Source organism: Staphylococcus sp. GDX8P114P-2 (genome assembly GCF_017892945.1).
GTDB lineage: Bacteria > Bacillota > Bacilli > Staphylococcales > Staphylococcaceae > Staphylococcus > Staphylococcus arlettae.
Window position 1 is genome coordinate 57,672 of sequence record NZ_JAESMB010000007.1, and the last position, 57,671, is coordinate 115,342.

General features: G+C 34.0%; 55 protein-coding genes and 1 pseudogene (2 of these 56 cut by a window edge). 26 read left to right on the plus strand and 30 right to left on the minus strand.

What is annotated here, in order from left to right:
* Positions 1-56 carry the 5' portion of a cation diffusion facilitator family transporter gene (locus KA845_RS02670; RefSeq protein WP_002510054.1) on the minus strand. The gene continues 814 nt to the left of window position 1, outside the view, so the window shows 56 of its 870 coding nt (coding positions 1-56); its start codon is at positions 54-56; its stop codon lies off the left edge, out of view.
* Between the two features lie 219 nt (positions 57-275).
* Entirely contained in the window at positions 276-659 is a 384-nt protein-coding gene (locus tag KA845_RS02675) for a GtrA family protein (RefSeq protein WP_002510053.1), read from the minus strand.
* 211 nt (positions 660-870) lie between these two features.
* On the opposite strand from KA845_RS02675, the gene KA845_RS02680 reads away from it, so the two are divergent.
* Both KA845_RS02680 and KA845_RS02685 read left to right on the plus strand, forming a co-directional pair.
* Positions 871-2,022, plus strand: coding sequence for a glycerate kinase (locus tag KA845_RS02680; RefSeq protein ID WP_002510052.1), 1,152 nt, complete (start codon positions 871-873; stop codon positions 2,020-2,022).
* A 70-nt stretch (positions 2,023-2,092) separates the two neighbouring features.
* Positions 2,093-3,295 carry a putative multidrug effflux MFS transporter TcaB gene (locus tag KA845_RS02685; protein ID WP_002510051.1) on the plus strand — a complete coding sequence of 401 codons (1,203 nt, stop codon included), beginning with the start codon at positions 2,093-2,095 and terminating at the stop codon, positions 3,293-3,295.
* A gap of 73 nt (positions 3,296-3,368) precedes the next feature.
* Here the strand turns inward: KA845_RS02685 and KA845_RS02690 are convergent, their stop codons facing one another.
* Positions 3,369-3,833, minus strand: coding sequence for a GyrI-like domain-containing protein (locus KA845_RS02690; RefSeq protein WP_167867836.1), 465 nt, complete (start codon positions 3,831-3,833; stop codon positions 3,369-3,371).
* A gap of 167 nt (positions 3,834-4,000) precedes the next feature.
* On the opposite strand from KA845_RS02690, the gene KA845_RS02695 reads away from it, so the two are divergent.
* Positions 4,001-4,627, plus strand: a complete 627-nt coding sequence (locus KA845_RS02695; RefSeq protein ID WP_103388752.1) for a C39 family peptidase — start codon at positions 4,001-4,003, stop codon at positions 4,625-4,627.
* Positions 4,628-4,635: 8 nt separating this feature from the next.
* Here KA845_RS02695 and KA845_RS02700 read toward each other — a convergent pair whose 3' ends face one another.
* Entirely contained in the window at positions 4,636-5,445 is an 810-nt protein-coding gene (locus tag KA845_RS02700; RefSeq protein ID WP_103388751.1) for a metallophosphoesterase, read from the minus strand.
* A gap of 221 nt (positions 5,446-5,666) precedes the next feature.
* Here KA845_RS02700 and KA845_RS02705 point away from each other — a divergent pair, with 221 nt between their 5' ends.
* Positions 5,667-6,167 carry a GNAT family N-acetyltransferase gene (locus KA845_RS02705; protein WP_002510047.1) on the plus strand — a complete coding sequence of 167 codons (501 nt, stop codon included), beginning with the start codon at positions 5,667-5,669 and terminating at the stop codon, positions 6,165-6,167.
* A 90-nt stretch (positions 6,168-6,257) separates the two neighbouring features.
* Here KA845_RS02705 and KA845_RS02710 read toward each other — a convergent pair whose 3' ends face one another.
* The 3 genes from KA845_RS02710 to KA845_RS02720 all read right to left on the minus strand — a co-directional run bounded on the left by KA845_RS02710 (position 6,258) and on the right by KA845_RS02720 (position 10,029).
* A complete protein-coding gene (locus KA845_RS02710) occupies positions 6,258-6,698 on the minus strand; it encodes a DUF805 domain-containing protein (protein ID WP_103388750.1) in 441 nt (146 codons plus the stop codon).
* 67 nt (positions 6,699-6,765) lie between these two features.
* Positions 6,766-8,364, minus strand: a complete 1,599-nt coding sequence (locus KA845_RS02715) for a M20/M25/M40 family metallo-hydrolase (RefSeq protein WP_103388749.1) — start codon at positions 8,362-8,364, stop codon at positions 6,766-6,768.
* 273 nt (positions 8,365-8,637) lie between these two features.
* A complete protein-coding gene (locus KA845_RS02720) occupies positions 8,638-10,029 on the minus strand; it encodes an MFS transporter (protein WP_002510044.1) in 1,392 nt (463 codons plus the stop codon).
* Between the two features lie 429 nt (positions 10,030-10,458).
* Between KA845_RS02720 and KA845_RS02725 the strand changes: the two genes are divergently transcribed.
* From KA845_RS02725 to KA845_RS02745, 5 genes are all read left to right on the plus strand, one after another.
* Positions 10,459-10,971 (plus strand): DUF4242 domain-containing protein, encoded by a 513-nt coding sequence (locus KA845_RS02725; protein WP_002510043.1) that lies wholly within the window; start codon positions 10,459-10,461, stop codon positions 10,969-10,971.
* 115 nt (positions 10,972-11,086) lie between these two features.
* Positions 11,087-11,848 (plus strand): ABC transporter ATP-binding protein, encoded by a 762-nt coding sequence (locus KA845_RS02730; protein ID WP_210146949.1) that lies wholly within the window; start codon positions 11,087-11,089, stop codon positions 11,846-11,848.
* Between the two features lie 12 nt (positions 11,849-11,860).
* Positions 11,861-12,823: an ABC transporter substrate-binding protein gene (locus KA845_RS02735; protein WP_002510041.1), complete on the plus strand. Its 963-nt coding sequence runs from the start codon at positions 11,861-11,863 to the stop codon at positions 12,821-12,823.
* A gap of 3 nt (positions 12,824-12,826) precedes the next feature.
* Positions 12,827-13,591: an ABC transporter permease gene (locus KA845_RS02740; RefSeq protein WP_002510040.1), complete on the plus strand. Its 765-nt coding sequence runs from the start codon at positions 12,827-12,829 to the stop codon at positions 13,589-13,591.
* Positions 13,592-13,604: 13 nt separating this feature from the next.
* Positions 13,605-14,648 carry an acyl-CoA dehydrogenase family protein gene (locus KA845_RS02745; RefSeq protein WP_103388748.1) on the plus strand — a complete coding sequence of 348 codons (1,044 nt, stop codon included), beginning with the start codon at positions 13,605-13,607 and terminating at the stop codon, positions 14,646-14,648.
* Between the two features lie 170 nt (positions 14,649-14,818).
* Here KA845_RS02745 and KA845_RS02750 read toward each other — a convergent pair whose 3' ends face one another.
* The 10 genes and pseudogenes from KA845_RS02750 to KA845_RS02795 all read right to left on the minus strand — a co-directional run bounded on the left by KA845_RS02750 (position 14,819) and on the right by KA845_RS02795 (position 22,988).
* On the minus strand, positions 14,819-15,580 hold the full coding sequence (locus tag KA845_RS02750) for an alpha/beta hydrolase (RefSeq protein ID WP_103388747.1): 762 nt from the start codon (positions 15,578-15,580) through the stop codon (positions 14,819-14,821).
* A gap of 12 nt (positions 15,581-15,592) precedes the next feature.
* On the minus strand, positions 15,593-16,288 hold the full coding sequence (locus KA845_RS02755; RefSeq protein WP_002510037.1) for an ABC transporter permease: 696 nt from the start codon (positions 16,286-16,288) through the stop codon (positions 15,593-15,595).
* 2 nt (positions 16,289-16,290) lie between these two features.
* Positions 16,291-17,231, minus strand: a pseudogene (locus tag KA845_RS02760) (osmoprotectant ABC transporter substrate-binding protein).
* 16 nt (positions 17,232-17,247) lie between these two features.
* A complete protein-coding gene (locus tag KA845_RS02765; protein ID WP_103388746.1) occupies positions 17,248-17,883 on the minus strand; it encodes an ABC transporter permease in 636 nt (211 codons plus the stop codon).
* Positions 17,880-19,061, minus strand: a complete 1,182-nt coding sequence (locus KA845_RS02770) for a betaine/proline/choline family ABC transporter ATP-binding protein (RefSeq protein ID WP_103388745.1) — start codon at positions 19,059-19,061, stop codon at positions 17,880-17,882. The genes KA845_RS02765 and KA845_RS02770 overlap by 4 nt, the downstream gene beginning before the upstream one ends.
* Positions 19,062-19,354: 293 nt before the next feature.
* A complete protein-coding gene (locus KA845_RS02775; RefSeq protein WP_103388744.1) occupies positions 19,355-19,828 on the minus strand; it encodes a thioesterase family protein in 474 nt (157 codons plus the stop codon).
* Positions 19,818-20,792 (minus strand): 3-hydroxyacyl-CoA dehydrogenase NAD-binding domain-containing protein, encoded by a 975-nt coding sequence (locus tag KA845_RS02780; RefSeq protein WP_002510032.1) that lies wholly within the window; start codon positions 20,790-20,792, stop codon positions 19,818-19,820. Before KA845_RS02780 ends, KA845_RS02775 begins: the two co-directional genes overlap by 11 nt.
* Positions 20,789-21,679 carry a beta-keto acid cleavage family enzyme gene (locus KA845_RS02785; protein ID WP_002510031.1) on the minus strand — a complete coding sequence of 297 codons (891 nt, stop codon included), beginning with the start codon at positions 21,677-21,679 and terminating at the stop codon, positions 20,789-20,791. The genes KA845_RS02780 and KA845_RS02785 overlap by 4 nt, the downstream gene beginning before the upstream one ends.
* A 131-nt stretch (positions 21,680-21,810) precedes the next feature.
* Positions 21,811-22,365, minus strand: coding sequence for a TetR/AcrR family transcriptional regulator (locus KA845_RS02790; protein ID WP_103388743.1), 555 nt, complete (start codon positions 22,363-22,365; stop codon positions 21,811-21,813).
* A gap of 26 nt (positions 22,366-22,391) precedes the next feature.
* The gene (locus KA845_RS02795) at positions 22,392-22,988 is read right to left on the minus strand and encodes a YdeI/OmpD-associated family protein (RefSeq protein WP_172606410.1); all 597 of its coding nucleotides are present in this window, start codon (positions 22,986-22,988) and stop codon (positions 22,392-22,394) included.
* Positions 22,989-23,165: 177 nt separating this feature from the next.
* Between KA845_RS02795 and KA845_RS02800 the strand changes: the two genes are divergently transcribed.
* Positions 23,166-24,518, plus strand: coding sequence for an APC family permease (locus KA845_RS02800; RefSeq protein ID WP_103388741.1), 1,353 nt, complete (start codon positions 23,166-23,168; stop codon positions 24,516-24,518).
* 119 nt (positions 24,519-24,637) lie between these two features.
* Here the strand turns inward: KA845_RS02800 and KA845_RS02805 are convergent, their stop codons facing one another.
* From KA845_RS02805 to KA845_RS02820, 4 genes are all read right to left on the minus strand, one after another.
* Complete coding sequence (locus tag KA845_RS02805) at positions 24,638-25,804, minus strand: MFS transporter (RefSeq protein ID WP_103388740.1); 1,167 nt, start codon at positions 25,802-25,804, stop codon at positions 24,638-24,640.
* A 211-nt stretch (positions 25,805-26,015) separates the two neighbouring features.
* On the minus strand, positions 26,016-26,789 hold the full coding sequence (locus KA845_RS02810; protein WP_002510025.1) for an ABC transporter permease: 774 nt from the start codon (positions 26,787-26,789) through the stop codon (positions 26,016-26,018).
* Positions 26,786-27,436, minus strand: coding sequence for an ABC transporter ATP-binding protein (locus KA845_RS02815; protein ID WP_002510024.1), 651 nt, complete (start codon positions 27,434-27,436; stop codon positions 26,786-26,788). Before KA845_RS02815 ends, KA845_RS02810 begins: the two co-directional genes overlap by 4 nt.
* Positions 27,437-27,603: 167 nt before the next feature.
* Entirely contained in the window at positions 27,604-28,365 is a 762-nt protein-coding gene (locus KA845_RS02820) for a CPBP family intramembrane glutamic endopeptidase (protein ID WP_210127783.1), read from the minus strand.
* A gap of 197 nt (positions 28,366-28,562) precedes the next feature.
* On the opposite strand from KA845_RS02820, the gene KA845_RS02825 reads away from it, so the two are divergent.
* Positions 28,563-30,146: an FMN-binding glutamate synthase family protein gene (locus KA845_RS02825; protein WP_002510022.1), complete on the plus strand. Its 1,584-nt coding sequence runs from the start codon at positions 28,563-28,565 to the stop codon at positions 30,144-30,146.
* Between the two features lie 70 nt (positions 30,147-30,216).
* On the opposite strand, the gene KA845_RS02830 is transcribed toward KA845_RS02825, so the two are convergent.
* The gene (locus KA845_RS02830) at positions 30,217-30,732 is read right to left on the minus strand and encodes a thioredoxin domain-containing protein (RefSeq protein WP_002510021.1); all 516 of its coding nucleotides are present in this window, start codon (positions 30,730-30,732) and stop codon (positions 30,217-30,219) included.
* Between the two features lie 159 nt (positions 30,733-30,891).
* Between KA845_RS02830 and KA845_RS02835 the strand changes: the two genes are divergently transcribed.
* Positions 30,892-31,965, plus strand: a complete 1,074-nt coding sequence (locus KA845_RS02835) for a M42 family metallopeptidase (protein ID WP_002510020.1) — start codon at positions 30,892-30,894, stop codon at positions 31,963-31,965.
* A 137-nt stretch (positions 31,966-32,102) separates the two neighbouring features.
* Here KA845_RS02835 and KA845_RS02840 read toward each other — a convergent pair whose 3' ends face one another.
* Positions 32,103-33,545, minus strand: a complete 1,443-nt coding sequence (locus KA845_RS02840; RefSeq protein ID WP_021459753.1) for a M20 family metallopeptidase — start codon at positions 33,543-33,545, stop codon at positions 32,103-32,105.
* A gap of 137 nt (positions 33,546-33,682) precedes the next feature.
* On the opposite strand from KA845_RS02840, the gene KA845_RS02845 reads away from it, so the two are divergent.
* From KA845_RS02845 to hisIE, 13 genes are all read left to right on the plus strand, one after another.
* Positions 33,683-35,221, plus strand: a complete 1,539-nt coding sequence (locus KA845_RS02845) for an AbgT family transporter (RefSeq protein ID WP_210127784.1) — start codon at positions 33,683-33,685, stop codon at positions 35,219-35,221.
* A 120-nt stretch (positions 35,222-35,341) separates the two neighbouring features.
* Positions 35,342-36,868, plus strand: a complete 1,527-nt coding sequence (gene ppx / locus KA845_RS02850) for an exopolyphosphatase (protein ID WP_103388737.1) — start codon at positions 35,342-35,344, stop codon at positions 36,866-36,868.
* Positions 36,869-36,935: 67 nt separating this feature from the next.
* Positions 36,936-39,095, plus strand: a complete 2,160-nt coding sequence (locus tag KA845_RS02855) for an RNA degradosome polyphosphate kinase (RefSeq protein WP_002510016.1) — start codon at positions 36,936-36,938, stop codon at positions 39,093-39,095.
* A gap of 140 nt (positions 39,096-39,235) precedes the next feature.
* Positions 39,236-40,537 carry a D-serine ammonia-lyase gene (locus KA845_RS02860; protein ID WP_021459757.1) on the plus strand — a complete coding sequence of 434 codons (1,302 nt, stop codon included), beginning with the start codon at positions 39,236-39,238 and terminating at the stop codon, positions 40,535-40,537.
* A gap of 221 nt (positions 40,538-40,758) precedes the next feature.
* On the plus strand, positions 40,759-41,577 hold the full coding sequence (locus KA845_RS02865; RefSeq protein ID WP_002510013.1) for an ATP phosphoribosyltransferase regulatory subunit: 819 nt from the start codon (positions 40,759-40,761) through the stop codon (positions 41,575-41,577).
* An 18-nt stretch (positions 41,578-41,595) separates the two neighbouring features.
* Positions 41,596-42,213, plus strand: a complete 618-nt coding sequence (gene hisG / locus KA845_RS02870; protein WP_002510012.1) for an ATP phosphoribosyltransferase — start codon at positions 41,596-41,598, stop codon at positions 42,211-42,213.
* On the plus strand, positions 42,203-43,465 hold the full coding sequence (gene hisD, locus KA845_RS02875; RefSeq protein WP_031266806.1) for a histidinol dehydrogenase: 1,263 nt from the start codon (positions 42,203-42,205) through the stop codon (positions 43,463-43,465). Before hisG ends, hisD begins: the two co-directional genes overlap by 11 nt.
* Entirely contained in the window at positions 43,458-44,462 is a 1,005-nt protein-coding gene (locus tag KA845_RS02880) for a pyridoxal phosphate-dependent aminotransferase (RefSeq protein WP_002510010.1), read from the plus strand. Before hisD ends, KA845_RS02880 begins: the two co-directional genes overlap by 8 nt.
* Positions 44,440-45,018, plus strand: a complete 579-nt coding sequence (gene hisB / locus KA845_RS02885) for an imidazoleglycerol-phosphate dehydratase HisB (protein WP_002510009.1) — start codon at positions 44,440-44,442, stop codon at positions 45,016-45,018. The genes KA845_RS02880 and hisB overlap by 23 nt, the downstream gene beginning before the upstream one ends.
* A complete protein-coding gene (gene hisH, locus KA845_RS02890; RefSeq protein ID WP_002510008.1) occupies positions 45,015-45,611 on the plus strand; it encodes an imidazole glycerol phosphate synthase subunit HisH in 597 nt (198 codons plus the stop codon). Before hisB ends, hisH begins: the two co-directional genes overlap by 4 nt.
* On the plus strand, positions 45,586-46,290 hold the full coding sequence (gene hisA, locus KA845_RS02895; protein ID WP_002510007.1) for a 1-(5-phosphoribosyl)-5-((5-phosphoribosylamino)methylideneamino)imidazole-4-carboxamide isomerase: 705 nt from the start codon (positions 45,586-45,588) through the stop codon (positions 46,288-46,290). The genes hisH and hisA overlap by 26 nt, the downstream gene beginning before the upstream one ends.
* Entirely contained in the window at positions 46,287-47,045 is a 759-nt protein-coding gene (gene hisF / locus KA845_RS02900; protein WP_002510006.1) for an imidazole glycerol phosphate synthase subunit HisF, read from the plus strand. Before hisA ends, hisF begins: the two co-directional genes overlap by 4 nt.
* On the plus strand, positions 47,042-47,671 hold the full coding sequence (gene hisIE, locus KA845_RS02905) for a bifunctional phosphoribosyl-AMP cyclohydrolase/phosphoribosyl-ATP diphosphatase HisIE (protein WP_103388736.1): 630 nt from the start codon (positions 47,042-47,044) through the stop codon (positions 47,669-47,671). The genes hisF and hisIE overlap by 4 nt, the downstream gene beginning before the upstream one ends.
* A gap of 656 nt (positions 47,672-48,327) precedes the next feature.
* On the opposite strand, the gene KA845_RS02910 is transcribed toward hisIE, so the two are convergent.
* The gene (locus KA845_RS02910) at positions 48,328-49,032 is read right to left on the minus strand and encodes an SDR family oxidoreductase (protein ID WP_021459759.1); all 705 of its coding nucleotides are present in this window, start codon (positions 49,030-49,032) and stop codon (positions 48,328-48,330) included.
* Positions 49,033-49,204: 172 nt separating this feature from the next.
* Here KA845_RS02910 and KA845_RS02915 point away from each other — a divergent pair, with 172 nt between their 5' ends.
* Positions 49,205-49,474, plus strand: coding sequence for a DUF1413 domain-containing protein (locus KA845_RS02915; RefSeq protein ID WP_002510003.1), 270 nt, complete (start codon positions 49,205-49,207; stop codon positions 49,472-49,474).
* Positions 49,475-49,556: 82 nt separating this feature from the next.
* Here KA845_RS02915 and KA845_RS02920 read toward each other — a convergent pair whose 3' ends face one another.
* The 6 genes from KA845_RS02920 to KA845_RS02945 form a co-directional block, all read right to left on the minus strand.
* Positions 49,557-49,742, minus strand: a complete 186-nt coding sequence (locus tag KA845_RS02920) for a hypothetical protein (protein ID WP_210127785.1) — start codon at positions 49,740-49,742, stop codon at positions 49,557-49,559.
* 255 nt (positions 49,743-49,997) lie between these two features.
* A complete protein-coding gene (uidA, locus tag KA845_RS02925) occupies positions 49,998-51,788 on the minus strand; it encodes a beta-glucuronidase (protein ID WP_103388735.1) in 1,791 nt (596 codons plus the stop codon).
* 23 nt (positions 51,789-51,811) lie between these two features.
* Positions 51,812-53,215 carry an MFS transporter gene (locus tag KA845_RS02930; RefSeq protein ID WP_103388734.1) on the minus strand — a complete coding sequence of 468 codons (1,404 nt, stop codon included), beginning with the start codon at positions 53,213-53,215 and terminating at the stop codon, positions 51,812-51,814.
* Positions 53,216-53,649: 434 nt separating this feature from the next.
* Positions 53,650-54,849 carry an AraC family transcriptional regulator gene (locus KA845_RS02935; RefSeq protein WP_103388733.1) on the minus strand — a complete coding sequence of 400 codons (1,200 nt, stop codon included), beginning with the start codon at positions 54,847-54,849 and terminating at the stop codon, positions 53,650-53,652.
* Between the two features lie 518 nt (positions 54,850-55,367).
* Positions 55,368-56,441: a YkvI family membrane protein gene (locus KA845_RS02940; RefSeq protein ID WP_103388732.1), complete on the minus strand. Its 1,074-nt coding sequence runs from the start codon at positions 56,439-56,441 to the stop codon at positions 55,368-55,370.
* A 283-nt stretch (positions 56,442-56,724) separates the two neighbouring features.
* Positions 56,725-57,671, minus strand: the 3' portion of a protein-coding gene (locus KA845_RS02945; RefSeq protein WP_103388731.1) for a gluconate:H+ symporter. Its footprint extends 412 nt past the window's final position; only the last 947 of its 1,359 coding nucleotides appear in the window; its start codon lies off the right edge, out of view — the gene reads right to left on this strand; it ends in the stop codon at positions 56,725-56,727.

The following is a 57,671-nucleotide window of genomic DNA, read 5'->3' on the forward strand; positions in this document are numbered from 1 at the left end:
ATTAAACTGAGGTATGCTCCCCGCTGTGCTAGCTTTAATTGGTTACTTTGATTCATTTTTCAAGACCACCTTAATTCAACTGAAATACAATTATGACCGATTCAATTCTATTTTACAACGTTTTAAATTCTAAAATTAATTAATATTTTTTATCTAAAAAAAGGGTTCGTCTCTCCTAAATTTCTATTTCACTATAGATTACAACAATAATTTAGGCTTTCTGAAATTTAATACATACAGTAAATCAAATTAATTTATTACCAGGCACAATAAAATTAAGCATCTCTCAAAATATATTTAGATAATATGAATGTTACAGGAATAGTAATAATTAAACCTGCAAATGGCGCAATCACAGAAGAAATATTAAACCATTGTACGAATATATATAATAATAAAGTCTGCATACCCATGTTAACTACTTGAGTTAGTGGAAACTGTATAAATTTTTTCCAAGTAGGTTGTACTTTATAAACAAAGTAACAATTAAGATAATATGAAATTATAAAACTAATAACAAAACCTGAGATGTGACTAACTAAGTAGTTCACACCAATTAATTTCAATAATAACAAATAAATAATGTAATAATTTAAAGTATTAATACCACCCACTATAATAAACTTTAATATTTCATATTGTGTTTTTGTTAAATTCATTTACGTACTCCTTTAGTCATGCAATATATAACAATCATACTTTAACACATCACTTAATTTTGCGCCTACATTTTTACAGGCACTATATTTTTTTATTTCAATGATTATTGTAATAATATAGTTAAAGTTATTGTAACCGTTTTACTCACATATAGTTTCATAATAAGATAAAAAAATTATTAACACATTAACATTTGCTGGAGGTATTAAGATGACTATTTCGAAGGTTATTATCGCACCAGATTCATTTAAAGAAAGTATGTCTGCTATGCAAGCTGCTCAAGCAATTCAACAAGGTATGTCGAAAATTTTTCCACACGATACCCATTACGAATTAATCCCAATGGCTGATGGCGGTGAAGGTACTACTGATGCACTCATGCATGCTTTGAATGCTAGCTACGTTTCAACTACGGTACTCGACCCGTTACAACGTCCAATTCAAGCACAGTATGGTTTTTCTGCTACGACTAACACTGCTGTTATTGAAATGGCTGCAGCTTCCGGACTAGATTTAGTATCAACAACTGAACGTAATCCACTAATTACTACAACATACGGTACGGGACAGCTAATTAAAAGTGCATTAGACCAAGGTGCTGAACGTATTATTTTAGGCATTGGTGGTAGTGCTACTAATGACGGTGGCACAGGTATGCTTTCTGCACTAGGTGTTCAATTTTTAGATGCACAGCAGCAACCGTTACAAGCAGGAGGGGCTGATTTATTGCGTTTGGCTACTATTGATTTATCAAAACTCGATTCACGCCTCGCCCATGTTTCTTTTGAAGTAGCATGTGACGTAACAAATCCATTACTTGGCTCTCAAGGAGCAAGTGTGATATACGGTCCGCAAAAAGGAGCTAATGTTCAGATGGTTCAACAATTAGATAAAGCATTAGCCCATTATCATAATCAAATAGAAGTACAACTCAATATATCAGTTAAAGATATTGCAGGAGCAGGAGCTGCAGGAGGTTTAGGGACAGGGTTATTGGCGTTTTGTCATACAACACTAAAAAAAGGTATTGATGTTGTATTAACGGAAACAAAATTTGATACACATCTCCAAGGTGCAGACCTAGTTATTACTGGAGAAGGTAAAATAGATCATCAAACTATTTATGGTAAAACACCTATAGGCGTAGCACAGCTTGCTAAAAAATATAATATTCCAGTAATAGCACTCTCTGGTAGTCTTGGTGAGGGCTATGAAGCTGTGTATCAGCATGGTATTGATGCAGTATTTAATATATTGCAACAACCTCATGATTTACTTACCGCTTTAAAAAATGGTGTGCTCAATATCGAAAAGACTGCTGAAAACATTGCAAGAGTTATAACGCTCACGGAAAAGTTCTAATCTGCTAGTTACAAACCATATAACAGGGGTTATAATGAATTATTGAATGAAATATAAAGGAGATCTTTCAATGGACAACCACATTAAACGCCCTTTCCCTTTAATGATGCTTATTGTTTTGGGCATAATGACTACTTTTGGTCCTTTAACTATAGATATGTATGTGCCATCTTTACCAAGCGTGCAAAATGACTTTGGTTCCACAACCTCTCAAGTACAACTCACGTTATCCTTTGCTATGATTGGTTTAGCCATTGGTCAATTTATCTTCGGACCTCTGTCTGATGCTTTTGGCCGTAAAAAAGTGGCACTTATTATTATCGCAATTTATATCATCGCTTCATTTATCGCAATATTTACTACAATAATGCCCCTGTTCTTATTGTTACGCTTTATTCAAGGTTTAACAGGTGGTGGCGCCATTGTTATTGCTAAAGCTTCAGTTGGTGATCGTTACCAAGGTGCAACCTTAGCTAAAGGTCTAGCATCATTGTTAGTAGTGAACGGTATTATTACAATTTTAGCACCATTAATTGGTGGTTATACTTTAAGCGTCACTACTTGGCAAGGTATTTTTGCTGTTCTAACTGTTATCAGCTTAATTATTTTAGTATTAGCTACTATTAAAATGACAGAAACACAATCAGTAGCTAACAAACGATTAAATTTTGGTGCTATTTTCAAGGACTTTGGCCAGTTATTTAAGAAGCCAAGATTTATTCTTCCTATGTTATTACAAGGATTAACCTACATTATGCTCTTTAGCTTTTCAGCTGCAGCGCCTTTTATAACACAAAAAATCTATGATATGACACCTCAGCAATTTAGTGTTTTATTTGCTATTAATGGTGTGGGTTTAATTATTATGAGTCAACTTACGGCTAAATTAGTCGAATATATGAATCGCTACGTTTTATTACTTATTTTGACAGCTATACAAATCATAGGCGTTGTTATTATAGTCTTTGCCTTAGTGGTACATTTACCGTTATGGGTCGTAGTGATTGGTTTCTTCTTAAATGTTTGTCCTGTTACAGGCATTGGTCCTCTTAGCTTTGCTTTAGCTATGGAGTCACGTACTGGAGGAAGTGGTAATGCCTCTAGTTTACTAGGTCTCTTCCAATTTATTTTAGGGGGCGCAATTTCGCCTTTAGTAGGACTACAAGGTCAATATAGCGTTACACCATACTTATATATTTTAATTATTACTTCTGTCATTATTATTGTGCTTGAAGTAGCCCTCAAGTTTAATAGACCGCTTCAGAGCAAGTAATATACCACTATTTAATATGAACATAATAAAAACTAGTCTGGAACAGCATCTTACCAGACTAGTTTTTTTGTAGCTATTCTATTGGTAACCATAATTCAGTAATATAGCTATCTTCGGCTGTATTGCCGTCACGATAATATTCAAAAAATGGTGCTTCTCGTAATTTATAATCCAATGATGGTAGAAGTGTTTTATTTATATGTTGCATTGCGTTATGAATCGATTCTGGAACTGGACCCTTTGCTTCAAATACAAGGTAGCGTCCTGCCTGTAACACTATTGCATCGAAATTGTTATTTTCATCATCGGTAGTAACGCCAATTAAATAATGCATCTCACCATTATTTTGTTGCATACAAACACCCAAAATCCCTGCAAAATAGTTGTTATTTAATAAAGTGAGTGTAGTTTTATATTGTTGCGCATCAAAATCCAACCAAAACTTATAAATATGTTCTTTTGCTTTTTGACCAGTTGCATACTTTCTCTTCAAACCAACAATTGTCATTTTTTCTGTTTTGTCAATACGATAATCCACTATTAACACCCCATCTCTCTTTTGTGACAGCATACCAAATCTACTCACCCGGGTACAGGTACACATACAATTCGCATCAAGTTAAAACGCTATACTACCCCTTTTGTACAATGCAAGCTATAATAATTAACATATTAATATATTGTGTCATACAGGAGTGAACATACATGACAAAAATTTTGAATGTTACACCGATTAGTCAATTATTCCCCATACCAATGATTATGGGCTGCGAAGGTGTCTGTGCTGCAATGATTCTCCAATATAATGATTATCCTATCAAAGCTACAGATATTATGAAAAGTTGGCCTAAACATCCTAACAATCCTTATAAAGGCTATGTAGGTCACCAAATAGGTATTAAATTTGGTTACCATCAAACAATATTTCCTACTGCCTTTGTCCCTCACCTTCAACAATTTAATGCGCACATTGTAGATAGCACAGGACAATCATTACACTCATTAAAACGTGTTATAACTCAAGGCCAACCTGTAGTGATATACCATACTGTATTAGGTCAGAAACCTATTATGCGTACGTTTAAATTTGAAAATAGACCTACCAAAATCGTCTCTAATATTCACACTACAGTGTTAGTTGGCTATGACGACACTCATTATTACTATATAGACCCACTGTGGTCACATTTTGGTAAGGCTATCATATTACCTGCTTTAGTTCCTAATAAATTTCAACTGCTAAAAATTTCGAAAGCACATATGGAAAAAAGTTTTAATGCACCAGGTCGAATGAGTTTTTATTTAAACTATCCTGCTACAAACGCAAAATAATATATTACTTAAATATTAAACGTATACAATGATTGCGTAATTTCCCTAGCAAGATCTGTAGTTCGCCATTGACGTTCATATCCCAAGCAAGGACATATATAAGTCGTACCTTGTTCTTCAAAATGATTACGAAAATGTACGTGTCCCATAATGCTATAGTGAATTGGATATCGATCATATATTTGATCAAAATCTGAAGTACCAATAAATGCATTGAAATAATCAAATATACGATGCGGCATAGGTACGGCAAAATTATTATGCGTTACTATGTGCGTCATCAATATTAATTTTTTGTCGGCCACTTGTTGAATATCTTTAGTAATTTGTCTGACCGCTATATCTGACATTTTTCTATCATGAATTGGCCAATTAATCCGTTCCTTATCTTGCCAAGTCGCACCAATGTATTTTCTTTGTTCAATACGTTCTAGTGAGAACCTACTATCAGCGTAACTATAATCATACCAACCCGTATTGCCAACGATTGCCCATTCGTCATTAACAATGTATGGTTGCCCAATTAAACATTCTTGCATTGCCATATAATAATCAAGTATTTCTAATGATGCTAAGTCACCTGATTGAGTCCAAAAATCATGATTACCAGGCACAAATAATACAGTAATTTGTAACTTTGTTTTTATGGTCGTTATAAACTGTGCACTAAGTTGATAATTATTCGAAATATCACCAGCAATTAATAAGATGTCTATACGTTGGCTTTGTACACTATTACATAAATGTCGTTCAAAGTCTTCAGGTGTATAGCGCTTGCTTCTATCTATATGTAAATCTGAAATCACACCAATTTTCATAACTATCCCTCTATTTATTTATCATATATTTTTAATTATGACATAAATAGTTTTTTTTCTTAATCATTCGGACTTACTCGCTTACTCAATCCTCTTTGTGACCTTTACTCCACTTTAAAGGTAAAAATCCTTCCTTATTCAGAGTGGTTTTAGTTAATCTTAGAAGCAGAAAAATGCTATAATAAATGAAATTATTCACCAATCAAAAAGGGGGGACTCTTATGGAATTTACAATTAGAGCGCTCGAAGAATCTGATAAACAGAGTAAGGCGTTAGTCCATTACCAAAGTTGGATAGAAACATACGAAGATATCGCTGTTAATAATTACTTAGAAAATCTTAACAAAGATCAATTTATTAAAAAATCAGCATTACAAGATGTCCCTACGCTTGTGGCAATCGTTAATAATGAAGTAGTTGGGTTTATTGCTTATGGCAAAACTCAAGAAGTTAATGATAACGATGACTGGAGTCAAATTTATGCCCTTTATTTATTAGAAGAATATCAAAATCATTTAATTGGTTTTGCTTTGACACAACGTGCTTTGGAACTTTCATATCCTGATAATATGACCTTATGGGTTGTTGAAGAAAATGATAATGCCATAGCCTTTTATGAGCAAATTGGTTTTAAAACAACAAAGCATACGAGCCCCATCTACTTCGGTAAAACATATAATGAAATTCGCATGGATTTTTACCGTATGGAACATGAAAATTAATCGCTATTTCGTCTAATTAACTCAACATAAAAAGGCCTTGAACAATCAATCATTTGATTATTCAAGGTCTTTTACTATACGTGTGTAGTGTTAAATCCATTTCAATTGTGCTTCAGGAGTAGGTTTAGTTGGTAGTAACGTAATAACAATTAAAATAATTGTAGAAATTAAAGTAATAATATTCATTAAAATGGCCAAACTATCTATCTGGATAATATCAAAGATAATATCCCCTATTAACGTAATTAAAATTAACATGAGTGCTGTCATACGTTTACGTCCAGCATCATAAAATCGTCTCATAGTTATAGCTATCATCGGTACAATGTTGGCTAATAAAAACAAAGCAATAACACTAAAAATAATAATAGCTATTACCAGTAATCCTGTCACAAAAGTTATGGCTCCAATTAATGACAAAATAAAAATAACTAGAATATGTACGAGCACTGGTACCCAAAATTCTGTTCTATTTGATTTGCTTTTAAAATCTATGTACCTTTTCCAAAAATCTGTATATGCCTCTACCATTATCCAACACTCCAATATCTATCTATATTAATTAATATAACGTAAGTGTTGTCAATTTCACAATTATTTATACAAAATGTTTCTTTATAATAGTTTCTAATATTATTGGCAATTCCTCAAATGCACTTTTTTTATAAACACGTTCGCCAACTTTATGCGCATCTTTACCTATAGGACCACACAAAATAACAGGGGCACTAATTTCAGCTATTTTATCAAAAGGAATGGTATAAGTACGATTGAAGCTAGGCGCATTTTTACTAAATATTGTCATTTCATCTAAATGATTATTTAATTGCACATAACTTGAATCACTAATGCCGTTAAAATAATGTACTAATTGACTATCTCTATTAAATTGTGTTTGAGAGGTCTCTTTAACGGTCTCCACAATACCTTGTACTAACGTATTCTCTGAAGAATTGACTGCTGGATAAAATGGTGGCGCAAAAAACGTAACAACCGCAGGCGTTATTTCACGACAAAGTTTGATAAGTTCATCTGCAATAGCAATACTTTGCATGTGCAATGAAGGTGTCGTGTCTAATACATGTTGGATAATTTGTGATACTTTCTCCTCTCCATGTTGTGCAACTACATAATTGTTTAACTGTTCAAATGTAAGTACATTAATTTTTGACTCAAATGATTGATTTTCTAGTTCTAAAATATTCAGCCAATCATTTTCACAACGTTCCACCGCTTTAATAACTACTTCTAAAAACGTTTGGTATAGTGTCGCCGGTGTTTGTTGAAATAAAAACATATTGTATAAAGCATATGATCTAAATGGCGTTTGCACGTCATAATTCTCTTTTATATCTTTATTAGCGATTGATAATGGTAAGGGCGTTGTCTCGTGTTCAAACTTTTCTTTAAATCTAGCATTGTATTCAATCGACTGTGTAATATAACTTAATATAAAATTAGAACTTAATCCCTCTAAAGGATTACCTACATGTGTTTCTTTCCCAAAACACAACACGCCTGGCATGATTTTTCCTATAGAGCCAGAATATACATAATGCGTTAGATCATTATCTAATTGCTGAAAAGTCGGCTCGCTATTTAAATGTAATTGAATATCAAGGTCGTATTGTTGTTGATACTCTGCAATAATGTGGATTGCTTTACGCATGCCAGAAGAATTCACTTCTTCATCAGGCACAGTTACTAATAATAAGTTTACATCCCATTGCTCCATTGATGCTTTTTCAAGTAATGACATATGGAGCATGAGTCCTGCTTTCATATCCATTACACCTCTACCGAATAAAAATTCATCAGATTGCAAATCTGTTTGAGCTTGGTCATCTAAATAGTTAGGATGTGCATGAAATACTTCTTGTAGTTTGTCTGGATTAAATGCATATTGATGATGTGTTGCATAATCATCCACTCCTACCGTATCAAAATGACTAAGTAACACAATCGTTTTATTACTATTTTGTCCACGGTATAGCGCAGTAAGTAACTCTTTATCATCTTCAGTGACACTATGTTGGATTAACTCTCGATGTTGATTAAAATATGTTAATTTAAGTAATAATGATTCAACAAAACGTGCAAATGTTTTTTCTCCGGGTGTGTTTGTTATTGTCTGCTGTTGTACTAATTGCTTTAACAAATTTTCTCTTGCTTCGTATGTTTGCCATAATAATTGCATATAATCCTATCCTCCTATAAGAAAGCGCTTTTATAAGATTATAATACGTTGCACAAGTAATTAGCAATAAATAGAAAAGGGAGTGGGACAGAAATCTGATTTTGAAAAAATGATTTTGTCGTCCCACCCCGGCAAGGATGACTAGCGTTGAAACAAGCTTGGTTTAAAGCGCATTTTCAATGCAGTCAGCTACTGCCAATATGAAAAAAGGCTAGGACGAATCAATATTGTCCCAGCCTCCTCAATTATAATAAGTAGTACTTACTATTAATATTAATTATTAAATTGATGTTTAGGTACTAAAATTAAAATCGCTATAAAAGCAATAATGGCTAATGCCAAATTAAAAAACAGTCCAAACATTGCCCCTACATGTAAGTTAGTAGTTGCTGATACTACACCGAATATCGTAGCTGATATAGCAACACCAAAAGAATTTCCTAAAGAAGATGCCATTTTGTAAATTCCTGATGCTACGCCTACTTTATCTTCAGGTGAAGTAGATACCGCTGTATCTGTTGAAGGTGTTGCATACATGCCAAGGCCTAGTCCGAACAATAGATAACCTATAATACATGACACGATGTACACTGCTGTTGGTAAAAAAGTGAGAGAAATTAGCAAAATACCGCTAGCATTTAGCGCTGCACCAATTAACATTGGCCGTTTCGCTCCAATTTCTTGTAACAGTTTTTCACCAACACGAATCATTAATAATACCGATACTAAGTAAGCAATACTCATAGCTCCTGATTGGAACGAACTAAAATGTAATCCTGATTGGAAGTAAGTATTAGCAACGATTAAAGTACCTGCTACTGCATTCAACATAAAGTTTGAAATCGTTGCACCACTATAAGCTTTATGTTTAAACACTCGAAAATCAATAAGTGGGTTCGTTTTTTTACTTTCAAATATAATGAACACCACTAACGAAATAATAAATATAGCTATTAAAGTCATAATAAATGGCGACAACAGACCATAATCTGATGATTGCGTAATAATTAAATTAATACTTAACATTGCAATAATCAAAATAATCAATCCAACAATATCAAATTTTGCATTTTTCGATTGTTCTGTCACTGGTGCCTTTGTTTCAGGTGTATGTCTGATTAATAGTATCGCAGCTATTGTAACTATTATTGATACGATAAATATAGATCGCCATCCTACAAATGTTGACATTGCCCCACCTAAAAAAGAACAAATGCCACCGCCACCCCAAGAGCCAATTGACCAATAACTTAAGGCACGCTGTCTGTCAGTTCCGATATAATACTCATTAATAACAGCTAATGTCGAGGGCATGATAAAGGCAGCAGATAAACCTTGAATCCCTCTACCTAATACTAACAACGTAGTGAAGCCAGGTATAATGATCAACAGCGAGCCAATAATGCTCATAATTAGTCCAATATACAGCATTTTCATTCTGCCATATCTGTCTGCTAATCCTCCTGCTCCAACTACAAACAAACCACACAATAATGCCGTTAAACTAACTGCAACATTTATAGTGCCATAGTTCGTGTGGTACGATGACTCTAGATCTGGCACTATATTCACGAGCGATTGCGCAAAGAGCCAGAATGTAATAACAGCTAAAAAAATCCCCAAGAGAAGTCTATTATCTCCCTTAAAGGTTTGTGATGAATCCATGTGCTTGTTCCTCCTAATATTCAATTAGAAAGATTTTCAAAATAGTTGTACACCCTTTTAACTGCCATTAAAAAAGTCTATAGCTATCTCAAAAACCTCATAAAATACTCTAATCCGAGTATTCAAACCATTCAAATAAATATATATCCCCTTTATTTAAAATAGTTCATTTAAACACGATACCACTAAAATTTTTAAAACGCTAAGAAAAAAATTTTATCTAACAATTTTTATATTTATCTTTCAGTGATTAACACCCAGTTTTAACAAGCTTTATAGCAAGCCAATTTTTATTTATAAGACACTTTAAACATAGATTAATTTTGTTCTAAATTTTCTTAAAATTTAGTTAATTCTTGTTATAATCCCTTGTATTTCGATAGGTTTTATTATATTATAGCCTTATCATTTTACTAGGAGGCAATTCAAATGACTTTATATTTATTAGAATCTAATGACTTATCTTTCGCTGCAACTAAAAGCGAACTAGAAAATAAAGCACAATCATTATCAACTAATTCAATTCCAACTTTAATAGAAGTACAAGCAACAGAAGATCTTACACACGCTTATTTTATCGTCGAAGCTAACGACGAAAATGAAGCTAAAGACTTTTTAGAACAAGCTGAAGTACCTATCTCACTAACTAAAGAAGTACGCTTAGTCGGCAAGGAATTAGATGAGATTAAACAAGGCGATGCTAAAGTTGACTATCTTGTAACTTGGAATATTCCAGAAGGCGTTACAATGGATCAATATTTAGCACGTAAAAAGAAAAATTCAGTACATTATGAAGAAGTACCAGAAGTACAATTCCAACGTACTTATGTCTGCGAAGATATGTCAAAATGTATCTGTCTATATGACGCACCTGATGAAGATGCGGTAAGACGCGCTAGAAAAGCTGTCGATACACCTATCGATGATATTGAAAAATTATAAATTATAAAATAAGCTTGTAGACTTATAAAACCCTAAATGGGGGCGAGCATATGAAATTAAGTTATATAATTTCAATCTCGCTCCCTTTGTTATAACAAAAGCCTACTAAAACGATATGATTAATAGAGGTGTTGTAGTGATTCAAATTAATAACATCCAACATAAGTTTGGAGACCATCAAGTAATTAATGATTTTGACTATTCTATTGATAAAGGGAAAATTGTTAGCTTCATAGGAAAAAGTGGTTGCGGAAAGTCCACGTTACTAAATATTATCGGTGGCTTCCTTTCCCCTACTAACGGTGAGGTCCTCATTAATAACAACTTAAAGTCTGAGCCTTCACCAGATTGCTTAATGATTTTTCAACACCATAATTTATTACCTTGGAAAAATATCAATGACAATATCAGGTTAGGTTTAAGTTACTCGCTGAGTGATGAAGACATCAACAAATATTTATCTAATGTAGATTTAAAAGATAAGGGACATTTATTCCCTGAAGAATTATCAGGAGGAATGAAACAACGTGTAGCCTTATGTCGTGCACAAGTTCATCAACCAGATGCCATATTAATGGACGAACCACTGGGAGCTTTAGATGCTTTTACTCGCTATAACTTACAAGATCAACTTATCCAATTATCTGAACACACGACTGCTACTATTATTTTAGTTACTCATGATATTGATGAAGCTATCTATTTATCTGATGAAGTCATCTTACTCGGTGATGGTTGTGAAATTATTAATCAATACAGTATTTCCCAATCTCATCCTCGTAATCGTAATGATAGTCATTTATTACAAATTAGGAATAATATTATGGAGACTTTCGCGTTGAATCATCATATGGCTGAGCCGGAATATTTTATCTAAGGAGTGTCACCTATGAAAAAACTTTTGTATAGTATGTTGGTACTTCTTATATTGATTTCTGGGTGTAGCAATAACAACACATCTAATGAACGCTCAAATCACCAAGCAGATAAAAAAACTATAAAAATCGGTTATCTACCCATTACACATGCAGCTAATTTAATGATGACGAAAAAAGTATTAGAATCGCGTAGTAATGGCAATTACAACTTAGAATTAGTTAGATTTAATAATTGGCCTGATTTGATGGATGCTTTAAATAGCGGTCGTATAGATGGTGCATCAACTTTAATCGAATTAGCTATGAAATCAAAACAAAAAGGTAGCCCTATTAAAGCTGCTGCCTTAGGACATCATGAAGGTAATGTCATTATGGGACAAAAAGGTAAAAGTGTAGAAGATTTACACAACCATAATAACTATAGTTTTGCTATACCGCACCGCTATTCTACACACTATCTGTTGTTAGAAGAAATGCGCAAACAATTGAAACTAGACCATAATACATTTGACTATCATGAAATGGCTCCCGCAGAAATGCCTGCTGCTTTAAATGAAAACCGCATTGCAGGTTATTCTGTAGCTGAACCCTTTGGTGCATTAGGAGAAAAACTAGGTAAAGGACATACACTTAAACATGGTAGTGAAATTATACCTGATGCCTATTGTTGTGCCCTTGTTTTACGTGAAGATTTAATTAATAACCAGCACGATGTCGCTCAACAATTTATGACTGATTATAAAAAAGCAGGTTACCAAATGACTGACAAAAGTAAAAGTGTCGACGTTATGTCTAAACACTTTAAACAAGATGACAAAGTATTGGCACAATCTGCAGAATGGACATCTTACGGCGATTTAACAATTGAAGAAGATGGCTATCAGAAAATTACTGAGTTAGTACAAGAACACAAATTATTTACAGCGCCTTCGTACAAATCATTTGTCGATTCATCATTATATAAGGAGGGGTAAGCTGTGGCTTTTAATATTGTAAAAAGATACACCCTTCCAATAGGATCGGTTATCCTATTATTATTTATTTGGCAATGTATTATATGGATTGGAGATTACCAACCCATTTTATTACCTGGGCCACTACTTGTTGGCAAAAGTATTATAAACTTTATATTCACTGGTGAAATCTTTAGTCATTTAGGTATTAGTTTATTCCGCTTTGCTGTAGGATTCATTTTAGCTATTATTGTCGGGATACCTATTGGTTTTCTACTCGGTAGAAGTCAGTTTTTTTATACTGCAATTGAACCAATCTTTCAACTAATACGTCCAATTTCACCAATCGCATGGTCACCATTCGTAGTGTTGTGGTTTGGCATAGGAAGTTTGCCAGCGATGGCTATTATTTTTATTGCTGCGTTTTTCCCTATTACCTTTAATACCATCAAAGGAGTAAAAGGTGTGGAACCACAATATTTAAAAATAGCGTCTAATTTGAATTTAACTGGATGGTCACTTTATAGAAATATTTTATTCCCTGGTGCTTTTAAACACATTATGGGTGGAATACACATGGCAGTTGGAACCAGTTGGATCTTCTTAGTTTCCGGTGAGATGATTGGTGCACAATCGGGCTTAGGATTTTTAATTGTCGATGCTCGAAATATGCTGAATTTAGAAGATGTATTATCAGCTATTTTCTTTATCGGTTTATTTGGTTTTATTATAGACCGCTTAATCACACATTTAGAAACATATATTTTAAAACGATTTGGAGAAAATTAGGAGTGTTAAAATTATGACGTTAAATACATTAATAGAAAACAAATTAGATCCTTATTTAGTAGAAATTGATGACGGGTCTCACTATGCCAAAGATTTTATTCAGGATTTATTTAAAGAAAACCATTTTTCAAAACAAGATATCGAAAAAAACTTACTTACAATTGAACAAGTTTCAAACTCATGTTTAACTACAGGTTTTTGTTTATGGTGTGAATTAGCATTTTCCACCTACTTACAACATGCATCCACAAACTATTTAAATACTGAGTTACAAAACAAACTATTAAATGGCGAAATTTTAGGTGCAACTGGCTTATCTAATCCAATGAAATCTTTTAACGACTTAGAAGCTTTTAATTTAAACCACTATTATATAGATGGTACATTATATGTTAATGGGAAATTACCAGCGGTCAGCAATATTGGAGACGACCATTATTTTGGAGCAATTTCGAAAGCTCAAGACGGTGAAGAATTAGTAATGTTTATTGTTCGTGCCAATCAAGAAGGAATTAAGTTAACAGAAATGTCTAATTTCTTAGGTGTCAATGGCTCTGCAACTTATACTATTCAATTTGACGATGTCATCATCCCAGAGAAACATATCATTACAAAAGATGCTAAGTCTTTTGCTACACAAATCAGACCACAATTCGTGACATTGCAAATACCTATTGCCTTAGGATCTATTCGCTCATCACTTGACTTGATTCATAAATTTTCTACTGCGCAAAATGGCATTAATCAATATCTTGATTATGATGTTGATGCTTATGAAGCACAGTACCAACAATTAAGAACAGAATTTTATGAGCTTGTTCATGCGCATAAAGATGAATTGTCTGCTTATTTCGCTGACATTATCCGTATTAAAAAAGAAGCAGGTTATTTATTACTTGAAGTTAATCAAGCTTCTATGGTCAATGGCGGTGCACGTGCATACTCTCATAAAGCACCACAAGCGCGTAAATTAAAAGAAGGATTTTTCTTCGCCGCTTTAACACCAACATTACGACATTTAGGTAAGTTAGAAGCAGAATTAAAACAACAAGCTTAAATCAAACGAGGCTAGGACACTATTGATTGTCCTAGCCTCGTTTCATATTGGCAGTAGCTGACTGCATTGAAAATGCGCTTTAAACCAAGCTTTTTTCAACGCTAGTCATCCTTGCCGGGGTGAGACGACGAAATCATTTTTTCAAAATCAGATTTCTGTCCCACTCCCTTTTACTTAACCATACACCACTCGATAACACGCTTTATTGCGCTATCCCAATAGGCATAATCATGTTCCCCTTTACCACTTTCAAACTGGTGATCAACCCCATACTCAGTTAAATAATTAATAAATTTTATATTATCATCATATAACGCATCTTCTGTACCACACATTATTAATAACTCTGGTATTGGATGTCCTTGTTCTAGTGCATTATCAACTAAATAGTATACATCTAAATCACTACCGACTACATCATCATTGCTACCTATTATAGCTGTACTAGAAAAATCATACCAATCTATTTCCAGTAAATGTTGAACCGTAAATACAGCTGATAATGGGGCTGCTTTGGCGAAACGTTCACCTTGAGTAAGGGCAAACTTGATTGTGCCATAACCTCCCATTGAATGACCGGCGATAAAATTATCTTCTCGTTTTTTAGAGAGAGGTAAAATTTGATGTACGTAATCATGTACTTCCAATATATAATCATAATATTTATGACCTGCTGCCATATTGCTATATGCACTATGATCTGCGCGTGGCATAATAATTGCTAATTGATGTTCATTCGCATATCTTTCAATACTGGTATAACGTACATACGAAGTTTCATCGCTAGATAAACCATGCAAGAGTAATAACGATGGTAGTCGTTTTACAGGTTCTTGCGTGTCAAAATAGCTTGCGTCCTCTGGTAAAATCACAGTTAAATTTTGTTGCATTCCAATAGTTGTCGATTGATAATTCAATGTCATGACAGCCATAATAACACCTCTCTATGCGTTTGCATCTTGTAATGGATTACTATCCTTCAATTTATGTTTTCTATTCGACGGATCTAAGCGTTTTTCCAATAATCGTAAGACAACGTCTATTATAATTGCAATAAACGCAATTGGAATCGCTCCTGCCAATATAAACGTAGTACCATCTGTTGCATTAGTACCTCTTATTACAATATCTCCTAATGTTGGGGCGCCAATAAATGAGCCTACTGCAACGACACCTATCGCTACAACTAAAGCAATACGTAAACCACCCAAAATTACAGATAAAGATAAAGGTAGTTCAATCATACGTAATACTTGGTTACGAGTCATTCCCATTCCTTTACCGGCATCTTTTATATTACCATCGACATTACTAATACCAGTGAAAGTATTTTTTATAATTGGTAGTAACGCATATAAAAATACTGTCACAACTACCGTTGTAGGGCCTAGACCCATGACTAACATCAAAATGGCTAACATTGCAATAACTGGTACTGTTTGAATAATGTTGGCGATGGATATAATCAGCCATGATAACTTGCTATAACGTGCAATGAATATCCCTATCGGTATTCCAACGATAGCAGCAAATATGACACCATAAACAGACATCAATAAATGCTTAATAAATAATTCCCATAAGTAACCAAAATTGACAGAATAATATTCAATTAACTGTTGGATTAAATTGCCGCTCATGACTATTTACCACCTTTCTTATCATTTTCAAAATAATTATGTTCCTTCAAGAATTCTTCCGCTACAACTGCAGGTTCTTGACCTTGACCATCTGCTTTGTAATTCAACTCTTGCATTTTAGTTGTCGAAATTTTTCCTTCTAATTTTTGCATAGTAGGTTTTAATTCAGGATATTTTTTCAGTAAATCATTTTTCATAACACTACTTGCATCATATGGTGGAAAAAGCGTCGATCATCTTTTAATACTTTTAAGTCATAGGCTGCAACACGTCCATCTGTTGAATATCCTACTGCTACGTCTAATCTGTTAGAATCTAACGCATCATATACTAAACCTATTTGCATTGGTCTAATATTATTAAATTCAATACCATATTCTTTTGCAAATGCAGGATAACCATCACCTTTACGTTTCAACCATGAACTATCGACACCTAAACGTAATTTATCACTATGTTTTTTCAAATCTGATACTGTTTCTAAATTATATTTTTCAGCAGTTTCTTTAGTCACCATTAAAGCATAAGTATTATCAAAGCCATATGAATCAAAAAATGTTTGATCAAATTGTTTTTGGAAGCCTTCTTGTGTCGCTTGCATAGCTTTATCTGGATTTTTAATAGGATCTTCTTTAAGTGCACCCGTTAACTCTGTTCCTGTATAACGTGCCCCAGATATATTCGCATCACCATTTACCAATGCATTATGTTGAATCGTACTAGATCCTAAATTATTTATTAATGTAGGTTTAATTTTTCCATTCGTATCATGCTCAATTAACAATCTCACTATATGTGAAATTATTTGTGATTCACTCGTAGCTAGTGCTGTAATCTTAACGTCACTGTTGGACTTACCGCCACCTAAACCTGGCAAACTACATCCAGATAAGAGCACCAAACAAGCTACAAGAATTAATAACTTTCTTTTCAAGTATTTCATTTTGTTTATTCTCTCCTTATCTAGAAACCTTTAACCCTTTTGGTACTGCCCATTTTTCAACTAACGATAATATAAAGTCTACTATAAGTGCTAAGAGTGTTACTAAGATTGCTGCACTAACAATCATTAATGGATCATATGTGTTTAAACCATTAAAAACAAAGTCTCCTAGTCCACCTGCACCAACATAACTAGCTAACGTTGCCCAACTAATAACATAAACTGCTGACAGTCTAATACCACCTAAAATTAACGGTAAAGCTAAAGGTAACTCAACATCTTTCATCAATTGGAAGCGCGTCATTCCCATACTCGTTCCCGCTTCTTTAATATTCTTATCTATATTTTGCACACCTAATACAGTATTATTTAAAATTGGCAATAATACATAGATAAATAACGCTACGATAGCCGGAGTCTTCCCTACACCAAAAATCGGAATCATAATAGCTAATACTGCTAACGTAGGTATAGTTTGTAATACTCCAGCAATCATTAATACGAAATTTGAAGTGCGTTTTAATTTAGATAAAAAGATACCAATAGGTACAGCAACAACGACCGCTATTAACAAAGCTACAATAGATATATAAAAATGTTCACCTGTCTTTGTAACAAGTTCACTCCAATTATTTATTAAAAAATCTATCATTTGTTATCAGCTCCTAAGTCAACAGGCTCAATAATAGCATTGTTTTCCTCAGGTTCTTCCATATCTCCCCAAATGCTGTCATAAACGATATCTACTAAGTTAGCTCTAGTAACAAGACCTATTAACGTTTGGTCATCACTATCTACCACAGGCACATTACGCACATTACGTTTTAATATTGTACGCACTGAATCCTGTAATTTACTGTCGATACGCACACGATAAATATCCCGTTGCATCATATCAATCAATTCTTTCTTCTGTCGTAATCCTTGATTAATATCTTCTATATCTAAATAACCTAATAATCGATGATTTTCCCCGACTACAAAAATGGTATCTACTCTACGTGTTCTCATAATATCTACAGCATCATTAAGCGTTTGATCAGCATGTACAGTCACAGGTTTAATCATAGCGTCTTCCACTGATTTCATATTTGGTCGATCTTGAATCAATCTATTCTGACCAATAAATTCTCGTACGAAATCGTTTGCAGGATAGCGTAAAATATTATCCGGTGTATCATACTGGATGACTTCACCATGTGACATAATACATATTTTATCTGCTAATTTTATGGCTTCATCCATATCATGTGTGACAAAGATAAATGTTTTCCCTAATTTTTGTTGCAATTCTTTTACTAAGTCTTGTAGCGTATCTCGCGTAATCGGATCTAGCGCACCAAAAGGCTCATCCATTAAAATTACATCTTGCTCCGCAGCCAAAGCACGTACAACACCTATACGTTGTTGCTGACCGCCTGATAATTCTGAAGGATAACGCTCTAAAAATGACTCCGGTAAATCTACTAACTTAATTAACTCTTTAGCTTTAGCATCTTTCTTTTCTTGTGACCATTTTAATAATTTAGGAACTAAGACAATATTTTCTTTAATGGTCATGTGTGGCATAAGACCAATTTGTTGAATAACATATCCAATTTTACGTCGTAGTTCTACTGGATTCATTTTACTCGCATCTTTGCCATTTATAGTAATTTGACCTTCTGTCGATTCAATCATTCTATTAATCATTCTTAGTGCAGTTGTTTTACCACTCCCACTTGTTCCAATAAATGCAATAAACTCCCCTGACTCTATTTCTAAAGAAATTTTATTTACTGCTTTCTTACCGCCAGGATAAACTTTTGATAAGTTTTTTATACTTAACATTTCCGAATTCCTTTCTGTTATTATATTTGTCCCTTAATAAACAAGAGTCATCAGTAGATGTCATACAAATTAAAAAATAAGTAAAAACATGATACAAATGACTCTCTCATTTTTTATACAGTTGAGATGACCAATGCACATACTCATTTGCATTATCACGGAGGTAGCTATATTACTACACTTGAATATCCTCATATTATTTAAAATATATTAACTTCCAGGCTACCTCTCAAATAATTATCAACTTTTAAATGTTAAAACTTTCTAAACTCAAGACATGATATATCATAGCGTTATTTGCGTTTTATTTCAATTTTATGCCCCAGTTCTCGCGGTTTTATATCTTCTGTAGCTATTATGGCGTAAGCCTCTAGCGCACTTTTAAATTCTTCTGGAAATGGTGCCGGTTTCGTTGTTTCCGTTGCAATTCCCATCAACATCACTTCATATGTAGCGCATTTATTACAAGCCTCATCATACAAATTCATAAAAACATGTATACGTTTTGTATCATAATCGATTACTGTCACTTCACACTGGATACGTTGATTGACCTTAATTTCTTTTAAATACAAAACATGATTTTCTAAAGTAAAAATTGTATATTTGAGTTCATTAATCGTTTGTTCATTTAAACCTAATTGTGCTAGCCACGCATCTGTAGCATCACTAAACACACGATTATATTCTGCATCATTCATATGATTATTGTGATCTACCCACTCTGGCTTAACTACAGTTTGGTAGTTGAATTTTTTAGTTGTCATATTCATGCACCGTTTGCTGACCTTTTTTCATACTTGCAGTATCTTCTGGCCAATATTCTTGCGCTAATTGTTTCACTTTTACTAAAAATTCATTACGTTTCATATCTAATTCAGCCATGGTATTACCTTGTGATGTGGCCTCACAACCAGCAACAACATCATCATATAATGACTGAGTTAATTCTGGTGCTTCTAGTTTAGTCCATGGTTTTTTCAAAGCAGGTCCAAACTGTTTTAACATGTGGCGCATACCACCTTCTCCACCTGCAAGGTGGAATGTCATAAATGGACCATATTGTGCATAGCGTAAGCCAGCTGCATGGGTAAATGCTTTATCTACTTCTTCAGTAGTTGCAATACCATCATTAACAATGTGTAAGGCTTCTCTCCATAACGCTTCCATTAAACGATCTGCAATATGACCTTCTATTTCATGACGTACATGCAAGACATCCATACCTATACTTTCATAAATGCGCTCAGCAGCTATCGTTGTAGCCTCACTTGTAGACTTACCTGCAACAATTTCGACAAGAGGCAAAATATATACTGGATGAAATGGATGTGCAACAATGAAACGCTCGGGATGTGTTAAATTTTGTTGTAATTCTGAAGGCATAATACCTGATGTACTAGAACCTATCGTTGCATCTGGTTTCGCATAAAAATCAATTTCCGTTAACACTTTATCTTTCAATGACTCAATCTCTGGTACATTTTCTTGAATGTGATCTGCATCTTTAACAGCTTCTGCTAAGTTATCCGTAAATGTTAAATTTTGTAATGACGCATTTTCCGCTAAACCTAATGATTCTGCATAAGGCCAATTTTGTTTAACTTGTGTCAACATGCGTTCATAAGCACCTTCACTCGGATCTGTCGCTACGACTTCGTGTCCATGTGCAAGCATTCGTGTAATCCAACCACTACCAATAACACCTGTTCCTACTACTGCAAATTTCATAATGTGCCTCCTTGTGGGTTTCTCAATTGATATTTATCTCTCGCCTCTTGTGGTGTCATTGGTTCAATTCCTAAATCTTTTAATATTTCAACTGCTTTAGCTACAAGTTGTTCATTTGTAGCTTTAACACCTTTTGATAAATATAAATTATCTTCTAACCCTACACGAACGTTGCCACCACGTTTAGCTGCCTCTTCAACTGTAGGTAATTGCATACGACCTATTCCAAATGCAGACCATTCTGCATTTTCTGGTAAACGCGTTTTAAAATATTCAATAGTTTCAGGATCATTTTCGGCACCCCAAGGAATTCCTAAACAAAATTGAAATAGCGGTTGGCCTTCTATCAAGCCTTCTGATATTAACTGTTTAGCAAAACTTATATGTCCACTATCAAAGCATTCTAATTCTGGTTTTACACCCGCTTCTTTTACTAAAGCAGCTTGCGTACGTAACCATGATGCAGGACTCAAATAAACATCGTCTCCCATATTAACGCTGCCACAATCTAACGTACACATTTCAGGCAACAAGTCTCCAACCGGCTGATGACGTTCTTGCGGTGTTTGCATATCAGTTCCCGGTCCACCTACAGAAGGGTTATTTAAATCAGGGATAAAGTCTCCTCCACCACCTGACGTTACATTTATAATAATATCTTCATCAGCTTGACGAATTAACTCAATAGCTTTTTTAAATAAATTGACATCATGACTGATACCACCTGTTTTTGGATCACGTGCATGTATGTGAGCAACTGTCGCTCCAGCTCTCGCACATTTGATTGCAGAATCTGCAATTTCTTCAGGTGTGACAGGTACATATTCACTTTTACTTGTAGTATCTCCAGCACCTGTCAATGCTGCTGTTAACATTACTTTTTTCATATTTTTCACCCTCCAGCTATGTTTTACACATGCTTTAGTGTACCAACCAGACGGTAAAGTTTCAACTTACAATACTATAAAAAAAGAGATAAAAAGCGTCAAACGCTTACTATCCCTTGGTTTAAAAAATTTTATTTTTCTTCTTTTTGGCTATAACTATGTGCTGTAAGTCTGTCTAAAACTTGTTTACGCATATCATCATCAATTGCATCTATACCAAATATTTCTGACAACCATAGTCCATCAATGGCTAATCTTATAATTGTAGCATCTACAGGATCCAAACCATCATGTTCGATTTGCGTTTGCCAGTCACGATATGTGTCTTGTAGTGGACTTAATAAATTTTTATTACTACCTTGAGCAGCTAACATACCAGACGTAATACTAGCATTTTCTTCTCTGTGTTCTCGTGTAGCTTCTATAAATGCACGTAACATATTTCCTGCTTCTGCAGATGAAGTCTTATTCCAATGGCCATCTACATTTGTCTTATATAGAGTATTGGCATGATCAACAAGCCCTTGTATCAATGCTGTTTTATTTTTAAAGTGATACAGTAAGCCACCTTTACTCACTCCTGCTTTATGCGCCACCGCGTCTAATGTTAAGTATTCGCTGCCTTGTTCATTGACAATGGCTGCAGCCGCTTCTAATAGCTGTATACGCTTTGATGTTCTAGGCATGTAAGTACCTTCTTTCTATTGTTCAATTATTTGTCGTTCATTCCTTTGCCAGCCAAAATTTGATCTTTGTACTTTTCGATACGTTGCGTACGTGTTTCACTGCGTTTTGCTTGACCAATATAATACATATATTGACGTTGACGTCCAGGGGTTAAGTTATTAAATGCAGTTTGTAATGTTTCATCATTATCTAACGCCTGGCGTAGTTCTTCTGGCATCTCATACTCATCAGTGTTTTTCATTTTGACTTGTTTACCAGATTTTTCAACACGAATAGCTTCTTCCAAATACCAAGCAATTTCCGTTTCTCTTGTTTGTATTTCTGCTAAATCTTTAAATCTTAATTGTCTAGCGGCTTGAACATTTTTAGTTTGCTGTACTAACGTATCATATTTGTCTTTCATTATCGCACCTTTTTCAAATAGCAGTGCGCAATAATGCTTAAAATCTTGGATAATCACTACATTTTTATCATTCAATGTATAACATGGATGCTTCCACTTAAACTCCTCTTCCAGTTCTGTGTCTAGACTTAGCTTTCGCAAAAATTTAAACTCATCTTGCCATTGCTCCAGATTGTTAATAAACGTATCAACTTTTGCATTAGTAACTTTTTCGTTCATCACTATCAACTCCATTATTGGTTCATCATATTTATATTACTATAATGCCCACTTTTTTGGGAATTATAACTCATAAACTTTAACTTACTTTTCCGATTAATATACTATGAATTAATGGAATTTTATGCTATATTTATTCCATTAAAAAATTTATAGAATTAAGATAGAGGTGAGTTAATGCAACAAACAGCAAATTTAAAAAAAGTTTTAGGTCTTCCAGACGTCATGGGTATTGCAATTGGTCAAATTATAGGTGCAGGTGTGATGTCATTAACAGGTATCGGCATTCAAATGACTGGCAGTGGTATAACACCAGCGTTTGTTATTTCTTCAATTTTAACACTCGTTACCATGTTTCCAATAGCTATTTTGAGCTCAGCAATCCCAACCACTGGAGGTATGTATCAATATACAAGTCGATTGCTTTCACCTAAAATAGGCGTTTTTTGGTTATTACTCTTTTTGCTATTGCAAATCACATTAGCTTTATATGCACTGTCTTTTGCACAATATTTAGAAAGTATTTATCCTGGAGTGCCAATTAAGTGGGTAGCATTAACATTAATGACAATCTTATTTATTGTCAATATTATCGGTGTCAAATCTGCGTCCTATATTGGTAATTTAATGGTAGTTGTCTTGATCGTCGCTTTATCTTGCTTCATCATTTATGGTTTACCACATACCAATGTTGCTGTATTTAATTCACATGATATGTTTCCTGATGGTTTTACTGGATTCTTTACTGCTGTTGGCTTAGTTTCATTTGCTACTGGAGGCGCACAAGTTGTAGCTGAATTAGGTGGCGAAATGAAGCGTCCACATCGTGATATCCCAATAGTCATTGTTGTAGCCACAATTTTTGTAGGTCTACTCTATGCCTTTATCGCCAGCATTGCAGTTGGCGTATTACCAATTTCAGAAGTAGCGGGTCAGCCGTTAACGAGTGTAGCACAAACTGTTTTACCTAGACCCATTTTTATTTTCTTTATTGTTGGAGGTGCTATGTTTGCATTAGCTACAACGCTTAATTCCACATTAACTTGGGTTACCAAAAGTTTATTAGTAGCTATCCAAGATGGTTATTTACCATCGCAACTTGGCGCTGTTAACAAACGATTCGGCACACCACATTGGTTGCTCATATTATTTTATATTATCGGTGCTTTTCCCATTATTACAGGTATGTCATTAACAGTTGTAGCACAATTAGGCACAGGTATTTCGTTGCTAGTGTTCGCCTTCCCTGCTTTGGCAGTATTACGCTTACCTAAAAGGTATCCTGAGGCTTATCAACGTTCACCATTAAAAGTGCCTTACCCATTATTAGTAAGTATTTCAGTGTTAGCAATTGGGTTATTACTATATCAATCTTATTTATTAATTTCTGATTTACAACTTGTGTATATCATTGGTACGTTAGTTTATATTATCTTAGCGGCAGGTATTGCGTATCTCTCACGTACACCTCAAAATTATGAAATTGCATCTCCTGCATTACTAGCAACAAAGCAATCACCTGAAGGTTAACTATTGTGAATAGTAATACAAAACAGCCATCACTATGTAAAGTGACGGCTGTTTTTGCATTATTTATATTTCATATAACGCTAACGTAATTCATTTATTAGCGTATTAAATTCCACAATTTATGTTGATACTACTTTTTTCAAACTGATAGCAATTATAAGCGCAATTACTGCAATTCCTACTGAAAAGTAAGCTGTTGCATGCACATTAATATTTGAAACAATCAGTCCACCAATAATACCACCAACACCAATACCAGCATTTAAACTTGACATATTCCAGCTCATAACTTGGCTTGTATCGCCTTCAACATGTTCAATAATTCCGCTTTGTACTGCCGGATTAGTACTCCATTGCATAATGTTCCAAATAAATACCGTGATAAGTAACATAGCAACAGTTGATAACACTGGATTTAATGATAACATCGTTGCAATAAATATGATTATAGAGATGATTAACCACCTTTTACTTGTTAACTTGTCTGATAAAAATCCGCCCATTGATGTTCCTATGACGCCAGCAACACCATTAATCAATAAAACTATAGAGATAAATGATAAATCATGTCCACCTGCAAGCATCAATGGATTTATAAAAATAAATGTTATCGAATTCGCTACTAATATTAAGAAAGTAATACTTAGAAATTTAACAATTTCGGCAGGACGTAAAATTTTCGAATAAGTAGTACTTTGTCGTGGTGTGCTACCAACGTGAGACTGTTTATTAGTATCCTCAACTGAAGGTAAATAAATAAACATTAAAATACCCGCAAGTACACTTACTACAACTATAAATACAAATGTATAGCGCCATCCTACTAAATCACCTATCATTGTCCCAAGTGGAACTCCAAAAACATTCGCTCCACTAAATCCTGAATAAACTACACCAATCATTTTACCTCTGTTTTGTGGTGCAGTTAATAAAGCAGTAAGGGCTAGTATTTTGACAACAATTAATGCTGCTGCCGCTGAAGACAATATTCGCCCGATAACTAAAATTGTGAAGTTTGGCGCAATGGCAATAATTAAATTCCCCACAATAAAAGCAAGTAACGTTATAAGCAATAATGGTTTGGGCGCAAAACGATTCGTTAATTTCACTAATATTGGGCCTGAAATCGCAAAGGTAATAGCATAGAGTGTCACCAGTTGTCCTACTATAGCTTCAGACACATTCAAGTCTGCGCTCATTAAATTCATAATTCCAGCTACCATCATCTCAACCATACCTACGATGAAAATACTAACAATAAAGGTAACTATTCTCATTACTGACATAGACCTGTCTCCTTTCTATATAATGTACGTTTTTTTACATAACCATTCCATTATATACCATTCGTCAACCATACTCATACCCTTTAAAGCCTATTACACCAATAGTTTATCGGATACTTAACATTACTAAATAACATTGGCTGTAACACCATAAAAATACGAACTCCTCCCATAATTAACATAGAAGAAGTTCGCTTAATAACATCATTAATTATTGCTTTGTAATATCTATTGTGTTTGCAATAAGTTGATCACGTTGATTGAAAAATTGTTTATAACTTAAATATGTTGCAAATAATGCTGACATTATAGTAGCAGTAGTATGAATAAAAATTACCATCAATTGAAATTTAATCGCTTCTAATGGCGGAACACCACCTATAATCAGTCCAGTCATCATCCCAGGAATAGAGACAATCCCATAGGTTTTCACTGAATCTATCGTAGGTACGATAGCCGTTTTAATACTTTCACGTAATGTCGCTTTGGAAGCTAATTTAGGTTCGGCACCTAATGATAATTTCGCCTCAATTTCATCCATTTGTTTAACGAATTCTTTATCCAAATTTTGATAAGCTAAATTAATCGCAATCAAACTATTACTGGCAACCATACCAGCTACAGGTATCACTTCATTGGCTTTGAAATCAATAGCACCTGTCACGATAACGCCCATTAACGGTAAAACTACACCTATAAATATTGAACTAAATGAAATCAAAAACACATGATGCATAATAGGCGATGCTCGATGTATAGTATTCCATGCAGCATTAACGATAATAACTAGTACAAATAACATCAGTAACCAATGTTGATTAACATCAAATATAAAATCTAAAATAAATCCTAATATTAACAGTTGAATAATGGCACGCCCTGTAGCAATTAGTAAATCTTTTGCAATATGTAATTTTTCTTTATACGAAACAATAATTGGAAAGAGTAACAATAATGCAGTTAAAGATAAGGCTGTAACACTCATGTTAATACCTCCTCAGACTGTAGCTTTCCATCAACAATACGCCACTGTTTATCAAAATGTCGCGTACTTTGTTGATCATCATGCGTAATCCAGACTACAGCTAATCCTTGTTGCACTAACTCAAAAATAAATGTTTCGATGTTTTCCTTATTATGTACATCTAGTGCGCTTGTAGCTTCGTCTAACAGTAATACTTTTGGTATATACATGAGTTGTCGTGCAATTGTAATACGTTGACGTTCCCCGCCTGACAAATGTTGTACAAGAGTATTTAGCTTATAATGACCTAAACCTACTTTTTTTAATAACTTTCTCGCCCTGCTTTTATCAAACTTGTCTTGTCTAGCAAGTGCTGGAAAAGCTAAGTTTTCACCGATGGTAGTACCAAACAAGTCGCTTTGTTGTAATAAAAAACTAACTTCCATTCTCAAAGTTTCAGGATCTATATCTTCAAAAGGATGTCCATATAACGTTATTGTCCCTTCCGTCGGACTCAGCAAATTACTCATTAATCTAAACAGTGTGCTCTTACCACTACCAGATGGACCTAGGACACTAATGGCTTCACCCGGGTTTACGGTTAAAGAAATATCGTCAATAATAGTACGCTTATCAATTTTATAAGAAACATGATTCAACTCAAGCACATACTTCGCCTCCAAGCTTACCAAAACTTACTTACAGTTTTATGTTCTAACTCACTAACAGTGTTAAAGTTATTGCATAATCTCTATGTTCAATGCAATATAAATATAGTTAAATTATTTAAATGAACCATTTAACCTACAGTTAGTTTATATCGCTAATAATATTATTATAACGTTACCACAATTAAGATAAATGCAACCAAATTATTCAACATATGGAATGTTACCGCAGCAGCAAGATTTTTGCCTGTTATTAAATACACAAAAACGATTGAACCACCAAGAATTAAATAACTGCCGATTTCAAAGGGTGATTGTGCACCTGTCATATGTAAGCAACCAAACACCACTATCGAAATAATAATCATTAAAGTATAAGTGAACTTTTTCCCGAGTTCATGAATCAACAAATGGCGAAATAACATTTCCTCTACGAACGGGGTCAAAATAACAATATCAATAAATAGTAACGGTAACAGCCAAGGATTATCAAATAATGACAGCAATTCCATTTGGTTCTGTGTTTCACTATATTGTAACGATTCAGGTAAAAATGTCGTTAACCATTCATATATATAGATTAAAATTGTACTGGCAATATAAGTACTTACAAATAACATAGTATATGGTTTTAATTGTCGAAATCGCTGGAGAGCAATATTGATAATTTGATGTTTACGATGCATTAAATAAAAAATATATAACAATATAACAGAGCTTAAAATAGAACTTATAATATAAATAGGATGCTCTAACTCTATAAAATCAACATTAAATTGAGTCACTAAATAAACTAACAATAATACTAAAATATTCGTCGCAATTAGATAAATAGGAATTAACCAAAAATCTCTTTTTACTAAATTTGAACGTTGCCAATAATTGTCTGCTTCGTTATGTATTGTGTTCTGTGAAGTCTTTGAGGACATGGTTTACCATTCCTTTCAAAATTTATATCTTAAATATATCATGCCTCCAATTTATAATATATAGATGTGATTCTATTACTTTCAAAAATAATCATATCTCATTTTTAATTGCAAAAATTCTTTTTTCTTCACAACACTTCCAAATTGTAATAATACGAATTTGTTGTAATATAGAACATAATAAGGGGGGATTTAAAATGACAGTCTTAACAGTTCTACAATTAATCGTCAATGTCATCATAGTGGTATTTTTAATTGGTGGCCTCGTTTTGGGGGCGGTGCTACTATTTAAAGATAAACGACAAAAACAACATAGTGTACTCCGAAATTATCCATTATTAGCACGTATTCGTTACTTTTTTGAAAAAATTGGTCCTGAAATGCGCCAATATCTGTTTTTGGAAGATACTGAAGGGAAACCTTTTTCACGCAATGATTTCATCAATATTGTAGTGGCAGGTAAATATAATTCTCGTATGGCAAGCTTTGGTACACAAGAAGATTATAAAGAAGGCTTTTACATTCAAAATACGATGTTTCCACTTCAAACTTCAGAACTTAATATCGATCAGTCATCTATGATTTCTACATTTATCTACCATATAGATAATGAACGACTTTTTAATCGCGATGAACATCGTGAAGAAACCAACATTGATCCTTATTTTTTAACTGATGACGACGCCATTGTGTTAGGTGCTCAATTAGCACACCCATTCACACTCAAACGCTTAGTAGGTCAATCTGGAATGAGTTATGGAGCTTTAGGCCAACGAGCAATAACTGCACTATCTAAAGGATTAGGTCAAGCAGGCACTTGGATGAACACTGGTGAAGGTGGCTTATCAACATATCATCTTAAAGGTGGCGGAGATATTATTTTCCAAATAGGGCCAGGACTTTTCGGTGTACGTGATGCGGAGGGTAATTTTGATGAAGAAGAATTCAAACGTTTAGCACAATCAGCTGAAGTTAAAGCTTTTGAAATTAAATTAGCCCAAGGAGCTAAAACACGTGGAGGTCATATGGCAGGCAATAAAGTAACTGAAGAAATTGCTGAAATCCGTAACGTAACACCTTGGAAAACTATTAATTCACCCAACCGCTTCACATACATTAATAATCCCAATGACTTACTAGAATGGGTTAGCAATTTGCAACAAATTGGACAAAAACCTGTAGGCTTTAAAATAGTAATAAGTAAAGTTAAAGAAGTCGAAACACTTATTCAGACAATGATTCGCACCAATCAATTTCCTGATTTTATAACAATTGACGGAGGTGAAGGTGGCACAGGTGCTACCTTCCAAGAACTGGAAGATGGTGTAGGTCTTCCGTTGTTCACAGCCTTACCAATACTATCAGGACTATTAGAAAAGTACGATATACGAGATCGTGTAAAAATCTTTGCTTCTGGTAAACTGATTACACCAGACAAGATTGCAATTGCGCTCGCACTTGGAGCCGATTTAGTCAATATCGCACGAGGAATGATGATTAGTGTCGGCTGTATTATGAGCCAACAATGTCATATGAATACTTGTCCTGTTGGCGTTGCTACTACAGATGAAAAAAAAGAACGGGCTTTAATCATCGAAGAAAAGAAATTCCGAGTAACCAATTATGTGACTAGTCTACATGAGGGTTTGTTTAATATTGCTGCAGCTGTTGGTGTGTCAAGCCCTACTCAAATTAGCAAAGAACATATTATTATGAAGCAACATAATGGTGACCTGCAATCCATTCACGACTACAAATTAAAGCTTATCGAACACCAATGATAACTAAAGAGGTTGCAACAATTATAAAGTTGCAACCTCTTTAGTTATTTATTAACTTATAACCACTATTTTACAATCCAGTAGTCAGTTGTTCACTTAATTTTTCAACGATTGTCACTTCATCATCTTCTAAGGGATTAAAAACAAATTTCTCTCCATCAATAAATACTGTTGGTATGCCTGTTATTCCTCGTTCAAATGCTTCTGCAGTTATAGCTAATGAACGTTCGTCTGCTGCTTTATTAAGTGCTAAGTTGAATTCATCTTCCATTTTACGTTCAATTGCACTAAAACTTGTTTTCCAACTTTCTTGTGTTTCATATAAATGATGAATTAATTGATAAGTTCTAGAAACATCCTCATAATCTAAATAAAAATTAGCGATTGTTCCTTTTAACAAACCTTGTTTTGTTTTATCAAAATGTTTAATTACATGTTTTACTTTACCTTGCTCAATTAATGGCGTTAAATAACTATCCGCTGCTTTAAAATAATTTTTACAATATGGACAAGCAAAGTTAATAAATGATTCTACTGTAACAGGTGCATTACTTTTACCTAAAGTTAAATGTTGTACGTCTGACACGATTATTCCCCCTTCTTATAATTACTACTATTGAAACATAAATTATCTCTAATTACACAAATTTACTCTTACTACTTTACTAAGAATTCATATAAATAGCGTTTCTTAGCACAAATGCTAAAATATAAATAACACTTATTTTATTTTGGAGGTTAATATATGAAAAATTCAGTCGAACTATTAAAAACATTAACTGATGTAGATGGTATTGCAGGACATGAAATGACAGTTAAATCTTTGATGCATGATTATTTAAGTCCTATTAGTGACGAAATTGTCGAAGATAACTTAGGTGGCATTTTCGGGAAAAAGCAAGCTGTTAATGGTAGCAAGTCTTTAATGGTTGCCGGTCATTTAGATGAAATTGGCTTTGTTGTAACTAAAATCGATGAAAATGGTTACTTAAAATTCACTCCGATTGGTGGTTGGTGGAACCAAGTCATGTTATCTCAGAAAGTAACAATAACGACTGACGAAGGTAAAAAAATACGTGGTATTATTGGTTCTAAACCGCCTCATGTACTGTCTCCAGAAGAACGTAAAAAGACGGTTGATATTAAAGAAATGTTTATTGACATTGGTGTGAAAAGTAAGAAAGAAGCTGAGCAATTTGGTATTGAGCTCGGTAATATGGTAACACCATATAGTGAATTTGAAACATTAGCTAATAATAAATACTTAACAGCAAAAGCATTTGATAATCGTTATGGTTGTGCACTTGCAATTGATGTACTAGACAACTTAAAAAATGAACAAATTGATATTGATTTATACGCAGGTGCCAATGTTCAAGAAGAAGTTGGCTTACGTGGTGCAAAAGTTGCAGCTAATACGATTAAACCTGATTTAGCCATTGCAGTCGATGTTGCTGTTGCCTATGATACACCAGGGTTATCCCAACTTAGTGAAACTGCATTAGGCGAAGGTCCAGTCGTTATTATCATGGATGCGAGTAACGTTGGCCATGTTGGTTTGACTAAACATATTAAACAAATCGCTAAAAAGCATAATATTAGTATTCAATTAGATTCTACTCCTGGTGGCGGAACTGATGCTGGTAGCATACATGTAGCAAATGAAGGAATTCCAACAGTAGCTATTGGTGTCGCTTTACGTTATATGCATTCTAATGTCTCTGTTTTAAATACAGATGATTATAAAAATTCAGTAGCATTAGTAACTGAAATCGTTAAATCTTTAAATGATGACACAGTAGAACAAATCATTTGGTAATTATTTTATAGGTAAAAAGCTTGGACACTACACATGTTCCAAGCTTTTTTATCTGTGATATATTTTTAATTTTCCCTACAATTACATTAAAATTAAGAACACTACAATGCTATAACACCGTTTACTCTAATTCTCTCTTATTCCATGTTATGTACAGGAGGTTTAACCTCTTCAGGTAATGGGCTTTGATACTGATCGCGTCCTATTTCGCGATCAAATTCTTGTTCGATATCCTTTAATTTTTCTGGATGTTCTAATACATAAATCGCACTTCGAGCTAATACACGTGCTGCACGTGACATCCCTTTTTGTGCCACCGTACTTTTGCCTTGTGCAACCATTTGCCACGTATGTAACTGTGTCCCTATAGCTGCAGTTGCGGTTGTTACTTGTGCAGTTGGAACGTTCCAACTAACATCTGCCACATCTGTAGAACCATACATTATTTTTGTTGTAGGTTCATATGGATGAATGACATCACTTAAATTTTTCCCTTCAACTAAATGTTGATCTTGTAACACTCCAAAGCTCTCATACGTTTTAACAGCAGTTTGTTGCTCTTCCTCACTTAAAGTTTCCCAAAGTGCTTGTGCAAAAGTTTGTTCTTCAGATGTATAACTAATCTGTCGTTCTTTATCTAATTCATCAAATACCACTTGCTCTAAAGTTTGATTAGGTACATATTCTGAAACTGCAGACATTAGCTCTGAGGACATAGTTGTCCCAGTCATTAACGCTGCGCCTTGTGCAATTTTATCGACACGTTTATAAATTTCACGTGCATCTTCTATTTTCGGTGCCCTGATTAAATATACTACTTCAGCTTCAGCTTGCACAACATTAGGAGAGACACCTCCTGTATCCGTAATAGCATAATGAATGCGTGCATCCTGGATAAGGTGTTCACGTAAATAGTTTCCACCTACATTCATCAGTTCTACAGCATCTAATGCACTTCTACCGATATGTGGCGCACTTGCTGCATGCGCACTTTTTCCTTTAAATTTATACTTAACTTGGAAATTAGCTAATGAGCGTAATGCCATAATTGCATTAAAAGGTGTAGGATGCCAAGTTAAAGCTAAATCTAAGTCATCAAACATCCCCGCTCTCGCTAAAAAACCTTTGCCCGATCCGCCTTCTTCAGCTGGACAACCAATTATTTTTACAGTTCCAGGAAGTTTATACTTCTCAAGATAAGCTTGTACTGCGAGTGCAGCACCGATAGCACCTGTCCCTAATAAATTATGACCACACCCATGGCCAGCTTTATTGTGCTCCACTGGTTTGTTATAGGTAATGTTTGCTACTTGGCTTAATGAAGGTAATGCATCATACTCTGCTAACAATCCAATTACTGGACCTTTATTGCCAAAAGTAGCTGAAAAAGCAGTTGGAATATTGGCTATGCCCTGCTCAATATCAAAACCTTGTTGCTCTAAATAGTTACATATCTCAGCACTCGAGTCGTATTCTTCATATAATGTTTCTGGGTGATCCCATATAAAATCGCTTAGCATTTGCAACTCTTGCGCTTTATCTTCAATTATTTGTTGTACAAATAGTTCATAATCTTTCATTATTAATTCCCACCGCCTTCGTCCACTACATAATAACACGATTCTTTTCTAAAAATACAATTTTTCAGAATATTTATGTTTTTTTCATCTTAGCTTTGTTATAATTTCGAATAAGCTCAAACGTGGAGGGATTTGCAATGAAAAAGCAAAACAAACCGAAAGTTTCATTTGTACATAAAGCTTTAAACGGCGTAGAAGTCGTTGGAAATCGTTTGCCTGATCCTAGCATTTTATTTTTTCTAATGTGCGTAGGTTTGGCCGTTATAACTTGGGTAGTCTCACTCTTTCAAGTAAGTGTGAAACATCCAGGTACAGGTGATGCTGTCGCCATTAAAAGCATTATTAGTAAAGATGGCATCACAATGATTTTTAATGATGCTATACAAAATTTTTCTGAGTTCCCTGCTTTAGGTCTAGTACTGTCCGTAATGTTAGGTATAGGTATTGCTGAAAAGACAGGTTACTTTGATAAATTAATGATTCAAGTAGTACAAAAAGCACCAAAGAAATTTATCGTTCCCTGTATTATTATTATTGGTATCTTAGGTAATGCTGCTGGTGATGCTGCTCCTATTGTCTTACCACCACTGACTGCCATAGTATTTATTAAATTAGGCTATCACCCGATAGCAGGATTGGCTATGGCATATGCAGCTGCTTTAGGTGGTTTTTCAGCTAACTTTTTAATAGGTATGTCAGATGCGCTACTATACGCATTTACCAAACCAGCTACCAATATTGTATCTGATAGTATCCAAACTAATGTCGCAATGAATTGGTATTTTATCGCTGCTAGTGTCGTAGTTTTACTACCTGCTGTGTATTGGGTCACAATGAAAATAGTTATACCTCGACTTGGGACTTATGACGCCAGTGATACAGATATTACTAGCGAGGATTCTGATACAACAATTAGTCCAAAAGAAAAGCGCGCTTTATTTTGGGCGAATATTAGTTTTGTAGCTGTAATCGTCTTAATCGTTGTAACTGCAATACCTCAAAATAGTTTTTTACGTAACGCCAAAACAGGCAGCTTATTAAATGATGCCCCTATTATTAATGGCGTAGGACTACTTATTTTAATTCTCTTTTTAGTACCAGGATTAGTATATGGCATTATGACCCAAAAATTAGCGAATTCAAAAGATTTAGGCAAGATGTTAGCAGACTCTATGTCTTCCATGGGATCATTTATTGTTATTGTCTTTTTTGCCGCACAACTACTAGCATTTTTAGAATGGAGTAATTTAGGTATTATTGTTGCAGTTAAAGGTGCAGCATTACTCCAAGGACAAAATGGTATTGTGCTTATTATAGGTATTATTTTGCTGAGCTCAATTATAAATTTACTTATAGGCAGTGCTTCAGCTAAATGGGGTATTTTAGCACCTATTTTTATACCGATGTTAGTGCTTGTAGGATTTCATCCAGCATTTACGCAAATGTTATATCGCATAGGTGATTCTATTACTAATCCTATAACACCAATGATGCCTTACTTACCATTACTTTTGTCTTACGCACAAAAATATGATCCGAAAATGAAACTGGGTTCTTTACTCTCTAGTTTAATGCCCTATTCAATCGTATTAGGCATTGTGTGGCCACTCTTCATGATAATATGGTTCTTATTAGGCTGGCCATTAGGTCCTGGGGGTCCTATCTTCAGCAAATAAAATGACATTACTATTTCAGTCAATTTTTGACAATTAAATTGCCACAAATATATTTGAATCGTGTATGATAGGGTAAATAAAAAAAAACACGACTTAACAATATACACCTAGGAGGCAAATATGAAACGCATAGGTTTAATCGATATTGGATCAAATACCATTCGCTTAGTGATATTTGAATTCGATAAAAAGACTGGTTTAGATGAAGTACTTAATATAAAAACACCTGCACGTTTAAGTCAGTATTTGACTAATGATTTAACGATGACACAAGAAGGTATTGAAGTATTAACTACAACTTTGAGTAGTTTTAAACGTGTCTCAGATAAATTTGCAACAGACGAACTACACCCTATTGCTACAGCAGCAATTAGACAATCGACTAATCGAGATGACATTATCAAACATATTGAACAACAACTTAATATAACAATGCGTATTATCCCTGAAGAGAGTGAAGCTTTTTATGGTTATTATGCAATCACACATACGACAAATATTTCAGATGGTATCTCTGTCGATATCGGTGGCGGTTCTACAGAAGTAACATTATTTAAAGATAAACAGCTAAAAGCTGCCCACAGTTTCCCATTTGGTGTAGTGACGCTGACTAAAAAATTTTTCAGTGACAAACCGCACAATGATAAACATGCTATAAAAGATATGGAAAAGTTTCTAATTAAGCAATTTAGTCAATTAGACTGGCTTAATGATGCTCAAGTAGCTCTTGTAGGTGTTGGTGGGTCTGCACGTAATGTCGCGCGTATTCATCAATCTGCACACGACTACCCTATAGGGGGTGTCCACAACTATTCTATGAGTGCTAAAGATGTTGAAGAAGTATTTTCGCTAATCAAAAAATCATCACGCGATGAATTAAAAGATGTAGATGGTTTGAGTGGTGACCGAATAGATATCATTTTACCGGCTGTTGCAGTATTTAAAAATTTATTCACTAAAATCAATGCCACCCAATTTACTTTTTCACGTAAAGGGTTACGTGAAGGCTATGTGATGCATTTAATTAGCGAGCAATTTCCTGATCAGTTCAACAAAGAAAATATTCGCCAAGATGCGCTATATCATTTGGCTAATGAATATAAAATAGAAGAAAAAAGTGCGAAACAGCGTGTTAAGCTTGCCTTATCTTTACTCAATCAATTGATAGAAACAAAACATTTAGACATTAGTAAGACAGATAAACGATTATTTGCGGAAGGATCTTATTTGTATTATTTAGGGAGCTTTATAAATGCTGATTCAAGTTCTCCACATACCTATTATATTATTGCTAATTCTATGATTGAAGGTTTTACACATCAAGAACGTGTCAAACTTGCTTTACTTGCAAGTTTCAAAAACAAATCATTAATGAAATTTTACAGTCACGAAACAAAATGGCTAGTACAAGACGAATTAGATACTATCCAGTCATTAGGTGGCATCATCAAATTTATTAACGCATTGAATATCTCTCAAACAAATGTCGTCGATCGTATTTATCTAAAGAAAGAAAAAGGCGATTACACACTTTACGTATTTTATGAGGGAGAACCTGTTGCTGAAGAATATCAAGCTAATCGACAAAAGAAGCATATCGAAAAGATATTAAAGGACAAACTTTCTATTAACTTTACACGCGCTTAATATTTATATGATAAGTTAAAATAAGATTATTATGCAATTTAGACTATAACGAGGTGTAGCGAGTATTATGCAAAATTATTTAAGATCCAAAGATTTGAATTTACCACAATATTATAATAATAGAGAGCTAAGTTGGTTGGATTTTAACTTTCGTGTTTTGCAAGAAGCAGAAGATAAAAATAACCCTCTGTTAGAGCAACTCAATTTTATATCAATTTTCAGTTCTAATTTAGACGAATTCTTTATGGTTCGTGTAGCTGGTTTACAAGATCAATATAAGATGGGGTACGATAAGCCTGAAAACAAAGCCCAATTAACGCCAAAACAACAACTTGAACAAATTAAAATTAAAAATAAACACTACGTCAATTTACAATATAAACGCTATAATGAATTAGTTGATGAATTAAAACAATACAAAGTCGAAATTGTTGAGCCTGAATGTTTAAACGATGATTTGTTAGCTGACTTAGAACAAGAGTTCAAATTAAGCATCTTACCCACATTAACACCATTAGGTATTGATGCCTATCATCCATTTCCAAAATTAAATAATAAAAGTTTAAATATTTTTGTTGATATCGATACTGAAGATGCTATTAATTCAGCCATTGTGCAAATACCATCTTTAATACCTAGATTCACCACTTTAAATGATGGTGATAAACAGTATGTAGTTATGATTGAAGACATAATAACGTACTTTATAAATTACCTCTTCACTGGTTTTGAAGTATTAAACACCTTTACTTTTAGAATTACTAGAAATGCAGACTTAACTATTCACGAAGATGGTGCTGAAGATTTATTAATCGAAATTGAACGTTTCTTAAAAGAACGTAAAAGTGGTTCGTCTGTACGTCTTGAAGTAGATGGAAGAACAACTACTTACGAAGATATTCAATGGTTAATAAATCAATTGGAAGTAGACGATGATCATATTTACTTTGTTGATGGACCATTAGATTTAACTTTGTTATTTGGTTTAGTAGATCACTTATCAAATAAACTAAAACATTTAAAATATCCAAAATATTCACCTCAAATACCACAATCATTAGGAAACAATGATATTTTTGAATTATCGTTAAAACGTGATATCTTTTTCCATCATCCGTATGAAACATTTGAGCCGATTGTAGATTTTGTACGCGAAGCGGCAAACGATCCAAATACCATAGCAATCAAACAAACACTCTATAGAGTTAGTAAAGATTCTCCTATAATTCAAAGCTTAAAAGATGCTGCAGAAAAAGGAAAACAAGTGACTGTGTTAGTCGAATTAAAAGCACGTTTCGATGAAGAAAACAATGTACATTGGGCACGTGAATTAGAAGATGCAGGCTGTCACGTAATTTATGGTATGACTTATTTAAAAACCCATAGTAAGATTTCCCTTGTCGTTAAGCGTATCGGCAATGAGTTAACTTCCTTTGTCCATCTTGGCACAGGTAATTATAATGATAAAACAGCAAAAATATATACAGATATGGGTCTTATTACTACTGACAATGCTATCGTTGAAGATGGTATTAATTTCTTTAATTATTTAAGTGGTTACTCAATCAAACCTAAATATAATAAATTGATTGTAGCTCCTTATGATATTCGCGATGAATTTATTGCGCGTATCGATAATGAAATTATACAACATAAACAATATGGCAACGGTAAAATCATGATGAAAATGAACTCATTAACTGATAAAGATATTATCTTAAAATTATTTGAAGCTTCTCGTGCCGGTGTTACTGTCAAGCTCATCATTAGAGGAATTTGTTGCTTGAAACCTGGAATCCCTGGTATAAGTGACAATATTGAAGTCGTAAGTATTGTCGGCCGTTTCTTAGAACACTCACGTATTTACTATTTCCATAATAATGGCGAGGACAATATCTATCTATCATCAGCGGATGCCATGACTCGAAATATGATAAAACGTGTAGAAATCCTTTTCCCTGTAGAAGATAAAGAGATTAGCCAACGTTTAATAAATTATTTAAATTTACAGTTATCAGATAATCAAAAAGGTCGTTATCAAGATGCAGCCGGCAATTATCACTACATTCAAAATAATTTGTCACCATTAAACTCTCAAGCGTACTTAATGCAAGAAGCAATAGAATATGGCAACTCATTAACAGCTTTCAAAACGCAAAACTATGCCACACCAGTCACATCTAAACGTGGATGGTTTTCAAAATTTAAAAATAGCTTTAAAAGATAAATAATATAAATATTAAAGAGTTAACTCTCACTTACATAAAGTGTGGTTGACTCTTTTTTTGGCACATCTTCTCGTCCACTAAGCACTGTCACTTTTGATATAATAAAATTACTATCAAGCTTAGTAACGGAGGTTAATATATGACTATTTATTCCAATCTTGTAACACACTATCCAGAACTCCAATCTTTAAAAGATTATAGACCTATATTGTGGCTAAATCCGAACTACGGAATGACGACACCACAGCAATTTTCACTTAGTGATATAGAAGCGGCACAACAACGATTACGCCGTTTCAGCTCATATATTCAAACAGTATTTCCAGAAACAAGCGAAGCTGATGGTTTAATTGAATCCCCATTAATGGAAATCCCTAATATGCAAAGCGCGCTTGAACATCACTTTCACACTGCTATTCCGGGTTCATTATTTTTAAAATGTGATCACGCATTACCTATTTCAGGTTCAATTAAAGCGCGCGGTGGAATTTACGAAGTATTAAAATTTGCGGAAACAATTGCTCAACAAAAAGGTGGCCTGTCGTTAGAAGATGATTATAGTATTTTATCTTCCCCCTATTATCAACAGTTATTCTCACAATACACCATAGCAGTAGGATCTACAGGTAACTTAGGCCTTAGTATTGGCATTATGAGTGCAAAATTAGGCTTCAATGTCAATGTGCACATGTCTAATGAAGCGCGTGAATGGAAAAAAGCGCGTTTACGTTCTCTGGGAGTTAATGTTATTGAACATACATCAGACTATCAGGTAGCTGTTGCAAACGGACGCAAAGCTGCTGCTGATGATCCTACATGCCATTTCGTTGATGATGAAGGTTCTACAGATTTATTTTTGGGATATAGTGTAGCTGCACTACGTTTAAAGACTCAACTAGATGCACAAAATATTAAGGTAGATGCAACACATCCATTGTTCGTTTATCTTCCTTGTGGTGTAGGTGGTGGTCCTGGAGGTGTTGCTTATGGCCTCAAAACTGTTTTTGGTGAGCATGTTCATTGTTTATTTGCAGAACCAACTCACGCACCTTGTATGACATTAGGTATGATAACAAAACTTCATGATCAAATTGTCGTTACCGATATAGGCATCGATGGTAAAACGTCGGCTGATGGTTTAGCAGTCTCGCGTCCTTCTAAACTCGTTGGTGAAGTCATGATGCCAATATTATTAGGATGTGCTACCGTTACAGATGACATGATGTACAAATATTTATACTTATTAAATAAAAATGAACACATTCAAGTCGAACCTTCTGCAACTGCTGGTTTTGCAGGTATAATTCCAACTTTACAACAATCACAACAATTTAACTTTGAAAATGCTACACATATAGTTTGGTCTACGGGTGGTAATATGGTCCCTGCAACTGATATGTCTGAGTATATTCAACATGGTGCTAACTTAATGTCACATTAAATATAAGTTTTAACTTATCAAAAACTGTATGAACAATTTGTTTAAAGTTCAAATGTGATGGAGATATTTACTGTTACTTACAGAATTTCTTCATCACTTTTTTAATTCAATAAATATTCAGAATATTTATTGAATTAAAAACATAGATATGTTAAAGTTTAACTTATCATTTAATCCTTTACTTCGGTAGAGAATAAAAGTAAATCGCAAAGGATGGTATTATGACAAATGCAACAACTTTAATCAGAAATAAAGAAAAAGAACTCGCATTTCTAAAACATTTTGAACAAGCAGATTATCAACTTGTGGACTTCAGTTTTATAGAATCATTAACGTGGCCTACATTAACACAAGATGATTTACAACAAATGACTGAACGAAGTTTTTGGCAACATAACCATCAGATTTTTGCGTTACGTAACGACTTTACAGATCAATTATTACGTTATTATAGCAATTATCCATCACCTAATAATAAAGTGGCATATTCTGGTCCTATTATTCGCGATAATATTGTTAATACACAATTAGGTATTGAACATTACAACCCTACTATTAATGATATGCAAAATGATTTTATAACCTTTTATGATTTTATTAAATCAACTTTACAAGATGATATTGAATTCGTCATTCTAGGTCACTATCAGTTAATAGATTTACTCTTAGCAGACAAAGAACAAAACGCTCAAATTTTGAAGTTAATACAAGAACGCAACATTTCTGAATTATCTCAGCAGTTAGGTACAGCACATCCAATCGTTCAATTATTAATGACAAAAACTACAGACCAACTTAAACTATTAACACAACTTTACACAGTAGATCATAGTACGATTCAAGCATTAACACGTTGGGAACAATTTTTTAAATCATTAGGTGTTACTGATATTCACCTAGATATCACACCTCAACCACCTCGTTCATATTATAAGGGCGCATTTATGACATGCACATTGCAACATAACAAAGCGCAACAATTGACCGGTGGTTATTATACAGGCGAATTAGAAGGTTTTGGATTAGGGTTTATTCTTTAAATTAAAGGAGAGAATATTATGCTTACCGTTGCACTCGCAAAAGGAAGATTATTAAAAAGTTTTATAAGTTATTTAGCAAATAAAAATGAACAAGCTATCGTGAATGCTTTAGAAAACCGTGAACGCCAATTATTAATTACGGTCAACGACATTCAATTTGTGTTAGTTAAAGGTAGCGATGTCCCTATTTATGTAGAACAAGGCGTTGCTGATGTAGGAATTGTAGGTAGCGATATTTTAGAAGAAGGCAATTACACTATTAATAATTTATTAGATTTACCATTTGGTGAATGTCACTTTTCATTAGCTGCTAAACCCGAAACAACTGAGTTTACTAAAGTCGCAACTTCTTATATGCAAACTGCACGTCAATATTTTGAAGCTCAAGGTATGGATGTAGAATTAGTTAAACTGTCTGGATCGATAGAACTTGCCTGTCTTGTTGATATGGTAGACGGTATTGTAGATATTGTGCAAACTGGTACTACATTAAAATCAAATGGACTTGTTGAAAAAGAGACTATTAAACCTATCAATGCCAAACTTATTACTAATAAACAAGCCTACTTTAAAAAATCAACAGAAATCGAAGGCTTAATCAAACGATTGGAGGTATCAGTCATTGATCTTAAATAAAGAAACATTTTTTAATACTTTATCAGAAACCGCTTCTTTGAATGAAGATTTATATTCGATAGTTAAAGACATTTGTGACAATGTCAAAAAACATGGCGACCGTGCTTTACTGCAATATAATAAACAATTTGATCATGTCGATAATCCAGAGCTCAAAATATCTAATGCAGAGATTGAGGCTGCCTATGCACGCATAGATGAGGATTTAAAGCGTGCTTTACAACAAAGTCATCAGCGCATCGAAGCATTCCAACAATCTATTAAATGGGAAGAACGTAAAGGCCAAGATGAATGTTATGAATTGTATCATCCTTTAGAGAGTGTTGGTATTTATGTACCGGGAGGCAAAGCAAGTTATCCATCTACTGTTTTAATGACAGCAACTTTAGCCAAAGTTGCTGGAGTCAAAAACATTGTAGTTGTTACACCTCCACAACAAGAAGGTATCCCTGATGTTGTTCTTGCTGCTTGTTATATTACTGGTGTAACTTCAGTATATCAAGTAGGAGGTGCGCAAAGTATCGCTGCTTTAACTTATGGTACAGCAACTATACCTCAAGTTGATAAAATTGTTGGTCCCGGAAATCAATTCGTAGCGTATGCTAAAAAATACTTATTCGGTAATGTTGGTATCGATCAAATTGCTGGTCCAAGTGAAATTGCCCTTATCATCGATGACACAGCAGATTTAGATGCAGTCACTTACGATGTCTTTGCACAAGCGGAACATGATGAATTAGCACGTACATTTGTTATTAGTGAAGATATTTCATTGTTGAAAAGACTAGAAGATAAAATCCAAGCGACACTTACTCAAATTGAACGCCAAGATATTGTTAAAGCAAGCTTAACGCAAAACCATTATTTAGTTGTGGCAAACGATTTTACTGAGGCATGCGATATCATGAATACAATTGCACCTGAACACGCTTCTATTCAAACACAAAATCCAGAAGAGTACTTACACCATGTTCGCTCTGTTGGCGCATTATTCTTAGGCCACTATTCACCTGAAGTGATTGGTGATTATGTGGCTGGACCGAGTCATGTCTTGCCAACAAATCAAAATGCTCGTTTCACTAATGGATTATCGGTCAATGATTTTTTAACACGCCATTCCGTAATCAACCTATCGCAAAAGACATTTAATGATATACAGCAAAGTGCAAAAACAATTGCACATACGGAACAGCTTTATAATCATGAACAATCTATTACTATTCGTACATCAAAGGAGTATGACAATGATTAGAATAAACAAAAATGAAAGTCCACTACGGCCGTTATCTGAAAGTCAACTGGCGACTATTATTAATGATTCTGCTTTTAACTTTTATCCTGATGCAGAATATGAACAATTCAAACGAGCTTATGCCGATTTTTATCACTTCCAAGCTGAACAAATTATCGCTGGTAATGGGTCAGATGAATTGATTCAAAAACTTATGCTAATTATGCCTGACGGGCCAGTGTTAACACTTAATCCAGACTTTTTTATGTACCAGGCATATGCTGCCCAAGTCAAACGCCCTATTCATTTTGTTGAAGCACAAGCTAATCTAACATTCGACTTAGACACAATCTTACAACGAATAGAAGAAGTACGACCTGCATTTTTTATTATGAGCAATCCGCACAACCCAACAGGTAAACAATACGATTCGGTATTTTTACAAGCTATTGCTGATAAAATGTATGCTATAGGTGGCTACTTTGTGATTGATGAAGCGTATCTGGATTTTGGCACTGCCTATAGCTTTGAGAAAGTAGATCATGTATTACAAATGCGTACACTATCAAAAGCATTTGGTTTGGCTGGCTTGCGCTTAGGCGTATTGATTAGTACAGCTTCAACGATTGCTAAAATCAAACAAATCGAACATCCATATCCATTAAATACAGTTACACTAAAAATAGCATTATATATGTTTGAACGCCCTGAGCAAACAAAACAGTTTATTAATCATCAACGCTATTTGGCACAACGGTTACGTGATATGTTAAATCAAGAAGTTTCACATTTGATGACTATTTTCTCATCTGCGACAAACTTTGTGTTAACACAAGGAGAAGCAGCTGAATCATTAGGACAATATATTTACCAACACGGTTTTTTACCACGTTTCTACGACGAAACTATAATGCAAGACTATGTACGCTATTCCATTGCTACAGATGAGCAATTAAATACTTTAGCGCAACTTATCAAAGACTGGAGGCAAGACTATGAACTATCAAAAAACGCGTAATACAGCTGAAACAAAATTAGAAATCACATTATCAGATGATAATGCACCTAGTAATATCAAAACAGGTGTTGGTTTTCTAGATCATATGCTGACTTTATTTTCATTTCACAGCAAACTTACGCTGAATATAGAAGCAAATGGTGATATTGAAGTAGATGATCACCATGTTACTGAAGACATCGGTATTGTACTCGGTCAATTGCTATTAGAAATGGTCAAAGACAAAACTACATTCCAACGTTATGCTGCGAGCTACGTGCCAATGGACGAAACACTTGCACGTACCGTAATTGATATTAGTGGTCGCCCTTATTTATCTTTTAATGCAACTTTAAGCAAGGAAAAAGTAGGCACTTTTGACACTGAGCTTGTAGAAGAGTTCTTTCGAGCATTTGTCATAAATGCTCGATTAACGACGCATATTGATTTAATTAGAGGTGGGAACACTCACCATGAAATTGAAGCAATTTTCAAATCATTTGCACGTGCATTAAAATCAGCACTGACAGCGAATGATTACCAAGGCATCCCGTCATCCAAGGGCGTGATTGAATGATCGCAATTATTGACTATGGCTTAGGCAATATCAAAAATATCCAACGTGCAGTTGAACATTTGGGTTACAATTCAATACTTACTGATCAACCTTCTGAAATTAGTCAAGCCGATGCGATTATTTTACCAGGCGTAGGTCATTTTCGAGATGCCATGCAAGCTATAGCATCTCGAAATTTAATAACTACATTACAACAAATTACTAATATTCCAGTTATTGGTATTTGCTTAGGTATGCAATTAATGTATGAGCATAGCGCTGAAGGTGATGTTGATGGTTTGAAATTAATTCCCGGTATAGTGACACCAATTAAGACCACCTACCCTGTACCACATTTGGGCTGGAATAACTTAAGTAGCTCTATACCTACATTAAATAAAGATGTTTATTTTGTGCACTCTTATCAAGCGGAGATGTCACCCTATGTAGTTGCATATGCTGATTACGGCACCCTAATACCTGCAATTGTTCAATATAAAAATTTTACCGGTATACAATTCCATCCTGAAAAAAGTGGTATGTATGGCCTTTCAATTTTAAACCAAGCACTTCAAGGAGGATTTTCAAATGATCAAACTTTGGCCAGCAATTGATTTAATCAATGCAACAAGCGTCAGACTAACAGAAGGTAAATATGATTCTGAGGAAAAAATGGCCAAAAGTGCCGAAGAAAGTATTAAGTTTTATAGTCAATTTGACTGTGTAGACCGTATTCATATTGTTGATTTAATTGGTGCTAAAGCACAATCAGCAATTGAACATGACTATATTCATACTTTAAGACAATTAACTGAAAAACCTATGGAAGTAGGCGGTGGCATCCGTACTGTAGATACAATTAACACATATTTTAATGATGGTATTGATTTTTGTATTGTGGGGACAAAGGCTATTCAAGATGTTGAATGGCTAATTGAAATAACACATACTTTCCCACATCGTATTTGCCTTTCCATCGATGCTTATAAACAAGCTATTAAGATTAATGGTTGGGAACAAGATGCACAACTGGACCTTTTTGAATTTTTGGAACAAATCAATGACTTGCCATTAGCAGGTATTATCTATACTGACATTTCCAAAGATGGACGAATGGCAGGACCAAATTTTGAAATAACAGGAAAGCTTGCCAGTCAAACTAACATACCTGTTATTGCATCGGGAGGCATTAGAAATCAAGATGACTTAACACAATTAGAACAGTTAGGCGTCGATGCTGCCATTGTAGGAAAAGCCGCACACAAACCAGAATTTTGGGAGGGCTTAAAATGATAAAAAAAAGAATCATTCCTTGTTTAGATGTTAAAGATGGACGTGTTGTAAAAGGTATTCAATTTAAAGGCTTACGCGATATTGGTAACCCTGTAGATTATGCACTCTATTATAATGATCAAGGTGCTGATGAATTAGTCTTTTTAGATATTTCACGAACAGAAGCAGGACATGATTTAGTATTAGATGTCATCCAAGAGACAGCCGCCAAACTTTTCATACCATTAACTGTTGGTGGTGGCATATCAACATTAGATGACATTTCTCAATTACTTAATCATGGTGCTGACAAAGTATCTCTAAATTCTAGTGCTTTAAAAAACCCACAATTTATCAAAGAAGCGAGTAATAAATTTGGTAGCCAATGTATTTGTATAGCGATTGATAGTAACTATGACTCTGAACTCGAAGACTATTATTGCTACACACATGGTGGTAAACAGCGCACTAACAAACGTGTATATGATTGGGTGCAAGAAGTTGAAGCTTTAGGTGCAGGAGAGTTATTGATTACAAGTATGACACATGACGGTATGAAACAAGGCTTTGATGTCACACATTTACATGAAATTGAACAACGCGTTAACATTCCAATTATCGCCTCAGGTGGTGGCGGCAAACCGAGTCATTTTGTTGATTTATTTAAACAAACAGATGTCTCTGCAGGGTTAGCTGCGAGTATATTACATGATAAAGAAACTACCGTAGATGAGATTAAAACATGTATGTCAGAAGGAGGTATTCCAGTACGATGACCCAACAACCAGATTTTAGTAAAGGGTTACTCCCAGTAATTTTACAAGATAGCACTACTAAGCAAGTATTAATGTTAGGTTATATGGATAAAGCTGCTTATGATAAAACCATCGCTGATCAAATTGTCTGTTTCTATTCACGTTCTAAAGAACGTTTATGGGTTAAAGGCGAAACATCTGGCCATACTCAAGAGGTTGTTTCAATGCATTTAGATTGTGATCAAGATACTTTATTAATTGAAGTCAAACCTAATGGACCAACTTGTCATACAGGCAGCCAAAGTTGTTTCAATACTACAGTACCATTTTATGTACAAAACCTAGCAGAAACAATTGTCGACAGTTTAAACTCTACTAAAAACAATTCATATACTAAATATTTATTAGCAGAAGGACTAGAAAAAATCACGAAAAAGTTTGGTGAAGAAGCATTTGAAGTAGTTATTGGTAGTATGAAACAAGATAAAAATGAAGTAACCAACGAAACTGCTGACTTACTTTATCATTTATTTGTCTTGTTGCAAGCTTTAGATATCGACTTTGCATCTGTGGAACAAGTACTTGCAGAACGCCATAAAAAGTCCAACAACTTTAAAGGAGAGCGTTCTGATATAGACAATTGGTAAGTTCAAGGGAGTGGGACAGAAATCTGATTTTGGAAAAATGATTTCGTTGTCCCACCCCGGCAAGGATGACTAGCTTTGAAACAAGCTTGGTTCGAAGCGCATTTTCAATGCAGTCAGCTACTGCCCCATATGAAAAGAGGTTTAGAATAAAATATGGAGTGGGACAGAAATCTGATTTTGGAAAAATGATTTCGTCGTCCCACCCCGGCAAGGATGACTAGCTTTGAAACAAGCTTGGTTCGAAGCGCATTTTCAAAGCTAGTCAGCTACTGCCTATATGAAAAGAGACTAGAACAAAGCAATGATGTTCTAGCCTCCATAACGTAAACAAATCCTTTGAATTAATTTGCGAAGGGTTTGTTTATTTTCTACTTATATAGTTTTGTCAAAATAATAGTGCTTTTTCGTATATTTACTTAGTAGGAGATAATGTCGACCTATCAAATCATCTGGTACATATAACCTATATCCTGTTGGCAGTATTTATGCCGACTCCTGTGGGTAAAGCACTAGCCGAAGACTACAGGCTGAGGCAGTGCCCACGGAAAGCGTGCATAAAAACTGCCAATATAGCAAACAGTCAGCTACTGCCCATATGAAAAGAGGTTGGGACGAATCAGTATTCTCCCAGCCTCTTTTTTTCTTATGCCATCTAATTAAACCGGACGTACTGTCACTTCATTGACATTAACATGTGCTGGTTGTAATAAAGCATAGACTGCTGCTTCCGCAATGTCGTTAGCTTCTAATTTTTTACGTCCGCCCCAGTCTGTATCACTGCTTAACGGTGTGTCTACCATGCCTGGTGAGATACTCGTAACTCTTACACCAGTTTTCGCTAATTCTTTTTCTAACCCTTGTGTAATAGTATGCACTGCTGCTTTTGTCGCACTATATAATGTACTTTGTTTTGTAACTTCAAAGCCAGAAATAGACGCAATATTTATAATGTGACCAGAAGATTGTGCTAAAAATTCTGGTATTACGGCATTAATACCATACAATGTCCCTTTAATATTAACATCTATCATTGTATCCCATGCGTCCACATTGCCCTCAGTTACACTTGAGGATAACATTTGTCCCGCACTATTAACTAAAACATCAATTTGACCAAAAGTTTGTTTTGTAAATTCAATAAGCCCGTTGACAGACGCATTTGATGTAACATCAGTTACATGTGTTTCTACATTTACATCATATTGCGTTGTAATTTCTGTTTCTACGTTTTTAAGACGTGTTTCGTTTCTTCCTGCTAATACGAGATTGATCTTATGGCTAGCAAATGATTTAGCTATTGCTGCTCCAATACCACTACTTGCACCCGTAACGACTGCCACTTTATTCGCTAATTCTGTCATAAAATTCTTACCTCCATCTGTTTTACTTTTTTACTACGTTCACTTTATCATATTCTATAAAGAGACTTTACTGTTATGCTTTAGTGAGCCAATTACTACCGATAAATACATGCAAAAGTTTATTTGGTAGTATAAACTAGAATGTAATCATAATATTTTAGGGGGATTAATGATGACTTTCGATACACGACTAGACGCATTACGTCAACAAAAGGATCGTACAAGTTTTAGCTTTAAGTTTGCAGAGCTCTTTTCAGCAGAAGAATGGATTGACTTAGACTTAAATCATCGTAAATACCTTGAACGAGAATTTCGTCGCTACATTAATAACCATGATCATTTACGTATCCCATATGTTAGCGAAGACAACATACGTATGCGCATGTACAATTTAGAGTATGACTATAACGAGGTTAAAACCAATTTCAAAGCATATATTTAGCAATATAAAAAGCCAAGCTATCCTTTTCACTTATGAGGATACTTGGCTTTTCATTTATGAGGATACTTGGCTTTTCATTTAATTATGAAGCTGACAATAGTACTTTGCCATAGTTATACAACTTTTCAGCGTTCACATAGCAAATATAATCAATGCTCCGATAACCGTCTTTCAAATCACTTATCATGCCTTGGTTAACACCGGTATGTTTATATATGTCATAGCTACTTTCATTTGAAAAGATTACACTTTCAATAACTGCTCTCATAATTTATCACTCCAACTTATAATTTACTTTGTGAGTTTGTCTTTACACTTTTTATCTTACACAGTTCTGTATTAAATTAAAAGAATTTGTGATTAACTTCACAAAATAGTCATTTTTATTATTCCTAATGGACAATTTTTATATAGTAAAAATGACGAAGTATGAACCATCTAAAAAGTTTTCACACTACGTCATCTTTATTTTGTTACTTATACAACAACTCTATTTTATGACTATCATTACACGCGGAAAGTATTAATTTTTATAACCAAAATCTGGAATATTTTCCCAACGTTTTTTGAAATAATATGCTACCGATTTCGGACGACGTTCACGAGTGAAGATACCTTTCTTATTACCTTGTACACGGATTAAGCCAGCACTAGTTTCAAAATCAGCAAAATTCCATGTTTGCTCACCAATAAAGTTTGGATATTGGTCCACTACTTCGTGATTAGCTTCATAATAACGGACTTGATACTCTTCAGTAAACAACTCATCTGTAACAGTATGCAGTCCCGCTAAAGTATCTGCACCATATTCTGTGAACATAATAGGCTTATTAGGTTGAGCTTCTCCCCATGCGTCCAGTTCTTGTTGTAAAGCTATTTTGGCAGCTTCAAGGTCACCTGTTTGTGTGTACCAACCATAATATCTATTGAGACATAAGACATCTACTAAATCTTGAACTTGGCAGACGTCTGGTTGTGATGTCAGTATTGTAACTATAGTTACAGGACGATTTTGCGGATCTTGTTCACGTGCCAAGTTAATAAGTGGTTCGAAATATTCTTTTGCACCTTTTTCATTTGATGCTGGTTCGTTAGCAATTGACCACATTACAACACAAGCATGGTTTTTATCACGTGCAATTAATTCCTCAATCACCGCTTCATGGGCTTCTTTAGTACCTATTTCTTTAAATGTATCTCTATTCGTGCCACCATTTAATACCATATCAAAGTTCAGATGAACACCTACTGCTGTTGTCTCATCAATAACAACAATGCCTTGTTCATCAGCTAAACGCATCATTTCTTCAGAATATGGATAATGCGAAGTACGGAATGAATTACCACCAATCCATTTAATCAAATTAAAATCTAACACATTCGCTGGTTCATTTAACCCACGTCCACTATAATATGTGTCTTCATGTTTACCAAAACCTTTAAAATAAAAGGGCTTGTCATTAATTAAAAATTGGCCATTAGCAACTTTAACTGAACGAATTCCAAAAGGTTCTCTATAAGTATCTACGACTGTTCCATTATTAATAATTGAAACATCGAGCTGGTACAAGTATGCATTTAATGGTTGCCATAATGTAGGATTATCAATGTTAATTGTTCCTTTAGCATCAGTACTTTCACCTACAACCTGTTGTTGTTCGTCTAATACTTGCACATGCACCTCTGCTTGTTTATTTACCGACACATCATAATTGACTTTTGCGTGTGTTTCTAATACTTCAGGCACAATTGCAATGTCTTGTATATAAGTTTGAGGTGTTGTATAAATTTTTACAGGTCTATGTAAACCTGCATAGTTAAAGAAATCAAAGTTAGGATCATTCTTTTTAATGGTCGTATTATTTGGACCTTCTTGCTCATAATACTTGCCTACTGGTAATGTAGTTTCGTCTAGTATATTATTTACGCATACAGTTAATCGATGTTCACCAATAGCATCCTGTGTATCTAGTTCCACTTCGAATGGTAAAAATCCTCCAGTATGTGTAGTAACTATGTTGCCATCAATATACACTGTTGCTTTATGTGTTGCCGAGCCAAAACGTAAGACACAACGTTGACCTTCTAAAACTTTAGGAATAGTAAATTGACGTTCATACCACACATTTCCTACGTGATTACGTATTTCCGTTGTTACACCTTGATCATTGTATGAACCGGGTACAGCCATTACTTTGTCTGTATTTAATGGTTGAGAGACATCAATATTGTCATGATCATGTTCTAGTTTAAAACTCCAAACACCATTTAAATCTAACGTCGTTCTTGTTTCATTTGTAATTGGATATAGCATAATAGTATGCCCCTTTCGATTGATTATAGTTCTTCACGTAATGCTAATTCTTTTACAATTTGATTATGTCGCTTATCTGTTAATGGATAGAAAATTAAAAATATGAATAATCCTAGAATCGTTATAATTAAAGGAAAACCGAAGAAAACAAATTTCATGCCAACTATTGTACTTGCTGTTTGTTCCACATTTGATTTAAAACCTACCATAGCAAGTGCTAAACCAGGTAAGAAACCAGCTAAAGCTTGAGATAACTTTCTAGTAAAGCTATAACTAGAATAAATAATACCTTCAGAACGCAATCCATTTTGCCATTGTCCGTATTCCACAACATCTGCAATAAATGCCCATGATACAGTTGTTGGAATAACTAAAAACATGGAACCTAATGTATTTACAATTAAAAATGGAATTACTTCTCCACCGAATAATGTAAAATTCAATAACTCACAAATTGAAAAACCAGCCGTTCCTATTATAGCTGTCATTTTTTTACCGACACGCTTACTTATATACGTTGTGAGAATTACAGCCGGTATAACGACAATTACATTTAATGTACTTACAACGCCCACTAATCCTTCTTGACCTAGTACATAGTCAAAATAGAATAATTGAACATTTAGTTTTAAAAATTGAGCAGTTATTGTCAATAACGTATAAATTACTAAAACAATAAATGGTACATTTTTAAATAATGATAAAAAAGCTTTTTTACCTAAACCTTTAACATCAGGTCGTTCTACAACATGTCGCTCTTTTACTCCTTTATAACAAATCACATGGAATACCATTCCAAATATTGCTAACACTGCGACTGCAATAGGATAACCCACCGCTTCATTCGGGAATAAACTAACTATTGGTATAACTGACACACCTGCTAAAAACAAAGCACCTTGAGAGCCCATATTTCTAAAAACTGAGAGTTGCGTTCGATCATCGGCATTTAAAGTCATTGATGCTGATAATGAACCATATGGAATATTAACTACTGAATAAGCAGCATTAAATGCCATATAAGCTGCAAATGCCCAAATGATTTTTCCTGTTTCACTAAAATTAGGTGTTAAAAAAGTGACAACAGTCATTATTGCTAACGGCAGTGAGCCATATATAATAAATGGTCTGAATTTCCCCTTTTTACTATAATTTTTTTGATTATCTATATAACTTCCTACACCAACGTCTACAAATGCATCAAAGATTTTTGATACTAAGAAGACTAAACCAGCGTAGACACTTGAAATTCCTAAGACATCAGTTAAAAATTTTAGTAAGTAAATCTGCCCCATATCAAACATCATGCCGTTACCTAAATCACCAAAACCGTATGATATTTTTTCTTTCATCTTCAGTTTAGGTTCTTGAATGGCTTTAAATGTTTTTAATTTCTTATTTGCCGGCTTTAATTTCGTTACAACCATAATTTCACCCCTTTGTAAAAACACGCATAATAGCTAGCACCCTGAATGTAAGCGTTTTCTTATGTAGTTAAATTTTTTTCCTCCTTTGCATATATTCATTGCTTCTTTTATTCGCTTACTAATGCTTATTATATTTTTATATAGAAAACAGTCAACAATATATAACAACGTTGTTATATATTGTTGAACTCTTAATTTTGTGTTTTAAATAGAGTGAAAGTTGTAATTTCGGGCTTTCTCTGACATTGGATACTTGTATTATTATACTTAGCAATAACATGTGTGACGTAGCTTTTTAATAGTTAAGTTTGAGCTTAACTTCTTATATTTGCATGTAAAAATTATTATATTTACATTTTCATTATAAATTTTACATAAGTAGCCACCGTTATGTTAATCATTCATAAAAGCATAGGTTTCATGTGAATTTCAGGTTACTGATTACGATATTTTAAAGGGGTAACTTTATAATATTCTTTAAATTTTTGGGTGAAATAACTCGTCTGTTGATAACCAACAGCTTGTGCAATTTGTGTTACAGTCATATCTGTCCTATTAAGTAACGATTTAGCTTTTTTTAATCGTAATTCCGTTATAAATTGAGCTAACGAGCAACCCATTTCTTTATTAAAAATTCGAGATAAATATGCTGGAGCTAAGTCAACGTATGAGGCAAGTTGCTTCAAAGTTAACTGCCGTGACAAGTTTATTTCAATATATTGTATAACTTTGTTAATTTTAGGACTGTAAGTCGTAGCTTTTACTTTAATGGCACTTTCTGTATACTCTATTACCATACGTCGGATTACTTCATATAGTAGTTCCCCATCTTCCGTTTGATCAATAAGTTTCGCATATTTCGTAGATATGTAATCTATAGTTAATAAATTAACACCTGCTTTTTCAACAGCTTTACGACAAAGTACATTAACAATAAATGCCTTATATTGTGCATTTTTTATATTATCTCTCACACGTTTTAAACCGGCGACACTCATATTCATCTTTTCTAAAATTAGCATTGCCTCTTTCATATTGCCGTTTTCCACTGCTATCAACAATGTATTTTCCAGATTATATCGTGCTTCCAAATTTTGAGTGATATATTGTGTTTGTACTTCATAAGTCGCTTGTTTATTAATATTTAAATGAAAATTAAAATTGATATCTTCAATTTCATACACATATTGTCTTTCTTTAATAAAACGGACGACTAGCCGACACATTTTTTGCGCTTTAATGTGATTACATACTGGAATTTGTAGCAAATATTCTTTTAATACATTTAATTTTGTAACCTTTACATTTAACTCTTCTAACATAGCTTTACATTTTTGTTCGTTTGGACGCTGCTCTAAATAAGGTCCGACCAAATATACTTTATTTTGTTTATTATATTTAAAAAGTAACACGCTGACTCCAAAATAATTACGATAATGATAAATTTTATTACTTTTCATGCGTTGAATAAAATAACGGAATTTTTCTGTAAATTGTTTGCGTTGCGTATTGGTAAAAGGCGTTTTAATGTTATTAATTAAGCCTGATATATCATCTATAAAATAAGACTGTACTTCAATACCTAATAATTCAATCGCATGTGCTTTCAACATAGTTAAAGTGTCATAACTCATAATATCCCCACCCCTACTTATCCATTATATACAACCACATAGTAAGATTGTTAGAGAAAACATGTAAAGGAATTTAATAATTTTGGAAATTATAGCTAATTGGATAGAGTGAGCTCACTCACGAAAAATATAACTTAATAGGGTAATAACATAGTAAAGATTAAAAAATAAACGTTAATTTCTATCTGAAAAGATAGAGAATTTAACGTTTGCTTTATTTTTATAAAATTTTGTGAATTCAATACCATTGAGACTAAACCAACTTCTTGTTTAACTTTTTGGTTGTTTTCAATGGACCTTATTTTTGAATAACAAAATATAAATTGTACCGATTTTGAAATGTGTTGACGCCCGAGGGGAATAGTATGCGTGAGAGACTACAGGCTCTAACCATACCCCAGGCAAGCATGCACAGTCAAAATCGAATGTTTTAAATGTAAAGAGGGCGAATCCATATTAAGGATTCGTCCTCTTATTTTGACAATCGGATCTATGTCCAAGTCTCACTTATTTTAAGTTTACGTTTGCTTTTCACCAAATTTCAATTTAAATGGAGCATAAATTAATACAAAAATTAAAATCAAACCTAAATAACCAATTAATGGATAGAAAATTGCTACTAAATCTGTAAAACCAACAAAGCTTAACAATAATCCTATAATTACAGATACCGTATAAAATACTTTAAATCGCTTCGTATTCACTACGGTAAAACGTGTCGCAAAAGCATAAAACATACCAAGCCCCGTATTAAAGATCATCGCAAAAATTACAATTGCCATGATGAAACCTAAAATAGGTGAAATATTATTAACTATACCTAACATCGGCATATCCATTTGTCCTACATGATTAATTTGCATAAATATAGCCAAATGACTCAACACTATCATAATACCTAGTGCAATACCCCCAACTAAGCCGCCAATCGCTGCAACCTTCGGATTTTTTTCTGATCCTCCCATAACAATTGCCATGGAGGCACCTACCGCTGTATTAAATGACGCATAATTAATACCTGCTACTAGCCAATGTGGTAATGATGAAGGAATAGCATCTGATACTTTATGTAGTTCTCCAAATGATGTGTCTGTTGTCACAAAACTGTATATAGAAATAATAACAATAAAAATAATTAAAAATGGTGTGATGTTACCTATAACCTTTACAACACCATCAACACGAAGCATACCTGCTAAGATGATCAATATTGTCATTAATAACGTACCTACAACTGGGGGCACATTAAACTGCTGGTTTAAATTGGATCCAGCCCCTGCAATCATGACCACACCAACACCAAATAACGTAAATACGATGACAACATCAATTGCCCATCCTAATAACCTTCCTATAACTGAATTTCCAGTAATATTATGAATAACTTTTTTATGAGAGTCTGTTTTCGACCTACTACCTAACCAGACGAGCATCATGCCAACATAAGCAAAGATAGCTGTCGTAATAACTGCACCGAACGTCCCCATAATTCCGAAACTCGTAAAATATTGCAGCACTTCCTGCCCTGATGCAAACCCTGCACCAACAATAACACCTATAAAAGCGCTGGCAATTAATATAATTCTTTTCATATGTATAAACCTCCCCTTATAACTTACTATAACTTAATTGTTAAATTTATCAATTATTACTATTTAAGTAACATAATATATACAAACAAAAAACGCTAACAGTTAAATTGTTAGCGTTCTGAGTGTTTATTACATTGAATAATCACACTATAAATTAGACTAATAGATACATACCATACTTAATATATGGCATGTATCTATTTTACTATTATATTGTTTGTTACAGCAATATAAAAGATAAAAGCTATTCATTAAAATGTATATTATTAAACAAATAAGATATTTATACAAATAAACTTAGGAATAAGATAAAGATAATACCTGAAACTGAAATAATCGTTTCTAATAATGACCATGTTAAAAACGTTTCTTTTACTGTTAATCCAAAGTATTCTTTAAACATCCAAAATCCTGCATCATTCACATGAGACAAGATTACACTACCCGCACCGATAGCTAATACTACGAGTGCAACATTTACATCTGAATGTTGTAATAGTGGTAATACGATACCTGTAGTTGAAATCGCAGCAACCGTTGCTGAACCTAATGCAATTCTTAACACAGAAGCAACAATCCACGCTAATAGTATCGGAGACATTTCAGTACCTTCAAATAACGTAGCAATTGTATCACCGACTCCTCCGTCAATGAGTACTTGTTTGAATGTACCGCCACCACCAATAATTAAAAGCATCATACCGATGGGATAAATTGCATTTGACACAGAATCCATAATTTCTGAGTTTTTTCGCCCTTGTTTAACGCCCATAGAAAAGATTGCAAAGACTACTGCAATTAACATTGCAGTTCCTGCTGTACCTATAAAGTAAACAACAGATTCAAAACCATTAGTGGCTTCTTCATTACCTGTAATCAGTTGTACAATTGTAGATATCAACATTAAGATTACAGGTAAAATAGCTGTAATTAAACTCACACCAAAACTTGGCATTTCACTATCTTTAAAATCTTGTTGTGCACCTAAAGCTGAAATATCCCCTTCTCTTGTATAAGCTGTCGGAGTAATTTTTTGAGCAATTTTATTAAAGAATGGACCAGCAATTAATGTTACTGGTATAGCAATAATAATTCCGTAAAGTAATACATGTCCCAAATTAGCTTCTAATTCTTTAGCAATTACCACTGGTCCTGGATGAGGTGGTAAAAATCCATGTGTTACTGATAAAGCAGTAACCATAGGTAAACCAAGTTTTAATTGTGAAACTT

Bases quoted from the DNA above. Each gene is read 5' to 3' on its own strand.
- KA845_RS02675 (WP_002510053.1), bottom strand. From the start codon at position 659: ATGAATTTAACAAAAACACAATATGAAATATTAAAGTTTATTATAGTG.
- KA845_RS02680 (WP_002510052.1), top strand. From the start codon at position 871: ATGACTATTTCGAAGGTTATTATCGCACCAGATTCATTTAAAGAAAGT.
- KA845_RS02685 (WP_002510051.1), top strand. From the start codon at position 2,093: ATGGACAACCACATTAAACGCCCTTTCCCTTTAATGATGCTTATTGTT.
- KA845_RS02695 (WP_103388752.1), top strand. From the start codon at position 4,001: ATGACAAAAATTTTGAATGTTACACCGATTAGTCAATTATTCCCCATA.
- KA845_RS02700 (WP_103388751.1), bottom strand. From the start codon at position 5,445: ATGAAAATTGGTGTGATTTCAGATTTACATATAGATAGAAGCAAGCGC.
- KA845_RS02705 (WP_002510047.1), top strand. From the start codon at position 5,667: ATGGAATTTACAATTAGAGCGCTCGAAGAATCTGATAAACAGAGTAAG.
- KA845_RS02710 (WP_103388750.1), bottom strand. From the start codon at position 6,698: ATGGTAGAGGCATATACAGATTTTTGGAAAAGGTACATAGATTTTAAA.
- KA845_RS02715 (WP_103388749.1), bottom strand. From the start codon at position 8,364: ATGCAATTATTATGGCAAACATACGAAGCAAGAGAAAATTTGTTAAAG.
- KA845_RS02720 (WP_002510044.1), bottom strand. From the start codon at position 10,029: ATGGATTCATCACAAACCTTTAAGGGAGATAATAGACTTCTCTTGGGG.
- KA845_RS02725 (WP_002510043.1), top strand. From the start codon at position 10,459: ATGACTTTATATTTATTAGAATCTAATGACTTATCTTTCGCTGCAACT.
- KA845_RS02730 (WP_210146949.1), top strand. From the start codon at position 11,087: ATGATTAATAGAGGTGTTGTAGTGATTCAAATTAATAACATCCAACAT.
- KA845_RS02735 (WP_002510041.1), top strand. From the start codon at position 11,861: ATGAAAAAACTTTTGTATAGTATGTTGGTACTTCTTATATTGATTTCT.
- KA845_RS02745 (WP_103388748.1), top strand. From the start codon at position 13,605: ATGACGTTAAATACATTAATAGAAAACAAATTAGATCCTTATTTAGTA.
- KA845_RS02750 (WP_103388747.1), bottom strand. From the start codon at position 15,580: ATGGCTGTCATGACATTGAATTATCAATCGACAACTATTGGAATGCAA.
- KA845_RS02755 (WP_002510037.1), bottom strand. From the start codon at position 16,288: ATGAGCGGCAATTTAATCCAACAGTTAATTGAATATTATTCTGTCAAT.
- KA845_RS02765 (WP_103388746.1), bottom strand. From the start codon at position 17,883: ATGATAGATTTTTTAATAAATAATTGGAGTGAACTTGTTACAAAGACA.
- KA845_RS02770 (WP_103388745.1), bottom strand. From the start codon at position 19,061: ATGTTAAGTATAAAAAACTTATCAAAAGTTTATCCTGGCGGTAAGAAA.
- KA845_RS02775 (WP_103388744.1), bottom strand. From the start codon at position 19,828: ATGACAACTAAAAAATTCAACTACCAAACTGTAGTTAAGCCAGAGTGG.
- KA845_RS02780 (WP_002510032.1), bottom strand. From the start codon at position 20,792: ATGAAATTTGCAGTAGTAGGAACAGGTGTTATTGGTAGTGGTTGGATT.
- KA845_RS02785 (WP_002510031.1), bottom strand. From the start codon at position 21,679: ATGAAAAAAGTAATGTTAACAGCAGCATTGACAGGTGCTGGAGATACT.
- KA845_RS02790 (WP_103388743.1), bottom strand. From the start codon at position 22,365: ATGCCTAGAACATCAAAGCGTATACAGCTATTAGAAGCGGCTGCAGCC.
- KA845_RS02795 (WP_172606410.1), bottom strand. From the start codon at position 22,988: ATGAACGAAAAAGTTACTAATGCAAAAGTTGATACGTTTATTAACAAT.
- KA845_RS02800 (WP_103388741.1), top strand. From the start codon at position 23,166: ATGCAACAAACAGCAAATTTAAAAAAAGTTTTAGGTCTTCCAGACGTC.
- KA845_RS02805 (WP_103388740.1), bottom strand. From the start codon at position 25,804: ATGTCAGTAATGAGAATAGTTACCTTTATTGTTAGTATTTTCATCGTA.
- KA845_RS02810 (WP_002510025.1), bottom strand. From the start codon at position 26,789: ATGAGTGTTACAGCCTTATCTTTAACTGCATTATTGTTACTCTTTCCA.
- KA845_RS02820 (WP_210127783.1), bottom strand. From the start codon at position 28,365: ATGTCCTCAAAGACTTCACAGAACACAATACATAACGAAGCAGACAAT.
- KA845_RS02825 (WP_002510022.1), top strand. From the start codon at position 28,563: ATGACAGTCTTAACAGTTCTACAATTAATCGTCAATGTCATCATAGTG.
- KA845_RS02835 (WP_002510020.1), top strand. From the start codon at position 30,892: ATGAAAAATTCAGTCGAACTATTAAAAACATTAACTGATGTAGATGGT.
- KA845_RS02840 (WP_021459753.1), bottom strand. From the start codon at position 33,545: ATGAAAGATTATGAACTATTTGTACAACAAATAATTGAAGATAAAGCG.
- KA845_RS02845 (WP_210127784.1), top strand. From the start codon at position 33,683: ATGAAAAAGCAAAACAAACCGAAAGTTTCATTTGTACATAAAGCTTTA.
- ppx (WP_103388737.1), top strand. From the start codon at position 35,342: ATGAAACGCATAGGTTTAATCGATATTGGATCAAATACCATTCGCTTA.
- KA845_RS02855 (WP_002510016.1), top strand. From the start codon at position 36,936: ATGCAAAATTATTTAAGATCCAAAGATTTGAATTTACCACAATATTAT.
- KA845_RS02860 (WP_021459757.1), top strand. From the start codon at position 39,236: ATGACTATTTATTCCAATCTTGTAACACACTATCCAGAACTCCAATCT.
- KA845_RS02865 (WP_002510013.1), top strand. From the start codon at position 40,759: ATGACAAATGCAACAACTTTAATCAGAAATAAAGAAAAAGAACTCGCA.
- hisG (WP_002510012.1), top strand. From the start codon at position 41,596: ATGCTTACCGTTGCACTCGCAAAAGGAAGATTATTAAAAAGTTTTATA.
- KA845_RS02880 (WP_002510010.1), top strand. From the start codon at position 43,458: ATGATTAGAATAAACAAAAATGAAAGTCCACTACGGCCGTTATCTGAA.
- hisB (WP_002510009.1), top strand. From the start codon at position 44,440: ATGAACTATCAAAAAACGCGTAATACAGCTGAAACAAAATTAGAAATC.
- hisH (WP_002510008.1), top strand. From the start codon at position 45,015: ATGATCGCAATTATTGACTATGGCTTAGGCAATATCAAAAATATCCAA.
- hisA (WP_002510007.1), top strand. From the start codon at position 45,586: ATGATCAAACTTTGGCCAGCAATTGATTTAATCAATGCAACAAGCGTC.
- hisF (WP_002510006.1), top strand. From the start codon at position 46,287: ATGATAAAAAAAAGAATCATTCCTTGTTTAGATGTTAAAGATGGACGT.
- hisIE (WP_103388736.1), top strand. From the start codon at position 47,042: ATGACCCAACAACCAGATTTTAGTAAAGGGTTACTCCCAGTAATTTTA.
- KA845_RS02910 (WP_021459759.1), bottom strand. From the start codon at position 49,032: ATGACAGAATTAGCGAATAAAGTGGCAGTCGTTACGGGTGCAAGTAGT.
- KA845_RS02915 (WP_002510003.1), top strand. From the start codon at position 49,205: ATGACTTTCGATACACGACTAGACGCATTACGTCAACAAAAGGATCGT.
- KA845_RS02920 (WP_210127785.1), bottom strand. From the start codon at position 49,742: ATGAGAGCAGTTATTGAAAGTGTAATCTTTTCAAATGAAAGTAGCTAT.
- uidA (WP_103388735.1), bottom strand. From the start codon at position 51,788: ATGCTATATCCAATTACAAATGAAACAAGAACGACGTTAGATTTAAAT.
- KA845_RS02930 (WP_103388734.1), bottom strand. From the start codon at position 53,215: ATGGTTGTAACGAAATTAAAGCCGGCAAATAAGAAATTAAAAACATTT.
- KA845_RS02935 (WP_103388733.1), bottom strand. From the start codon at position 54,849: ATGAGTTATGACACTTTAACTATGTTGAAAGCACATGCGATTGAATTA.
- KA845_RS02940 (WP_103388732.1), bottom strand. From the start codon at position 56,441: ATGAAAAGAATTATATTAATTGCCAGCGCTTTTATAGGTGTTATTGTT.